The organism is Rhizobium sp. BE258, assembly GCF_031457345.1.
Classification (GTDB): Bacteria; Pseudomonadota; Alphaproteobacteria; order Rhizobiales; family Rhizobiaceae; genus Rhizobium.
Genome location: NZ_JAVDWL010000006.1, coordinates 171,896 through 227,770 on the forward strand (window position 1 = coordinate 171,896; position 55,875 = coordinate 227,770).

55 protein-coding genes and 1 tRNA gene (2 of these 56 only partly in view) are annotated in these 55,875 nt (G+C 59.1%); 34 read left to right on the forward strand and 22 right to left on the reverse strand.

The window, feature by feature from the left end; all coding sequences use genetic code 11:
• From J2X43_RS21375 to J2X43_RS21390, 4 genes are all read right to left on the reverse strand, one after another.
• Positions 1-1,212: the 5' end (the start) of a transglutaminase family protein gene (locus J2X43_RS21375; protein ID WP_310296983.1), read on the reverse strand. Its footprint begins 2,112 nt before the window's first position; 1,212 of the gene's 3,324 nt are visible here — the first part of the coding sequence; the start codon lies at positions 1,210-1,212; the stop codon falls past the left edge of the window.
• Positions 1,213-1,321: 109 nt separating this feature from the next.
• Positions 1,322-2,704, reverse strand: a complete 1,383-nt coding sequence (locus J2X43_RS21380; RefSeq protein WP_310296985.1) for a sensor histidine kinase N-terminal domain-containing protein — start codon at positions 2,702-2,704, stop codon at positions 1,322-1,324.
• Positions 2,701-3,378 (reverse strand): response regulator transcription factor, encoded by a 678-nt coding sequence (locus J2X43_RS21385; protein WP_310296987.1) that lies wholly within the window; start codon positions 3,376-3,378, stop codon positions 2,701-2,703. Before J2X43_RS21385 ends, J2X43_RS21380 begins: the two co-directional genes overlap by 4 nt.
• Positions 3,379-3,448: 70 nt before the next feature.
• Positions 3,449-5,314 (reverse strand): adenylate/guanylate cyclase domain-containing protein, encoded by a 1,866-nt coding sequence (locus J2X43_RS21390; protein WP_112385559.1) that lies wholly within the window; start codon positions 5,312-5,314, stop codon positions 3,449-3,451.
• A 134-nt stretch (positions 5,315-5,448) separates the two neighbouring features.
• Here J2X43_RS21390 and J2X43_RS21395 point away from each other — a divergent pair, with 134 nt between their 5' ends.
• Positions 5,449-6,513, forward strand: coding sequence for an ABC transporter substrate-binding protein (locus J2X43_RS21395; protein ID WP_310296991.1), 1,065 nt, complete (start codon positions 5,449-5,451; stop codon positions 6,511-6,513).
• On the opposite strand, the gene J2X43_RS21400 is transcribed toward J2X43_RS21395, so the two are convergent.
• Entirely contained in the window at positions 6,428-7,459 is a 1,032-nt protein-coding gene (locus tag J2X43_RS21400) for an acetylxylan esterase (RefSeq protein WP_310296993.1), read from the reverse strand. The two genes, J2X43_RS21395 and J2X43_RS21400, sit on opposite strands and share 86 nt — an antisense overlap.
• 418 nt (positions 7,460-7,877) lie before the next feature.
• Between J2X43_RS21400 and J2X43_RS21405 the strand changes: the two genes are divergently transcribed.
• The 6 genes from J2X43_RS21405 (at position 7,878) to J2X43_RS21430 (ending at position 15,532) form a co-directional block, all read left to right on the forward strand.
• Positions 7,878-9,806 (forward strand): HAMP domain-containing methyl-accepting chemotaxis protein, encoded by a 1,929-nt coding sequence (locus J2X43_RS21405; protein WP_310296995.1) that lies wholly within the window; start codon positions 7,878-7,880, stop codon positions 9,804-9,806.
• Positions 9,807-10,120: 314 nt separating this feature from the next.
• The gene (locus J2X43_RS21410; protein WP_310296998.1) at positions 10,121-11,065 is read left to right on the forward strand and encodes a tripartite tricarboxylate transporter substrate binding protein; all 945 of its coding nucleotides are present in this window, start codon (positions 10,121-10,123) and stop codon (positions 11,063-11,065) included.
• On the forward strand, positions 11,062-11,553 hold the full coding sequence (locus J2X43_RS21415) for a tripartite tricarboxylate transporter TctB family protein (RefSeq protein WP_112516788.1): 492 nt from the start codon (positions 11,062-11,064) through the stop codon (positions 11,551-11,553). The genes J2X43_RS21410 and J2X43_RS21415 overlap by 4 nt, the downstream gene beginning before the upstream one ends.
• A gap of 12 nt (positions 11,554-11,565) precedes the next feature.
• A complete protein-coding gene (locus J2X43_RS21420) occupies positions 11,566-13,083 on the forward strand; it encodes a tripartite tricarboxylate transporter permease (RefSeq protein WP_112516787.1) in 1,518 nt (505 codons plus the stop codon).
• 273 nt (positions 13,084-13,356) lie between these two features.
• Complete coding sequence (locus tag J2X43_RS21425) at positions 13,357-15,186, forward strand: HAMP domain-containing methyl-accepting chemotaxis protein (protein WP_310297003.1); 1,830 nt, start codon at positions 13,357-13,359, stop codon at positions 15,184-15,186.
• 178 nt (positions 15,187-15,364) lie between these two features.
• Entirely contained in the window at positions 15,365-15,532 is a 168-nt protein-coding gene (locus J2X43_RS21430) for a hypothetical protein (RefSeq protein ID WP_310297006.1), read from the forward strand.
• 102 nt (positions 15,533-15,634) lie between these two features.
• On the opposite strand, the gene J2X43_RS21435 is transcribed toward J2X43_RS21430, so the two are convergent.
• Entirely contained in the window at positions 15,635-16,732 is a 1,098-nt protein-coding gene (locus tag J2X43_RS21435) for a DUF475 domain-containing protein (protein ID WP_310297010.1), read from the reverse strand.
• A 400-nt stretch (positions 16,733-17,132) separates the two neighbouring features.
• Between J2X43_RS21435 and J2X43_RS21440 the strand changes: the two genes are divergently transcribed.
• Both J2X43_RS21440 and J2X43_RS21445 read left to right on the forward strand, forming a co-directional pair.
• The gene (locus J2X43_RS21440) at positions 17,133-17,369 is read left to right on the forward strand and encodes a hypothetical protein (RefSeq protein ID WP_310297013.1); all 237 of its coding nucleotides are present in this window, start codon (positions 17,133-17,135) and stop codon (positions 17,367-17,369) included.
• A gap of 61 nt (positions 17,370-17,430) precedes the next feature.
• Positions 17,431-17,595 (forward strand): hypothetical protein, encoded by a 165-nt coding sequence (locus J2X43_RS21445; RefSeq protein ID WP_310297016.1) that lies wholly within the window; start codon positions 17,431-17,433, stop codon positions 17,593-17,595.
• A 49-nt stretch (positions 17,596-17,644) separates the two neighbouring features.
• Here the strand turns inward: J2X43_RS21445 and J2X43_RS21450 are convergent, their stop codons facing one another.
• Together J2X43_RS21450 and J2X43_RS21455 are read right to left on the reverse strand one after the other, a co-directional pair.
• Complete coding sequence (locus tag J2X43_RS21450) at positions 17,645-18,151, reverse strand: MgtC/SapB family protein (protein WP_112385550.1); 507 nt, start codon at positions 18,149-18,151, stop codon at positions 17,645-17,647.
• Between the two features lie 60 nt (positions 18,152-18,211).
• Positions 18,212-18,769: a fused DSP-PTPase phosphatase/NAD kinase-like protein gene (locus tag J2X43_RS21455; protein ID WP_112538027.1), complete on the reverse strand. Its 558-nt coding sequence runs from the start codon at positions 18,767-18,769 to the stop codon at positions 18,212-18,214.
• A 167-nt stretch (positions 18,770-18,936) separates the two neighbouring features.
• On the opposite strand from J2X43_RS21455, the gene J2X43_RS21460 reads away from it, so the two are divergent.
• The gene (locus J2X43_RS21460) at positions 18,937-19,626 is read left to right on the forward strand and encodes a hypothetical protein (RefSeq protein ID WP_310297023.1); all 690 of its coding nucleotides are present in this window, start codon (positions 18,937-18,939) and stop codon (positions 19,624-19,626) included.
• A gap of 5 nt (positions 19,627-19,631) precedes the next feature.
• Here J2X43_RS21460 and J2X43_RS21465 read toward each other — a convergent pair whose 3' ends face one another.
• The gene (locus tag J2X43_RS21465) at positions 19,632-20,159 is read right to left on the reverse strand and encodes a hypothetical protein (protein ID WP_112385547.1); all 528 of its coding nucleotides are present in this window, start codon (positions 20,157-20,159) and stop codon (positions 19,632-19,634) included.
• Positions 20,160-20,337: 178 nt separating this feature from the next.
• Complete coding sequence (locus J2X43_RS21470) at positions 20,338-20,535, reverse strand: CrpP-related protein (RefSeq protein WP_112385546.1); 198 nt, start codon at positions 20,533-20,535, stop codon at positions 20,338-20,340.
• A gap of 264 nt (positions 20,536-20,799) precedes the next feature.
• Between J2X43_RS21470 and J2X43_RS21475 the strand changes: the two genes are divergently transcribed.
• The 12 genes from J2X43_RS21475 (at position 20,800) to J2X43_RS21530 (ending at position 36,861) form a co-directional block, all read left to right on the forward strand.
• Positions 20,800-22,479, forward strand: coding sequence for a sulfatase-like hydrolase/transferase (locus tag J2X43_RS21475; protein WP_310297028.1), 1,680 nt, complete (start codon positions 20,800-20,802; stop codon positions 22,477-22,479).
• Positions 22,480-22,616: 137 nt separating this feature from the next.
• A complete protein-coding gene (locus J2X43_RS21480) occupies positions 22,617-22,754 on the forward strand; it encodes a hypothetical protein (protein ID WP_199628999.1) in 138 nt (45 codons plus the stop codon).
• A gap of 735 nt (positions 22,755-23,489) precedes the next feature.
• Complete coding sequence (locus tag J2X43_RS21485) at positions 23,490-29,777, forward strand: hypothetical protein (protein ID WP_310297032.1); 6,288 nt, start codon at positions 23,490-23,492, stop codon at positions 29,775-29,777.
• Between the two features lie 911 nt (positions 29,778-30,688).
• Positions 30,689-31,627: a hypothetical protein gene (locus J2X43_RS21490; RefSeq protein WP_310297034.1), complete on the forward strand. Its 939-nt coding sequence runs from the start codon at positions 30,689-30,691 to the stop codon at positions 31,625-31,627.
• Positions 31,628-31,741: 114 nt separating this feature from the next.
• Positions 31,742-32,023: a hypothetical protein gene (locus tag J2X43_RS21495; RefSeq protein WP_310297037.1), complete on the forward strand. Its 282-nt coding sequence runs from the start codon at positions 31,742-31,744 to the stop codon at positions 32,021-32,023.
• A gap of 192 nt (positions 32,024-32,215) precedes the next feature.
• On the forward strand, positions 32,216-32,587 hold the full coding sequence (locus J2X43_RS21500) for a hypothetical protein (RefSeq protein ID WP_310297040.1): 372 nt from the start codon (positions 32,216-32,218) through the stop codon (positions 32,585-32,587).
• 45 nt (positions 32,588-32,632) lie between these two features.
• Positions 32,633-33,025: a hypothetical protein gene (locus tag J2X43_RS21505; protein ID WP_310297043.1), complete on the forward strand. Its 393-nt coding sequence runs from the start codon at positions 32,633-32,635 to the stop codon at positions 33,023-33,025.
• Positions 33,022-33,279: a hypothetical protein gene (locus J2X43_RS21510; RefSeq protein ID WP_310297046.1), complete on the forward strand. Its 258-nt coding sequence runs from the start codon at positions 33,022-33,024 to the stop codon at positions 33,277-33,279. The genes J2X43_RS21505 and J2X43_RS21510 overlap by 4 nt, the downstream gene beginning before the upstream one ends.
• A complete protein-coding gene (locus tag J2X43_RS21515; protein ID WP_310297049.1) occupies positions 33,276-33,920 on the forward strand; it encodes an HK97 family phage prohead protease in 645 nt (214 codons plus the stop codon). The genes J2X43_RS21510 and J2X43_RS21515 overlap by 4 nt, the downstream gene beginning before the upstream one ends.
• Positions 33,917-34,612, forward strand: a complete 696-nt coding sequence (locus J2X43_RS21520) for a hypothetical protein (protein ID WP_310297051.1) — start codon at positions 33,917-33,919, stop codon at positions 34,610-34,612. Before J2X43_RS21515 ends, J2X43_RS21520 begins: the two co-directional genes overlap by 4 nt.
• Complete coding sequence (locus J2X43_RS21525) at positions 34,609-35,100, forward strand: hypothetical protein (RefSeq protein ID WP_310297054.1); 492 nt, start codon at positions 34,609-34,611, stop codon at positions 35,098-35,100. The genes J2X43_RS21520 and J2X43_RS21525 overlap by 4 nt, the downstream gene beginning before the upstream one ends.
• A gap of 159 nt (positions 35,101-35,259) precedes the next feature.
• Positions 35,260-36,861 carry a hypothetical protein gene (locus J2X43_RS21530; protein WP_310297058.1) on the forward strand — a complete coding sequence of 534 codons (1,602 nt, stop codon included), beginning with the start codon at positions 35,260-35,262 and terminating at the stop codon, positions 36,859-36,861.
• 373 nt (positions 36,862-37,234) lie between these two features.
• Here the strand turns inward: J2X43_RS21530 and J2X43_RS21535 are convergent, their stop codons facing one another.
• The 3 genes from J2X43_RS21535 to J2X43_RS21545 all read right to left on the reverse strand — a co-directional run bounded on the left by J2X43_RS21535 (position 37,235) and on the right by J2X43_RS21545 (position 40,091).
• Positions 37,235-37,642: a hypothetical protein gene (locus tag J2X43_RS21535; protein ID WP_310297061.1), complete on the reverse strand. Its 408-nt coding sequence runs from the start codon at positions 37,640-37,642 to the stop codon at positions 37,235-37,237.
• 271 nt (positions 37,643-37,913) lie between these two features.
• Positions 37,914-39,164 carry a hypothetical protein gene (locus tag J2X43_RS21540; RefSeq protein WP_310297064.1) on the reverse strand — a complete coding sequence of 417 codons (1,251 nt, stop codon included), beginning with the start codon at positions 39,162-39,164 and terminating at the stop codon, positions 37,914-37,916.
• A gap of 153 nt (positions 39,165-39,317) precedes the next feature.
• Positions 39,318-40,091, reverse strand: coding sequence for a hypothetical protein (locus J2X43_RS21545; RefSeq protein ID WP_310297067.1), 774 nt, complete (start codon positions 40,089-40,091; stop codon positions 39,318-39,320).
• A 423-nt stretch (positions 40,092-40,514) separates the two neighbouring features.
• Between J2X43_RS21545 and J2X43_RS21550 the strand changes: the two genes are divergently transcribed.
• The 3 genes from J2X43_RS21550 to J2X43_RS21560 are packed head-to-tail and all read left to right on the forward strand — an operon-like array spanning position 40,515 to position 42,461.
• The gene (locus tag J2X43_RS21550) at positions 40,515-41,609 is read left to right on the forward strand and encodes a hypothetical protein (RefSeq protein WP_310297070.1); all 1,095 of its coding nucleotides are present in this window, start codon (positions 40,515-40,517) and stop codon (positions 41,607-41,609) included.
• A gap of 2 nt (positions 41,610-41,611) precedes the next feature.
• Positions 41,612-41,968 (forward strand): STAS-like domain-containing protein, encoded by a 357-nt coding sequence (locus tag J2X43_RS21555; RefSeq protein WP_310297073.1) that lies wholly within the window; start codon positions 41,612-41,614, stop codon positions 41,966-41,968.
• The gene (locus J2X43_RS21560; RefSeq protein WP_310297076.1) at positions 41,961-42,461 is read left to right on the forward strand and encodes a hypothetical protein; all 501 of its coding nucleotides are present in this window, start codon (positions 41,961-41,963) and stop codon (positions 42,459-42,461) included. The genes J2X43_RS21555 and J2X43_RS21560 overlap by 8 nt, the downstream gene beginning before the upstream one ends.
• A gap of 330 nt (positions 42,462-42,791) precedes the next feature.
• Here J2X43_RS21560 and J2X43_RS21565 read toward each other — a convergent pair whose 3' ends face one another.
• From J2X43_RS21565 to J2X43_RS21575, 3 genes are all read right to left on the reverse strand, one after another.
• A complete protein-coding gene (locus J2X43_RS21565) occupies positions 42,792-43,181 on the reverse strand; it encodes a hypothetical protein (RefSeq protein ID WP_310297079.1) in 390 nt (129 codons plus the stop codon).
• Positions 43,182-43,494: 313 nt separating this feature from the next.
• A complete protein-coding gene (locus tag J2X43_RS21570) occupies positions 43,495-44,202 on the reverse strand; it encodes a hypothetical protein (protein ID WP_310297082.1) in 708 nt (235 codons plus the stop codon).
• 316 nt (positions 44,203-44,518) lie between these two features.
• Entirely contained in the window at positions 44,519-45,160 is a 642-nt protein-coding gene (locus tag J2X43_RS21575; protein WP_310297085.1) for an Arc family DNA-binding protein, read from the reverse strand.
• Positions 45,161-45,280: 120 nt separating this feature from the next.
• Here J2X43_RS21575 and J2X43_RS31145 point away from each other — a divergent pair, with 120 nt between their 5' ends.
• From J2X43_RS31145 to J2X43_RS21590, 4 genes are all read left to right on the forward strand, one after another.
• Positions 45,281-45,466, forward strand: coding sequence for an Arc family DNA-binding protein (locus J2X43_RS31145; RefSeq protein ID WP_405049628.1), 186 nt, complete (start codon positions 45,281-45,283; stop codon positions 45,464-45,466).
• A gap of 39 nt (positions 45,467-45,505) precedes the next feature.
• The gene (locus J2X43_RS21580; RefSeq protein ID WP_310297088.1) at positions 45,506-46,027 is read left to right on the forward strand and encodes a hypothetical protein; all 522 of its coding nucleotides are present in this window, start codon (positions 45,506-45,508) and stop codon (positions 46,025-46,027) included.
• Entirely contained in the window at positions 46,015-46,239 is a 225-nt protein-coding gene (locus tag J2X43_RS21585) for a hypothetical protein (protein WP_310297091.1), read from the forward strand. The genes J2X43_RS21580 and J2X43_RS21585 overlap by 13 nt, the downstream gene beginning before the upstream one ends.
• 196 nt (positions 46,240-46,435) lie before the next feature.
• A complete protein-coding gene (locus J2X43_RS21590; RefSeq protein WP_310297094.1) occupies positions 46,436-47,563 on the forward strand; it encodes a site-specific integrase in 1,128 nt (375 codons plus the stop codon).
• Positions 47,564-47,640: 77 nt separating this feature from the next.
• Here the strand turns inward: J2X43_RS21590 and J2X43_RS21595 are convergent.
• Both J2X43_RS21595 and cpdR1 read right to left on the reverse strand, forming a co-directional pair.
• Positions 47,641-47,715, reverse strand: a tRNA-Val gene (locus J2X43_RS21595).
• 84 nt (positions 47,716-47,799) lie between these two features.
• Positions 47,800-48,162, reverse strand: a complete 363-nt coding sequence (gene cpdR1, locus J2X43_RS21600) for a response regulator CpdR1 (RefSeq protein WP_003542883.1) — start codon at positions 48,160-48,162, stop codon at positions 47,800-47,802.
• A gap of 188 nt (positions 48,163-48,350) precedes the next feature.
• Between cpdR1 and J2X43_RS21605 the strand changes: the two genes are divergently transcribed.
• Both J2X43_RS21605 and hisN read left to right on the forward strand, forming a co-directional pair.
• Positions 48,351-49,232 carry an N-formylglutamate amidohydrolase gene (locus J2X43_RS21605; RefSeq protein WP_112385543.1) on the forward strand — a complete coding sequence of 294 codons (882 nt, stop codon included), beginning with the start codon at positions 48,351-48,353 and terminating at the stop codon, positions 49,230-49,232.
• A 248-nt stretch (positions 49,233-49,480) separates the two neighbouring features.
• On the forward strand, positions 49,481-50,254 hold the full coding sequence (gene hisN, locus J2X43_RS21610; RefSeq protein ID WP_112518087.1) for a histidinol-phosphatase: 774 nt from the start codon (positions 49,481-49,483) through the stop codon (positions 50,252-50,254).
• A gap of 3 nt (positions 50,255-50,257) precedes the next feature.
• On the opposite strand, the gene J2X43_RS21615 is transcribed toward hisN, so the two are convergent.
• Positions 50,258-51,232: an alpha/beta hydrolase gene (locus J2X43_RS21615; protein ID WP_310297099.1), complete on the reverse strand. Its 975-nt coding sequence runs from the start codon at positions 51,230-51,232 to the stop codon at positions 50,258-50,260.
• A gap of 418 nt (positions 51,233-51,650) precedes the next feature.
• Here J2X43_RS21615 and J2X43_RS21620 point away from each other — a divergent pair, with 418 nt between their 5' ends.
• Positions 51,651-52,118, forward strand: coding sequence for an Hsp20 family protein (locus J2X43_RS21620; protein ID WP_310297102.1), 468 nt, complete (start codon positions 51,651-51,653; stop codon positions 52,116-52,118).
• Positions 52,119-52,200: 82 nt separating this feature from the next.
• Here the strand turns inward: J2X43_RS21620 and J2X43_RS21625 are convergent, their stop codons facing one another.
• A complete protein-coding gene (locus J2X43_RS21625; RefSeq protein WP_310297105.1) occupies positions 52,201-53,205 on the reverse strand; it encodes a bile acid:sodium symporter family protein in 1,005 nt (334 codons plus the stop codon).
• Positions 53,206-53,297: 92 nt separating this feature from the next.
• On the opposite strand from J2X43_RS21625, the gene J2X43_RS21630 reads away from it, so the two are divergent.
• On the forward strand, positions 53,298-54,155 hold the full coding sequence (locus tag J2X43_RS21630) for a LysR family transcriptional regulator (RefSeq protein WP_112385538.1): 858 nt from the start codon (positions 53,298-53,300) through the stop codon (positions 54,153-54,155).
• Positions 54,156-54,197: 42 nt separating this feature from the next.
• Here the strand turns inward: J2X43_RS21630 and J2X43_RS21635 are convergent, their stop codons facing one another.
• On the reverse strand, positions 54,198-54,635 hold the full coding sequence (locus J2X43_RS21635; protein ID WP_112385537.1) for a BA14K family protein: 438 nt from the start codon (positions 54,633-54,635) through the stop codon (positions 54,198-54,200).
• A 206-nt stretch (positions 54,636-54,841) separates the two neighbouring features.
• Between J2X43_RS21635 and J2X43_RS21640 the strand changes: the two genes are divergently transcribed.
• Complete coding sequence (locus tag J2X43_RS21640; RefSeq protein WP_310297113.1) at positions 54,842-54,970, forward strand: hypothetical protein; 129 nt, start codon at positions 54,842-54,844, stop codon at positions 54,968-54,970.
• 7 nt (positions 54,971-54,977) lie between these two features.
• On the opposite strand, the gene J2X43_RS21645 is transcribed toward J2X43_RS21640, so the two are convergent.
• Positions 54,978-55,875, reverse strand: partial view of a low specificity L-threonine aldolase gene (locus J2X43_RS21645; RefSeq protein ID WP_310297116.1) — the 3' portion only. Its footprint extends 155 nt past the window's final position; the window shows 898 of its 1,053 coding nt (coding positions 156-1,053); its start codon lies off the right edge, out of view — the gene reads right to left on this strand; its stop codon occupies positions 54,978-54,980.

Below are 55,875 nucleotides of genomic sequence, written 5' to 3' on the forward strand. Positions count from 1 at the left end.
ACCGTCCTTGCGCCAGTAGAGCGAGAAGGTCCAGCGCGGCAGGCTTTCGCCCGGATACCACTTGCCCTGGCCATAGTGCAGGAAGCCGCCGGGGGCGAAGCGCTCGCGGAGCTTGCGGATCAGCACATCGGCCTTTTCGCGCTTGGTCGGGCCAACGGCGTCGGTATTCCATTCCTCGGATTCGAAATCGTCGATGGAGACGAAGGTCGGCTCGCCGCCCATGGTCAGGCGAACGTCCTCCGCCTGGAGGACGCGGTCGATTGTCTCGCCGAGCGCGTTCAGTTCGTCCCAGCTTTCATCGGAGAAAGGCTTGGTGATGCGCGGGTGCTCGGCGACGCGAGACACCCTCATGTCGAAGCCGAATTCGGTGTTGGCTTCGCCGAAATAGCCGCCGGTGATCGGCGCGGCATTGCGGAAATGCGGCGTCGCGGCCAGGGGGATGTGGCTCTCGCCGGTCAGCAATCCCGACGTCGGGTCCAGGCCCACCCAGCCGGCGCCGGGGAGATAGACCTCAGCCCAGGCATGAAGGTCGGTGAAATCGACTTCGGTTCCCGACGGGCCGTCCAGCGCCTTCAGATCGGGCGCCAGCTGGATCAGGTAGCCGGAGACGAAGCGGGCGGCGAGGCCGAGATGGCGCAGGATCTGGACGAGCAGCCAGCTGGTGTCGCGGCAGGAGCCAAGCGCGCTTCCAAGCGTTTCCTCGGGCGTCTGCACCCCGGTTTCCATGCGAATGACATAGCCGATCTGCTGCTGCAGGCGGGCATTGAGGCCAACGACCATATCGACCGTCGGCTGGCCGGGCGTATAGTCGAGCGTCTCCAGAAAGGCCTTCAGCCGCTGCCCGGGCTCTTCCGGCTTCATGTAGATCGAGAGATCTTCGCGCAGCGTTTCGGGATAATCGAAGGGCCACCTCGTCGCTTCCTCTTCGACGAAGAAGTCGAAGGGGTTGTAGACTGTCATGTCGGCGACGAGATCGACTTCGATCTTGAATTCGGTGACCGGGTCCGGAAAAACGTAGCGGGCGAGATAGTTGCCGTAGGGGTCCTGCTGCAGGTTCACGAAATGGTTCGACGGCGTGACCTTCAGCGAATGACTGAGGACGCGGGTCTTCGAATGCGAGGCCGGTTTGAGGCGGATGACCTGCGGCCCCAGGCGGACCGGCTTGTCATATTTATAGTGCGTCAAATGATAGATGCTGGCCTTGATCGACATATTTCGCCTTATCCGGCGCCGCGTCGTTGCACGGCTTTGCTGTTCCCAAGGGGATAGTGTGCAATGCAGCGAAAGAATGCAAGGCGCAAAGGTTAACGGCTGAAAGTGTTTACGACGCTTTCGCGAATGTCACCGAAGCCGTCAGGCCCTTGCCGCCGGAGGCACTGCCAAGCGACAGGCTCGCATTGAAGAGATTGGCGATTTCTTCGACGATCGGCAGACCGAGGCCGGCGCCCGGCGCAGCCGAGTCGTTACCGCGCGAGAAGCGGCGGCGCACGGCATCCAATTTCTCCGGCGGAATGCCGGGACCGTTGTCCTCGATCTCCAGCCGCACGGAATCCTTGTCGCTGATGATCCTGACCGTGACCTCAGCGCCTTTCCCGGCATATGCAATGGCGTTGCCGGTCAGATTGCGCAGCAGCTCACCGATCAGCAGCGGCTCAGCGCGGATCATTGCTACACCTTCGCCTTCAAAGCCAAGGTCGATACCGGCTTCTGCCGCGGTCGGGATGAGTTCGCCGGTGATCTCCTGCGCGATTGCTGCAAGGTCGATCGCCGAAGCCGTGAGCGCTTCCTTTGCCGCCGCCGCGTCGATCTTTGCCATCAGCAGCAACTGGGCGAGGATGCGCTCGGCATGAGCGACGGCCTGATCACCCTTGAGGGCGGAGCGATGCGCCTCGTCAAGCGTTGCGGCGCGCACCGAGAGCGCAAGCTGGGTGCGGATGATCGCCAGCGGCGTGCGCAGCTGGTGACTGGCGTTGCCGGTGAAATTGCGCAGAGCTTCGAGCGCCGATTGAAGGCGGACCATGAAGCTGTTGACCGTATCGACCAGCGGTTCGACTTCGCTCGGTACCAGTTGCTCGATCGGGTGCAGGTCGTCGGGGCTGCGCTCGCCGATCGCGTCGCGGAGTTTGTAGAGCGGGCGGAGTGCCACAGTAACCGAAATCCAGACGATGACGGCGGCGCCCGCGATCATGAAGAGAAGCCGCAGCGCCGAGCGGAAGAGGATGGCGCGGGCAAGCTGGCGGCGGGCGATGGTGGTTTCAGCAACCGTCACCGAGAAGGGAACGGAGCGGATGCCGGTGGAGGCCGACCGCCTCAAGGTGGCAACGCGGATCGGCTCGCCGCGGAACGTGTCATCGGCGAAGCCCGCGACCTCGCCTTGCGTATCGGCGAGTGCGGGCAAGGCTTGATAGCCGGTGATGAATTCTCCGGGCGGTCCGTCGACGCGGTAGAAGACGCGGTCCTGGGCGGCCGAGGTCAGCATTTCCAGGGCCACATAGGGGATATCGACCTCAAGCGTACCGTCTTCGGCCACGACAACCCGTTCGGCAATCGCCAGTGCGGAACCTGCGAGCACGCGGTCGGAGACGATATTGGATGTCTGGATTGCTTCCCGATAGGTGTCGGCGAGCGCCAGCGTTCCGATGATGGCAGTCGAGATCAGCAGCCAGAAGAGCAGCCTGCGGCGCAGCGAATAGGCGGCCCTCATGCAGCCTCGGTCAGTTTGTCGAGATAATAGCCGATACCGCGGGCCGTCTTCACCGTCAGGCCGTAAGGCGCGAGCCGTTTGCGCAGGCGGCTGACATATTGCTCGATGGCATTGGCCGAGATGTCGTCGTCGAAGGCGGTCAGCGACTGGATGATCGCTTCCTTGGCGACGACCTTGCCGGCGCGCATGAAGAGGATTTCGAGCAGGCCGAGTTCGCGGGCGGGGATATCGATCTGCACGCCGGCTGCCGAGAATGTGCGGGAATTGAGATCGAAGGAAACAGGACCGTAGATGACGGTTGCCGAATGCAGCCCTGCCTGACGGCGCAGGAGGACGCGGACGCGGGCCTCGAATTCGGCAATGTCGAAGGGCTTGATGAGGTAGTCGTCAGCGCCGAGATCGAGTCCGCGGACCCGCTCTTCCGGCGTGCCGCGGGCCGTCAGGATCAGCACCGCAGCCTTGCTCTGACGGGCGCGCATGTTGCGCAGCACCTCAAGGCCATCCATTTCAGGCAGGTTCAGATCGAGGATGACGAGATCGAAATTCTCGGCGGCGATCACCGCGTTTGCCGAGGCGCCGTCATGAACGACATCGACCGCATGGCCCGTCCCGCGCAAGATCGCAGACAGGCCATCGGCAAGCGCGACATTGTCTTCGGTCAGCAGGATGCGCACGGATGTTTCCTTGTTGGAAAACAAGATTACAGGGCGGGTGCGCCGCTGTCATCATCGGCCGTGCTCATTCTCACGCTGTACGTGCAGCCTCCTGTTCCTTGCGGGCGGCATCCAGCAGCCGGTGGAATCGCGGGTCCGAGCGGATGTTGTCGAGGTCGGAATCGTTCTCGAACCACATGATGTGATAGACCGAACTGCGCGGCAGCAGCTTTTCCAGCAGGGCAAGGGCCTCGTCGGTGTCGCCGAGGACGGAATAGACACAGGCGAGATTGTATTGCGCGACGATGTCGTTCGGATCGATGGCAATCGCGCGCGCTGCCCAGTTGCGGGCGCGTGCCCTGTCGCCGAGATGGGCGAGCGCGAGCGCGCCGCGATGCGACGGGCCGGAATTTTCCGGATTGAGGCTGACGGCGCGTTCGGCCCGGAGAATGCCAAGCTTCGCCCAGTTCTCAGTATCGGCCGGACGCCCCATCGACCGGTAGACGCTCATCAGGTGGATCGGGGAGACGTAGTCGTCGGTGCGGATATGGGCGGCGCGGGTGAAATAATGCGCGGCATTGGCATAGTCGCCATGCATGAAGAAGAAGCGGGCATAGTGGAAGTTCGCCTCATAGAGGTTCGGATCCAGGCTCAAGGCTCGCTCGAAAGCTTCGATTGCCTGTTCCCGCTGACCGTTCTGGTGCAGCGCAAGGCCGCGCGAGGCATGGGCTTCGGCGAGATCGGGATTGAGCTCGAGTGCCCGGGCGCTCGCCGTCAGGATCTGCTGCACCGAGACCTTGCCCGGATCCCAATCGCGGATCGCCGCATCGCAATCGGCGATGCCGGCATAGGCGCGGCCATAATCGGGGTCGAGCTCGACGGCCTTTTCGAACATGCGGCGGGCAAGCAGCAGATATGATTTCGTCCAGGTATGGGAGAGCTGCCGGCCGCGCAGGTAATAGGTATAGGCCTCCACATTGGCCGTCGGCTCTTCGGCGATTGCCTTCTTTTCTTCGGGCAGCAGCCGGATCTTCAGCTGGCCGACGATCGAATTGGCGATCTCGTCCTGGATGGCGAAGATATCTGTCAGGTTGCGATCATAACGGTCGGCCCAGAGGTGGTCGCCGTTGCTGGTGTCGATAAGGTGGCTGGAGATGCGCACGCGGTTGCCTGCCATCCGCACGCTTCCCTCCAGCACATAGCGGACGCCAAGCTCCTGAGCGAGCTGCTTGATGCGGACCGACGTCCCCTTGTAGGTGAAGACGGTGTGGCGTGACACGACATGCAGGCTCGACACTTTCGAGAGGTCGGTGATGATGTCCTCGGTAATGCCGTCGGAGAAATAGTCCTGATCGGCATCGCCGCTCATGTTGGTGAAGGGCAGAACGGCGATGAAGCAGGTGTTGCGGCGTTGCGTTGCCGCACGGCTGCTGCCGGCACCCTTGTTGATGTCGATCGTATAGACCTGCACCGGCTGCTTGATGTTCTTCAGTGCATGCTCGCCCTGCAGGTCGAAGCCGACATTAAGGCGCGTGCCGACCTGGTCGCGGACGGAGCTCGACACGCAGATGCCACCTGGCTGCGCAAGCTTTTCCAGCCTGGCCGCGACGTTGACACCATCGCCGAAGACATCGCCGTCCTGGAGAACGACGTCGCCAAGGTTGATGCCGATGCGGAACTCGATGCGCTGTTCCTTCGGCACGCCCTCATTGCGGGCCGCCATGTTTCGCTGGATCTCGACGGCGCAGGCAACGGCATTCACAACGCTCTGGAACTCGACAAGCATTCCGTCGCCTGTCAGCTTGAAAGTCCGGCCCTTGTAGTCGGAGATCCTGACATCGATCAGTTCACAGCGGTGACGATTGAGCGCCTGAAGAGTTCCGGATTCATCGACCCCCATCAGACGGCTGTAGCCCACGACGTCGGCAGCGAGAATTGCGCTCAGCCGTCGTTCCAATATCCCCTCCATGAAAACGGTCTAATTTAGCTTAACTTCTTTTATAGTTTTTGTCGCGGTAGGCCCGCAATTTTGCTTGAGCTGCAGCGAGGCTCACGCTTGCTCGTCCTTTCTACGCATGCAATCCTTTGCGGATGAGGAGACTTTTCATACTTTTACTGATGCTCTGTCCGGGCTTTGCCTATGGCAACCAGACCTTCTACCCGTCGAAATCCGGAAAGGCGGATGCGCGGGTGCTGACTGTCTATTCGTCACTCGACGAGCCTTTGGCCAAGCCGATGATCACAGGCTTCCAGGATGCCAATCCCGATGTGGCGATCCGCTACGAGGATATGCTGACCGGGGAAATCTACGATCGCATTGTGCGGGAGACCGATGCCGGCAAGAAGACCGCCGACTTTGCCTTCTCATCCGCCATGGATCTGCAGGTAAAGCTGTCGAACGACGGCTATGCGCAAGTAAGCAACCTGCCGATGAGCGGGCAGTGGCCGAAATGGGCGAACTGGCGCAACACCGCCTATGCGCTGACCTTCGAGCCCGCCGTCTTCGTCTATCACAAGCCGAGTTTCGTACATGAGCCGGTGCCATCCTCGCGGGCCGAGTTCGTCGATTACCTGAAGCGCAAGGGAAATAGCGTCTATGGCCGGATCGGTACCTATGACATCGAGCGCTCCGGCGTCGGCTTCCTGTTCATGGCGCGCGATCAGGAGCAGTTCGGCGATATATGGTCGGTGATCGGGGCGATGGGGGCGGCGGGCGTCAAGCTCTATTCCACAAGCTCGGCGATCCTGGAGCGTGTCGCTGACGGCCGCTTCGTGCTCGGGTACAATATCCTCGGCTCCTACGCCGCCGATTGGGCGGCACGGCATCCCGATGTCGGCATCGTGCTGCCGAAGGACTATACGGTCGTCATGTCGCGCATCGGTCTTGTGCCGCAGGCCGCTGCCGATCCGGAACTTGGGCGGCAATATCTGTCCTTCTTCATGTCGAAGCAGGGGCAGACGATCATGGCGCGCGAACTGCAAATCCCGGCCGTCAGCCCCGAAGTTGCCGGCGACAATACCGCCAATACGATGCAGGAACTGCTTGGCGCCCAGCTGAAGCCGGTTCCTGTCAGTCCGGGACTGATGGTCTATCTCGATCAGGTGAAGCGGGCGCGGCTGATTGCGCATTGGAATGAGGTTCTGCGCCGGCAGTGAAGAATAGGGCGACCTTGGTGCGCAGCTCTTCGTTCTGTTCGGCGGCACCGTCATAGTCGAAGTGACCGGCATCGAGAACGAAGATCTCCTTGGATCCCGGCAGGGCATTGGCGACCGAAAACTGGCAGGGTGGCGCGACGGCGGGATCGAAACGCGCTGCGGCGACAAGCATCGGCACCTTGATGCGTGTTGCAGCCGTTGCCGCATCGAAGAAGCGCAGCGTTTCAAGCACATTGCCGTGCTTGCGCTGATATTGCTGCACGGAATCAGCGCTGCCCACCGTCGGCAACCGCAGCCAGAGCGGACGGTTTCCGAATGTCGGAACGGCGAGAAAGCCGCGGTCGATCCTGGTGTCGAACGGGATCGCCAGGGCACCCAGCCCGCCGCCGAAGCTGACACCCGAATAGCCGATGCGGCCTTCCAGCCAAGGATAGAGTTCGATCAGGGCCGAGACGGCCAGCCAGATATCCTCGACGCAGCCGCCGATCACATAGCTGTCGCGGCTTTCGATGCCATGAAGTACATGGCCGCTGGCCTCTGAGGGAATTGGCGGGTGGGCGCTTCGCGACATGCCGCGGGCGCAGAAGAACAGGACGGCGGTTTCTTCCACAGGCACGTCGAATTCCGGCTGATCGCGTCCGCCGTAGCCATGGCCAACCACCAAGCCGCGCTTGATTGCACTTCGCTTTGGCAGCAGCAGCCAGCCGCCGATCGCGACTCCGTCCGTCGATGCATAGGAGATATCGAGGACATTCCAGTCCGCATGCTGCAGCTCGCTGCGGGAGAGCGAGGGTTTGGGATCGGCGTTGATCGCCTTTGCGTATCGCGCATTCCAGAACGCATCGAAACCATCCGGCGCTGCCGGCGGACGGATCGATTCCAGCGCCGGCAAAGTGGCGCCATAGGTTGGGTCGAAATGAAACGGGTGGGCGCGCGGGATGGTCATGCGACATTCTTTTCCCGAAAGCGGCGGCGGCGCAAGCGTGGTTTCGTTGTGGCAGCGAGGCTTCTTTCCGTTGCCTCGACATTACTTGAGAATATTCGAAATATGAAATGTTGATGCTGTTTCTGCAGAAGAAAATTTTACTCATGAAGTAAGAAAAACTTAGTTCATCTGAAATCATCCGAAAATGCTGTTCTTTACATCTCTTTTTACAAATTTCGTTGTTTTCATTGTCAAATTTTATAGTCGGCATTTAGCGAAAATTAATCGAAAACCGGTGGTTATTCTCACTATGAAACGACAGGCGCGGCGTCGTCCCGAACGGCCGTGCGGGCGGCATGATGCTGCAAGCCAATTCTCACCACACTGCCAGGAGCTATGCATCGCGGATGCCCGGTTCCCCTTTTCAGAGGTTCTTTTCATGAAGCGTCCCAACGTCAAAGCATCGATGATCGGCATATTCTCGCTGATCGCCATCCTGTTTGCCCTGACGGGCTATATTTCGCTGCGCAGCCTGAGCACGTTCAACGAGAACGCCGACGATTTTGCGACCAGCTATCTGCCCGGCGTGTCCAAGGCAAACGACATCCAGCTCGCACGTTACTCGCTGCGTGGTTCATATGGCGATTACGTCATGGGCCGTACGGAAGGTGGTGCCGATGGCTTCGTGAAGAAGATCAAGACCAAGCAGGCGGCTCTCTTGAAGGCCGTCGCCGACTTCAAGGATCAGGTCAATACCGACGCCGAGCGTGAGGCCTTCACCTCGATCGACGATACGTCCTCGAAATATGTTGCGGCTGGCGACAACCTGATCGCTCTCGTTAAGGCCGGCGAAAAGCAGAAGGCAATCGATGCTTTCGACAAGGATCTCGGCCCGATCGCCGACGAACTGGCGGCAAGCGTCGACAAGGTGGTGAAGTCCAATCAGGCCCTGGCCGCCAGCGCCGCTGCCGAAAACCGTTCGGAGTTCAGCCGCACGCTTCTGCTGCTCAGCGTCATTCTCGGCGTCAGCGCGCTGCTCGTCTGCGGCGCGGCCTATTTCGGCATTGCCGGTATCGCCAACGCCATCGGCCGTATCACCGGCGCGATGCGTTCGCTTGCCAATGGCGACACGCATCTGACGATTGCTGATGCCCATCGCGGCGATGAGATCGGCGAGATGGCAAAGGCCGTCGAGATTTTCCGTCAGGCGGCGATCGAGAACATCAAGCTGCAGAGCGATGCGGAAGCAAGTCGCGTGCGGGCCGAGGCTGACCGCGCCCGCCTGACCCGCGAAGCCGAAGCTGCCGCACAGACACGCCTGGTCGAGGCAACTGCTGGTCTCGCTTCCGGTCTCAAGCGCCTGGCGGCAGGTGATCTGAGCTTCCAGCTCAACGACGCCTTCGCGCCTGATTTCGAGCCGCTGCGTCAGGATCTGAACGATGCCGTCATGCAGCTCGGCAACACGATGAAGTCCATCGCCTCGTCGGCCGGTGCGATCGACACCGGCACCCGCGAAATCGGCAGCGGCGCCGACGACCTGTCGAAGCGCACCGAACAGCAGGCCGCCTCGCTCGAAGAAACCGCTGCTGCACTCGACGAGATCACGGTCAATGTCTCTAACTCCTCCAAGCGCGCCGATGAGGCTCGCCAGGTCGCTATCCAGGCGAACGAGAGTGCGGCACGATCCGGGCAGGTGGTGTCCAACGCCGTCAACGCCATGCAGAAGATCGAGCAGTCTTCGAACCAGATCTCCAGCATTATCGGCGTCATCGACGAGATTGCCTTCCAGACCAACCTTCTGGCTCTGAATGCCGGTGTCGAGGCGGCGCGTGCCGGTGAAGCCGGCAAGGGCTTTGCCGTCGTTGCACAGGAAGTGCGCGAGCTCGCCCAGCGCTCGGCTGAAGCTGCCAAGCAGATCAAGGACCTGATCCGCAATTCTTCGGTCGAAGTGCAGGGCGGCGTTCAGCTGGTTCGCGAAACCGGCGATGCGTTGAAGACGATTGAGAACCTGATCGTCTCGATCAACCAGCACATGGATGCGATCGCGACGTCCTCGCGTGAGCAGTCCACCGGACTGAGCGAAGTCAACAGCGCCGTTAACCAGATGGACCAGGTGACCCAGCAGAACGCCGCGATGGTCGAGGAAACCAATGCGGCTAGCGCGACACTCGCCACCGAAGCCGTCCGCCTTCGCGACCTGATCGCCAATTTCAAGCTGTCGGGCGAAAGCCATCATGCCTCGTCTTCGGACGTGGAAGCCTTGCGCCGCACCGCGTCTGCGATGGCTCGTAGTGCTCCGCGGGCACCGGCGCCGGTCTATCGCAGCCACGGCAACGCTGCCGTGCAACAGGAATGGTCTGAATTCTAAGCCGCAAAGGCAGATTTTCAGCACAGGATGACCTTACGGCCGGTCCGCGTAAATGCGGACCGGCCGCTTTCGTTTCCGGCGATGCCGAGCGAAATTGCGGCAAAAAAGTGTCATCAGCCTCTGGATGTGTGGCCGGTGTCAGCTAAATGACAGCTTCTTGTGGTGCGTTCGGACACTTCTTCTCCGTGGAGGCGGAGGAAGTTTCGGGAGGACTTGCCGTTCACGCGCGATCGATAGCTCGTTCGCCAGTGGCGTGTTCCCCGATCCCTGACAGCAATGACGCGGCATCTATCCGCGCTCAAGGAGGACACGTCTTGAAACATACATTTATTGCCACTCTCTTCGCAGCCGCCATCGCGCTGCCGGCCGCTGCGGCCGATTACACCATCATCGCTCCGGCAGCACCGGGCGGCGGCTGGGACCAGACGGCCCGTTCGCTGCAGACCGTGCTGCAGCAGGAAGGCATCTCCGGCAACGTTCAGGTTCAGAACGTTCCGGGCGCTGGCGGCGCCATCGGCCTCGCGCAGTTTGCCAACCAGAGCGCCGGTAACCCGAACGCCCTGATCGTCGGCGGCTATGTCATGGTCGGCGCGCTACTGACCAACAAGTCTGCCGTGACCCTGAAGGACGTTACGCCGATCGCCCGTCTGACCGGCGAATACGAAGCCGTCGTCGTTCCTGCAGCCTCCGACATCAAGACGCTGGCTGATCTCGTCACCAAGCTGAAGGCTGATCCGGGCGCTGTGTCCTGGGGCGGTGGTTCTGCCGGTGGTACCGACCACATTACGGCTGGCCTGATCGCCAAGGCTTCGGGCGTCGATCCTACGAAGGTCAACTACGTCGCTTTCTCGGGCGGTGGCGAAGCGCTTGCTGCTATCCTCGGTGGTCAGGTTACCGCCGGTATCTCCAGCTACAGCGAATTCGAATCGCAGGTTAAGGCTGGGACGCTGCGCCTGCTCGCCGTTTCGAGCGATGCCCGCCTCGACGGCATTGATGCACCGACGCTGAAGGAAGCTGGTACCGATGTGACCATCCAGAACTGGCGCATGGTTGCCGCGGCTCCCGGTCTGACGGACGAAGAAGTCAAGGCGATTTCGGCTGACGTCGAAAAGCTGCATAAGTCTGCTGCCTGGCAGGAAGTGCTGAAGACCAAGGGTTGGGCAGACACCTACCTCTCGGGCGATGACTTCAAGGCTCAGCTCGACAAGGACGTCGCTTCGACCGAAAGCATCCTCAAAGATATCGGACTGGTAAAATGATTGAGGGCAACACCCCCTCGGCAACGAAGCGCCGCCCTGATTGGGCGGCGCTGGCTATTGCCGTCTTTCTTTTCGCCATTGCTGGCATCATGTTCTGGGATGCCTCGCATCTCAGCGCCATCGCGCAGTACGATCGTATCGGTCCGTCGACCGTGCCGGAATTCGTCGCCTTCGGCCTGGCGGCTCTCGGTCTCTGGACAGTTGCCGAAGCCTGGCGTGGTGAATTTCCCGAGCGCGAAAAGCAGGAAGTACCACCCGTTCTCTGGGTGATTGCCGGTCTTGCCTGTCAGATGATCTTCCTGCGTATCGCAGGGTTCTCGATCGCGACGGGCCTGCTCTTCGCCCTGACCGCGCGCGGTTTCGGCAAGCGTCAGCTGTGGATCTCGATCCCGGTCGGCATCGTCCTGAGTTTCATCGTATGGGTGATCTTCGCCAAGCTGCTGCAGCTGACGCTGCCTGCCGGCTGGCTTGAACATCTGTTCTTCTAAGGTGCAGCCCCCATGAGCACTTTCGAATTCCTTCTGCAGGGCCTGGCTGTCGCATTTCAGCCGATGAACCTGCTCTTCGCCTTTATCGGCGTCATGCTCGGCACCGCCGTCGGCGTCCTCCCGGGCATCGGCCCGGCGCTGACCGTCGCGTTGCTGCTTCCCGCCACCTACAAGCTCGATCCGGGCGGCTCGCTGATCATGTTTGCCGGCATCTATTACGGCGGCATGTATGGCGGCTCGACGACCTCGATCCTTCTTAACACGCCAGGTGAAAGCTCGTCGATCGTCACCGCGCTCGAGGGCAACAAGATGGCCCGCGCCGGACGCGGCGGTCCGGCACTTGCCACAGCTGCCATCGGCTCCTTCGTCGCCGGCCTGATCGCCACGCTTGGTCTCGCCTTCATCGCGCCCTACATCGTCAAGCTGGCGCTGGTCTTCGGTCCGCGCGAGTATTTTGCGCTGATGATCCTCGCCTTCGTCACCGTTTCCTCGGCTTTCGGTGATTCCGCGCTGCGCGGTCTGACATCGCTGTTTATCGGCTTTGCGCTCGCCATGGTCGGCATCGACCAGCAGACCGGCCAGGCGCGCCTCTCCTTCGGCATCCCGGATCTTCTCGACGGCATCGAAGTGACGACGCTTGCTGTCGCCATGTTTGCCATCGGCGAAACGCTCTATATCGCCGCTCAGGGTGACAAGGTGGCCGACAAGGTCGAGGCCGTGAAGGGCTCGCTCTGGATGACGGCTGAAGATTGGAGCCGTTCCTGGAAGGCCTGGCTACGCGGAACCGTGATCGGCTTCCCGATCGGCGCGATGCCGGCCGGTGGTGCTGAAATCGGTACCTTCCTGTCCTACGCGACCGAAAAGCGCCTTTCCAAGAACCCGGAAGAGTTCGGAAAGGGTGCCATCGAGGGCGTTGCCGGTCCTGAGGCCGCCAACAATGCTTCGGCTGCCGGTACCCTCGTGCCACTGCTGACGCTCGGTCTGCCGACGTCTGCGACCGCCGCGATCATGCTCGCCGGTTTCCAGCAGTATGGTCTGCAGCCGGGTCCGCTGCTGTTTGCCACCAATCCGCAGCTCGTCTGGGGCCTGATTGCCAGCCTGCTGCTCGCCAATGCCATGCTGCTGGTTCTCAACCTGCCGCTGATCGGTCTCTGGGTGCGTCTGCTGACGATCCCCAAGCCGTGGCTCTATGCTGGCATCCTGCTGTTTGCGACGCTGGGTACGATCGGCGCCAATCCGTCGGTGTTCGAGCTCGGCATGCTCCTGGCCTTCGGCATTCTCGGCTACGTGATGCGCCTGTTCGGCTATCCGATTGCGCCTGTCGTCGTCGGCCTGATCCTCGGGCCGCTTGCCGAGCAGCAGCTGCGCCGTGCCTTGGCAATCAGCCAGGGCGACCTGACGACCCTCGTCATGTCGCCGATCGCAGCCGGCCTGCTGCTTGTCGCTGCTGCGGCATTCATCATTCCGCTAATCCTTCGCTTGCGCGGACGGGGGCAGGTCCTTTCCCAGCTCGCCGCAAACGAAGACTAACAAAAAGACGGCATCGAACCCCTACCTGTGAGCCGGCCCGTGAAAGCGGGCCGGTTTTTCCGTTTGATGAGACAGAAATGCGGATCATTGAAGAAATTCCCGCGCTCGTTGTTTCTACAATTAATAGATGAAAAGTGTTTTGTTGGGTTAATGCAGCTTTAATCCGTCGGTGCGTATCTAGAGACAATTGTATTGGATTTGACGCGGCACGGCTTCGTCTTCCCATATTGCTCAAATCGAATACTTGCGACTTTAAATTTTCAGGATACCGAGATGAAACGCCCCCGCATCAAAATGCTATTGTCAGCGATCTTCGCTGTTATCGCCCTCATGTTCGGATTGCTTGCCTGGATGTCGATCAGCGGCATGAGCACGCTGAATGGCCAGACCGAGGTGATCGCTTCCAACTGGATCCCGAAAATCGCGACCGGCAAGAGCATCGAGAGCGCTTTCTACCGTCTCGACAATGCCTATTCGACACATATTCTTGCAGGCACGCCTGAGGAGATGAAGGCAGCCGAGGCGCTGATCGCCGAGCGTAACGACGCGCTGGCCAAGCAAATCGACAAATACCGGCCGCTGATCACCACCGCCAAGGGCGCGGAACTGATCAAGGCGATCGAAGGCGGCATCGCCGACTACAAGCAGGCCGCGCAGGAGATGGTGGCGCTTTCGGCAGCCGGCAAGGATGGCGAAGCGAAAGCACTGCTTTCGGGCGATATGCAGGCCAAGATGGCCAAGGCGGCCGGATACCTGAACGACCTTCTCGACTTCAACACCGCGAGCTCGGAAAAAATCCACCTGGAAGGCGCCAGCCTCTTCCAGTCGACACTGTTCATGACCTTCGCGCTGATCGCTGGATGCGCTGCCATTCTGATTGCGGCCGTCATCTTTGCGATTACCGGCATTGCCCGGCCGATCGAAGCCATCACGACGTCGATGAAGGTTCTCGCGGGTGGCAACGATGAGGCGGCCATCCCGTTCTCGGGACGCTCGGACGAAATCGGCGACATGGCGTCGGCCGTCGAAGTGTTCCGCACGAACGCGCTTGCCAACAAGCGCCTCGAACGCGAAGGCGAGCAACAGCGCCACCTGACGGAAGAGCAGCGTCTTCGCGCGGCCGAAAGCGATCGCGTGAAGGCCGAGCAGATGCGCCAGGCGACCTCCGGCCTCGGAAACGGTCTCAGGCATCTGGCGGCGGGCGATCTGTCGTTCCAGCTGGACCAGCCCTTCGCTCCGGATTTCGAAGCTCTTCGTCAGGACTTCAACACCTCGATCACGCAGCTTGCCGATGTGCTGCGTTCCGTATCTTCCAGCGCCTCGTCGATCGACAGCGGCAGCCGCGAGATCAGTCAGAGCGCCAATGACCTGTCTCAGCGCACGGAGCGTCAGGCTTCGTCGCTCGAAGAGACGGCGGCGGCTCTCGACGAGATCACCACCAACGTTGCCAATTCGTCCAAGCGTGTGGATGAGGCGAGGGCGGTTGCGGTTCAGGCAAATCAGAGCGCGTCCAAGTCCGGCGCCGTTGTGTCGGATGCGGTCCATGCGATGGAGCGGATCGAACAGTCTTCGAGCCAGATCTCCAACATCATCGGCGTCATCGACGATATCGCCTTCCAGACCAACCTTCTGGCCCTGAACGCTGGTGTCGAAGCGGCGCGTGCAGGCGAGGCCGGCAAGGGCTTTGCGGTTGTCGCGCAGGAAGTGCGTGAACTGGCGCAGCGCTCGGCGCAGGCCGCGCGCGAGATCAAGGCGCTGATCAGCGCGTCGACCGGCGAAGTCGAAGCAGGTGTACGTCTGGTTCGCGAAACGGGCAATGCGCTGACGGCGATCGGTGACTATGTCGTCACCATTAACCAGCACATGGAAGCGATCGCGACATCGACCCGCGAGCAGTCGCTTGGCCTCACTGAAGTGAATACCGCGGTCAACCAGATGGATCAGGTCACGCAGCAGAATGCAGCGATGGTCGAGGAAACGAGTGCGGCCGGTGCCACGCTGGCGCATGAAAGCGGCCGCCTTCGCGATCTGATCGCCCGCTTCAAGCTTGGGCAATCAGGCGTCCAGCAAGGCTATATGCCTGGGCGCGCCCGCGCCGCCTGATGCGCTCATAAGACAGCTTAAAGATGAAGCGAGCCCGGCCCTGACAAGGCCGGGCTTTTGCGTTTTGCCCCTTGCTCAGGCGTTTTTGCATGGCAGCGCTGAATTTCCGCGACTTGTGGTAGATGCTGCGCTGCATCATATATGAGCAGTCAATAATGAAGCTAAAGCGAGAAAGACAATGTCTTACGTGAAGTCCATTCGTGAAGGTTTCCTCGGTCGCGCCTTCGCCGTTATCGGTGCCGCAAATGCAGTCAGCGCCGCAGTCGATGCAGGCCGCCGTCCGCAGGGCCGCCACCTGAAGGTGCTCGGTATCGATGCCGATGTGTTCGATCATATCCGCCGCTAACAGCCGCTGAGACCAACGCATGAAAATAGCCCGCAACCGGTTGGTCGCGGGCTTTATTTTTGTCTTGATGACTGCGGCCTTGCCCCGCCGCAGTCCTAGTGGCTAGGCCTCGACGCGTTCCGCGCCATGGCTGTGGGCCGGTGCCTCCAGGGCCTCGCGCCGGTTATGACGGATCGAAGACCAGAGCGAGATGCCGATCAGCGTGGCGCCGCCAAGGCCGGTAATGACCTCAGGGATGTGATACAGCGTCTGCACGTACATGATAACCGCGAGGATCAGGATCGCGTAGAACGCGCCGTGTTCCAGATAACGGTATTCCGTCAGCGTTCCCTTTTCGACGAGCATGATCGTCATCGAGCGCACATACATGGCGCCGATGCCGAGGCCGATCGCGATGATGAAAAGGTTCTGCGTCAACGCGAAAGCGCCGATGACGCCGTCGAACGAGAAGCTGGCATCCAGCACTTCCAGATAGATGAAGGCGCCGAGACCGCCGCGGGCGGCTTCGCTCATCGCCCGCTGCGAGGCATCCAGCAGGCCGCCGATGACTTCGACAGCCAGGAAGGTCACGAGGCCATAGATCGCGCTATAGACGAAGGTGGTGGCTTCCTCGCCTTCCAGAAGCGACGAGAAGAGCAGGATGAGCAGGAGAACGACAGCGATCTCGATGCCCTTGATCGCCGCGCCGCGCGACATCATCCGCTCCAGTGAGCCGAGCCAGTGCACGTCCTTCTCATTGTTGAAGAAGTAGGAGAGGCCGACCATCATCAGGAAGGTGCCGCCGAAGGCTGCGATCGGCAGATGGGCGTCATTCATGATGCGGGCATATTCGGCCGGTTCGCGAGCCGCGAGGATGATCGCGTCGATCGGGCCGATACCGGCTGCGATGACGACGATTGCCAGCGGGAAGACGATGCGCATGCCGAAGACGGCGATGATGATGCCCCAGGTCAGGAAGCGGTGCTGCCAGACCGGCGTCATCTCTTTCAGCTTGTTGGCATTGACGATGGCGTTGTCGAAAGAAAGCGAAATCTCCAGCACGGCAAGCACCGCGCAGATGAAGAAGACGGTCGCCATGCCGCCGATCGTGCCTGTCGATTGCCAGCCGAGAATCGCGCCGAGCGCCAGACCGACTGCCGTGACGATGAAGGACCAGCGGAAATATCCGATGGTCGAAGTTTGACTGGGAGACTGGTTCATGGCCGCACCTCTTTGGCGCGGACATCGTTTTTGAACGTGGGTGTGGTGGAAGAACGCGGCATGCCAGAACGGGCATGCGCGAAAGGCATGGGGAGCTTTTTCATCGATTGAAAATCCGCCGGCTTTTTGCAGGCGGTACCGACATCACGAGAGCGCCGTAAAAACTCTCGCCAGAGGGGCCCGGCACCAGTGTTTATCCGAAGCCGATGTTTTTCGCGTGGGGGGCAACCACGCACATCTCTGCGGCAACGGACAAACGCTTAGGTAATCAACTTATGCAGGCAGTCAAGAGGGGCCGGATGATTGCAGCCTGACTTTCTTTGGAACCATCCCCAGGCTCGCCCGTTTGGATGAGGTTGAGCGATCAGGATGATCGCGGGCGCGATCAAAAAGGAGGCCGATGATGCAGACTTCGACCCACTCCCCCGACAAACGAACCGAGGCTGCTGACCGCATGAAGCGGGCGAAGCCGAACCGGATGCAAAAGGCGCAGGTTCTGCCGCCGCATCAGGTCGATCTGACACTGCCGCAATCCCCGAGGCACGACGTTCATGTGCCCGCCCATATGAGCGGCAGCGATCTGTCGCGCGGCGGTCCCGAGATCGCAGCCGACGCCGCAAAGGCCAAAGACAAATAGGCCGGGCTACCGGAATTTGCGACTTCGCGAACAGTTTTCAAGAACGACAGGTGAGACACGAATGAAGACAAATCTTGTGCCGCAGGACATTTCGCTCAAGCACGAAGAAGAATGGCAGGCAGTCCGCAAAGCCTCGGAGAAGGACGGCAAGCGTGAGTCCAAGAGCTGGAACGCAGCATTTGCAGGGTCGAAACCCTCGCGTTCCGAATTCGTAAACGCGCGATAATTCATGGAAGACGATCAGACGCCCGGTATTGCCGGGCGTTTTTGCGTTCTTATTGCTCGCCGTTGCTCTTTGAACCCTGATCACTTCCAAGTTTCTTTTCAATCTTCCCGAAGGCGTAGAGCACGCAGACGGCGGCAACCGTCGCAAAGACCGCGATCGGCCAATAGCCGAAACCCGTCGCAAGGCCGATTCCGCCCGAAAGCCACATGCCGGCACCCGTCGTCAGGCCTTTGACCCGGCCCCGAGAGAATACGATCATGCCGGCAGCCAAGAAGGCAACACCTGCCGTGACCGCCTCGATGACGCGTAACGGGTCAATGCGAACCTGCGGATCATCGGTAAAGCCCGGCATGTGCACAGCCTCGATCGAGATGATCGCGAAGAGCGCGGCCGCAAGGCTGACGAGAATATGCGTGCGAAAGCCGGCCGGATGATCGCGGGCTTCGCGTTCGAAGCCGATCAGGCCGCCGAGGAGGATGGCACCGAAAAGGCGGGCGAAGATGACGGGGTAATGGATGCGGGATTCTGGAAACATGTCGGCGAGGACGAGGTCCATGGAAGCGGTTCTCCAGCGGTGAATTCGCTGACTAACGCAACCGCCGCCGCTTTGTTCGCGTCAGAAGCCGATCGTTTCTTCGTATTTGTCCCAGGAGCTGTACATCGCGTAGCGGCTGAGGCCCTTGATGGCGAAGTTTCCGTAGTAGGGGCTGAGCTGGAACTCAGCGGCAGATTCGCTCATCTTCTTGACCGCGCCGACATAGATCGCCGAGGCAAGGCCTGTGCGGTTGGCGCCGTGTTCGCAGTGAATGAGAAGCGGCTTGGGCGCATCTGCCATGATCTTGGCGAGCTTCTGCGCCTCCTCGATCGGCAGTTCTTTGGATGACGACATCGGAAAATCGATCAGCGTGATGCCGCGGTCTGCGGCGGCGGCCGATTCATCGCGGTACCAGCCAGTGCGCTTTTCGTTGCGAAGATTGAGGATCGTACGGATGTGATAGCGCGACGCGTATGCCTGGATGTCTTCGCCGCTTGGCTGCGCCGACCGGTAAAGCTCGCCTGCGATGACCTCGTGAAAATTGCCGGTTGCCTGTCCGAGCGCCGCATGGGCGCCGATCAGGGCTGCCAATCCGAGTGCCACAGAAGCTGGCCAAGCGATAAAACGAAAATAACGCATACTTACACCGATCGATCTGGCGTCCGTCCAACCATCCAAATGGGGGCTCTATGTGACGGGCGCCACCCTAGCCGGAAAAAATGTGCAGTGGAAGCCACGGGCTCCCGGCGCCAACCTTTCGGAAAGGATTGCCGTCCAATAATCCGGGCCTCACGGGATTCGGATCTATGGCGAAGACAGCGACGCGCGGCCGCAGCCGCAAACCTTCGGGACGGGGCAGGGGCGCGAGCCGCGGTAGCGGCATCATGCCATGGGCGGTGATCGGTCTTCTCGCCGTCGGCGGTATTGCCACCTACGACAATTGGAAGAGTGTCAAGCCGATGCTGGCAAAGGCTCCTGACGCTTCGACGATCACGGCGGCGATCCGCCCGGATGCGCCGAAGGCGCCTGCCGCAAAGCCTGAGCCGAAACAGATGGCGATGACGACGGTGCAGCCGCAGCGTCCCTTGCCACCGGCGGCCATTCCCGTGCCGGCGGCCCAGCCGGTCAAGGCATCGCCTGCCGACGTACTGAGCGGCAGTGCCACCTTCGGCTATTGCGGGCAGGGCGAACACGTCAATTGCGTCGGCGACGGCGGCGTCTTCTGGTACAAGGGCGAGAAGATCGTCGTTGCCGATGCCGTTCTGCCGGACGTTTCGGCGGCGCGCTGCGAAAACGAGCGGCGCCTCGGCTTTGCTGCCAAATCGCGGCTTTTCAAGCTTTTGAACGCCGGGCCGTTCGCCATGAACGCGGCCGGCAAGGGCGCCAATGGCGGCGCTCCAAGGGTCATCTCACGCGATGGACGTTCCTTCGGCGCGCAGCTGACCACCGAGGGGCTGGCGCGCAAGCCAGGCGCAAACGGCGCCTGGTGCGCCTGATCTGATCATTTCTGCTTGGCGGGCTTCGGCTGCGGCGTTGCGGGTGCCGCGGCAGGTGCCGGCTGCACGGGCGTCTTGCCGTTGGTCTGGAAGGTCGCAGCGAAGGTGCTGTCCTTGCTCTCGGCGGTGCATTCGATGGCAACCGGCTTGCCGCCGTAGGGATTGCCGAAGGTGCAGCTGCCCGCGACCTTGACCTCACCCGTCATCTTCTGGCCGACGCCCGTCGTCACCATGGTCAAAGGGATTCGTGCATTTCCGTTGGAGGCCGGCTTGATCGCCTTGCCGTCGCCCTGAAAGCCCAGCATCTTGCCCTGCGCCGTGAAGATGAAGGTGACATCGCCATTCGGCAGCGCCACGGCGGCCAGCTCGTTCTTGCAGGGTTTGGACACATCGAGCTTGCCGACGACGAGCTTGGAGCATCGTCCGGCAAGGGTCGTCACACCGGCGCTCGGGAAGTTCTGCGTTTGGGCGTAGGCTGAAGAAGAAAGGGTCGCTGCAGACAGTGCTGCTGCGGCAATAATCAGTCGTCTCATGAGTTCAGGGGTCCTGTCATGCTGCTGGTCAGACTTTGTGACTGGCATGGTTGTGTGTCGGAATTTTGCCGTGCGCAACCCTGAAGCGCCGCAAAAAAGTGAAACGGGCCGCTACAGGGGATCGCGGCCCGTTCCAGGAAGCGGGGGCGCCTTGGCGGCAGCCGCCCTCTTTATCTTCTCAGTGCCGCCGGTTGGCGTCTTCCATCGACCAGCCGAAACGCCACGCCTCATAACGCGCATACCAGACTTCAAGGGCCGCAGCGTCCCAAATGGGCATGAATTCCGGGTGTGACATAGGGTTGTCGCTCAGCCTGTAGCCCAGGATGCGGTCACGAATGCCACGCTCCTGCATGTTCAGCAGCTCTTCGATTTCCATATGCGCGCCCTCAACCGCCGGCCCCTCAGCCGACAGGGTTAAGGAAACATTTCCATTTGCTAATGTCCAGAAATGCTAGCGTCATCCCCATTATTCACAGGATTAATCAGGACGGTCTCTTGACGCGAAATGCGCACGCGCGAGCGGATCAGTGCTACTTCTGGCAGCTATTTCATTCCCGAATTTAACCCTAACGCGACAATCGAATGGATACACGCGCGTACCGCAATTATAAATCCGACAGTGCTTATATGAGGGGTTTCGATGCGCGGTATATTTGCGAAAGCCGTCCGGCTTATCTTGCACCCGGTTTGCCTGCTGATGGCGGCCGCGCTCTTCTTCGCATTGGTCCGCTATCTCGACACGCGCTGGCGCTTCATGCCTTATACGTTTTCAATCACGCTCGTCATTGCTGCGGCCCTGTTTCTGGTCTCGCGGCGATATGCATTCTCGCTCTACGCGGCGGGTTCGGTCGTTGTGCTGATCGCGCTGGCTTCGCTGGTCAAATACGACCTCAAAGGTTTTGCGCTTCACTACTATGATCTGATCTTCACCGGCGCCGACAAATCCGCGGTGAGTTTCCTCGCGTCAAACTACACGGGCATTCTGATTTCGGCGATCTGCATCCTTCTCGCGGTCATCGCATGCCTTGCCCTGATCTTTGCTTTCGACAGTCCTCTGCGGCTGAAGGTCAGGTGGCGGGCGGCTGGTCTGGCGGCGGTTCTGCCCTTGACCTATCTGACCTTCCCGCCTGCCGTCGCCGATCAGCCGGCCTACCTGCCCTACATTTCCGGCTACAACGCATCGTCCTTCTTCATCTCGCTCGCTGACATCCGCTATCCATTCGGCAGGATTGAGCTTTCCAATCACGTGGAAGCAGCTGAGATGCGGGCGATGGATGCCTCTGTGGATTGCGGCACGAAGCGTCCTGACGTCGTTCTGGTGCTCAGCGAAAGCCAGACGGACCTCGCGAACTTTCCGCAAATCAACGCCCCGGCAGAAACGCTGGCGTCGTTCCGCTCGCAGGACGGCGTTGTTCGTCCGCTTTATGTCGAGACCTATGGCGGTGGCACCTGGGTTACCAACTTTGCTGTGATGACCGGGCTGTCGGCGACGGATTTCGGCTGGCAGTCATCCTATGTGACGCAGCTGATGGTCGACAAGATCAAGGGCAGCTTTCCGGAGACGCTCGCCAAATGCGGCTACCGCACCGTGACCGTCATGCCGATGGAATACAACTTCGTCAACGAAGGACCCTTCCTGACGTCGATCGGCTTCCAGGATATTTATGACATGAAGGCGATCGGCACCAAAGCTGAAGCGGAGGATGACCGGCCGTATTTTGATTTTGCCCGGAAGATCATCGCCGAGGAGCGCGCGAAGGACGACCGGCCGCTGCTGATCGCGATACAGACGATGATGACGCATGGTCCCTACGACAAGCCGATCGTGCCGTCTTCCCTGGTCACCGAGGCGAAGTATTCCGACGATGCCAAGGCGAACGAATATGTTCGGCGCGTCATTGCCGCCCGCAAGGAAGTTGCATCGTTCATCGATAGCCTGCGCGTCTCCCCGGGCAGCCGCGGCACTGTGGTGATGGAATATGGCGATCACCAATCCGAAGCGACACGCCCGTTCGTCGAAGAATCACTTGCGGGTGAGCCCATGCTCTCCGACTTCCGCTCGATCGCCTACCGCACCTTCGTCAGCATTCACGGCTTCGGCACGCCCGTTGATATGGCGCCGTTCGCGCGGCCGCTCGATATCGGCTTTTTGTCGTCAGCGCTTGCAGAAGCAGCGCAATTGCCGTCGTCGCCAATGATCCGGGACCTGCAATCGCTGCGTAAGACATGTGGCGGGCGGTATCACACCTGCCCGGAAAGAAGCCTTGTCGATGCCCATCTCAGCATGCGGGCGAACGCCGGAATGCTGGTTTTGCGGTGAGTTTTCTTCATCTCTAATGTTGTAAAAATATCGTTAAAATTGCCCATAACAAGTTTTTGTTCATCTGCCGTTCAGAAAACTGTTTGGGAAAAGCACAGAGTGGCGCACACTCCTCCTTGTGAATAAGGAGATAGTGCATGATTCGATTGACCGCGGCTCTGACGCTGTTCTCAGTCTATGCGTTTACGATGTTCTTCATCGCATCCATTCCTGAGACCCCGTACCTGCAAACCGCAGCAACGACGATAACCGAAGACGCATCGCTTACGAAGTGAGTTGGGCGTAAAGGGCAGGCTTGGGGGCAAGCCTTTATGCAGGGTGGTGGCGTAAATGATACGCTGCCCTGCGGGGTGGGTTTTTATTGTGCTGGTATCGGGCACAATTCTTCAGTGTCGCTGGCGGCACTGCAAGCGCGTCTTGGGCGCGCCTTCACAAACAGCGCGATAGACTTCCGCGGATAGTTGAAATGGCTGTTATTCAAGTCATTTGCTGCTTCGCGGGTAAGCGCGGTGCGTTTTTCTCCGAAATCATCATCAATCCACGCAGAATAAGGTCTTGCCTGATTTTGATTCGTACCTGCTGTCGGCAGCGATCTGTCTGTTCTGGGACCGCGCCGTGAATAAAGGCAGATTTTCCGCTTTCCTGTATCTCGAAACGGCACATAACTTAACGGCAATAATGGTACATTAACTTATAATTAGTGCTTCCAGCATAATTCTTCCCTCGGTCAATGACGAATCCCTTCGTCTAGGCTCAACGATGTTCGGGTTTGGTCCTGTCGAATGTCGAGGTTTAGGAAACGGTTGCTTTAAGCACCGTGCGCATGATGCCTTGTCCTAAACATTAGCTCCCTCGAGCGATGTCTTCCGAAATATTTTGTCTATGCGTCTCGGCCATGCAGTGTGCACGGCGCGAACCCTCCGGCTATGGCTTGGAGCGCGCCAGCTTTTGCTACCCGGATGCGAGACGAAAGACACCGTCACCGCTAACGCCAGTGCAAGGGCAATTTCATGACCTCGATCGTTTCCTCTCTTTCTAATACCCAGATCAAAGCTCTGTCTGCAAAGACCATCAAGGCGTTCTCGGCTGAGGATGTCGCAACGCTTTCCGCAGATCAGCTCAAGATTTTCAACAAAGACCAGATATCTGCCCTCGAGGCCGAAGATATCGAAGCGCTCGATTCCACACAGCTCGGCGCGATTTCGACGACCGCTATCGCAGGCCTGAAGCCGGAACTGCTCGCCGCACTCGATGCCACGAAGATCGGTGCTCTCGGAAACGCCCAGATCGCGGCGTTCAGCGCCACGCAGATTGCTGCTCTTACCCCGGATCAGATCGAAGGCCTTACAGCCGACCAGATCAAGGGCCTGAACGCGACGCAGATCGGCTCGATCAGCGCTGACGACATCAAAAAGTTTTCGGCTGACGAAGTCGGCGCCATCGGCGTAAAGGCAATCGGCGGCCTGAAGAACGAAGCAATCGCCGTGCTCAGCGATGACCAGATCGGCAAGCTCAGCGCCGACCAACTCAAGCAGGTCACGACCAAGCAGATCACCGCCTTCACGTCTGGCCAGCTTGCCAAATTCACCGATGATCAGATCGGCGCATTGTCGGCAGCCCAGGTCGGCGCACTCACCAACGACCAGATCGGTGGCCTGACCGCCGGTCAGATCGGCAAGCTCAGCAACGCCGCTGTCGCCGGTCTCAAGGCTACGCAGATCACGGCGATGACTGCCGATCAGGTTGCCGGCATCACCGCAGGCCAGAGCGCTCTGCTGAGCGCCGCGCAGGTTGCGGGCTTCAGCGCCACGAACATCACCAAGCTGACCGACGATGCAGTTGCTGGTCTGGCCGCCAAGGCAATCCCTGGTCTGAAGAACGAAGCAATCGCCGTGCTCAGCGAAAGCCAGGTCGGCAAGCTCAGCGCCGACCAGCTCAAGCAGGTCACGACCAAGCAGATCACCGCCTTCACGTCTGGCCAGCTTGCCAAGTTCACCGACGATCAGATCGGTGCATTGTCGGCTGCCCAGGTCGGCTCGCTCACCAACGACCAGATCGGCGGTCTGACTGCCGGTCAGATCGGCAAGCTCAGCAATGCCGCTGTCGCCGGTCTCAAGGCCACGCAGATCACGGCGATGACCGCCGATCAGGTAGCCGGTATCACCGCAGGCCAGAGCGCTCTGCTGACGGCTGCGCAAGTTGCGGGCTTCAGCGCCACGAACGTGACGAAGCTGACCGACGATGCGGTTGCTGGCCTGACCACGAAGGCTCTCCCGAGCCTGAAGAACGAGGCGATCGCTGTTCTCAGCGACAGCCAGATCGGCAAGCTCAGCGCCGACCAGATCAAGGTGATGACGCCGAAGCAGGTTACTGCCTTCACGTCTGGCCAGCTCGGTAAGTTCACCGACGATCAGATGGGTGCTCTGACGGCAGCCCAGGTTGGTTCTCTCTCCGACGCGCAGATCACCGGTCTCTCGGCTGCTCAGATCGGCAAGCTCAGCAACGCTGCAGTGGGCGGTCTGAAGGCATCGCAGATCAGCGGCATGAGCGACACGCAGCTCGAAGGTCTGAGTGTTGCTCAGGCTGGCGCACTGACGGCGGCCCAGGTCGGTGCTCTGAGTGCCGATGACATCAAGAAGTTCTCCGACGACGAAATTGCTGCCCTCAGCCCCAAGGCAATCCCTGGCCTGAAGAACGAGGCAATCGCTGCCCTTACCGAAAGCCAGGTCGGCAAGCTCAGCACCGACCAGCTCAAGCAGGTTACCACCAAGCAGATCACTGCCTTCACGTCTGGCCAGCTTGCCAAGTTCACCGATGATCAGATCGGCGCATTGTCGGCTGCCCAGGTCGGCGCACTCACCAACGACCAGATCGGTGGCCTGACTGCCGGTCAGATCGGCAAGCTCAGCAATGCTGCTGTCGCTGGTCTGAAGGCAAGCCAGATCACGGCGATGACTGCCGATCAGGTTGCCGGCATCACCGCAGGCCAGAGCGCTCTGCTGACGGCTGCGCAGGTTGCTGGCTTCAGCGCCACGAACATCATCAAGCTGACCGACGACGCGGTTGCTGGCCTGACAACGAAGGCTCTCCCGAGCCTGAAGAACGAAGCGATCGCCGTCCTCAGCGAAAGCCAGATCGGCAAGCTCAGCGCCGACCAGATCAAGGTAATGACGCCGAAGCAGGTTACCGCCTTCACGGCTGGCCAGCTTGGCAAGTTCACCGACGATCAGATGGGTGCTCTGACGGCAGCCCAGGTCGGCTCTCTCTCCGACACGCAGATCGTCGGTCTCTCGGCTGCTCAGATCGGCAAGCTCAGCAACGCTGCTGTCGGCGGTCTGAAGGCATCGCAGATCAGCGGCATGAGCGACACGCAGCTCGAAGGTCTGAGCGTTGCTCAGGCTGGTGCACTGACGGCGGCCCAGGTCGGTGCTCTGAGTGCCGATGACATCAAGAAGTTCTCCGATGATGAAATCGCTGCCCTCAGCCCGAAGGCGATCCCCGGTCTGAGCAATGAGGCAATTGCCGCTCTCACCGAAAGCCAGGTCGGCAAGCTCAGCACCGACCAGCTCAAGCAGGTTACCACCAAGCAGATCACTGCCTTCACGTCTGGCCAGCTTGCCAAATTCACCGATGATCAGATCGGCGCATTGTCGGCTGCCCAGGTCGGCTCGCTGACCAACGACCAGATTGGTGGCCTGACCGCCGGTCAGATCGGCAAGCTCAGCAATGCTGCTGTTGCTGGTCTGAAGGCAAGCCAGATCACGGCGATGACCGCCGATCAGGTTGCCGGTATCACTGCAGGTCAGAGCGCTCTGTTGACAGTTGTGCAGGCCGCAGGCTTCAGCGCCACGAACATCACCAAGCTGACGGACGATGCAGTTGCGGGTCTCAGCACCAAGGCGGTTCCTGGCCTGAAGAACGAAGCAATCGCTGTCCTCAGCGAAAGCCAGGTTGGCAAGCTCAGCGCCGACCAGCTCAAGCAGGTCACCACCAAGCAGATCACTGCCTTCACGTCTGGCCAGCTTGCCAAATTCACCGATGATCAGATCGGCGCATTGTCGGCTGCTCAGGTCGGCGCGCTCACCAACGACCAGATTGGTGGTCTGACTGCCGGTCAGATCGGCAAGCTCAGCAACGCTGCTGTCGCTGGCCTCAAGGCCACGCAGATCACGGCGATGACTGCAGACCAGGTTGCCGGTATCACCGCAGGCCAGAGCGCTCTGCTGACGGCTGCTCAGGTTGCGGGCTTCAGCGCCACGAACGTGACGAAGCTGACCGACGATGCGGTTGCTGGCCTGACCGCCAAGGCAATCCCTGGCCTGAAGAATGAAGCCATCGCCGTCCTCAGCGAAAGCCAGGTTGGCAAGCTCAGCACGGACCAGCTCAAGCAGGTCACGACCAAGCAGATCACTGCCTTCACGTCTGGCCAGCTTGCAAAGTTCACCGACGACCAGATCGGTGCATTGTCGGCTGCCCAGGTCGGCTCGCTCACCAACGACCAGATTGGTGGCCTGACCGCCGGTCAGATCGGCAAGCTCAGCAATGCTGCTGTTGCTGGTCTGAAGGCAAGCCAGATCACGGCGATGACCGCCGATCAGGTTGCCGGTATCACCGCAGGTCAGAGCGCTCTGCTGAACACTGCCCAGGTCGCAGGCTTCAGCGCCACGAACGTGACGAAGCTGACCGACGATGCTGTTGCCGGGATATCCGCCAAGGCGATTGGTGGTCTTACCAACGAAGCGATCGCTGTCCTCAGCGACAGCCAGATCGGCAAGCTCAGCGCCGACCAGATCAAGGTGATGACGCCGAAGCAGGTTACCGCCTTCACGGCTGGCCAGCTCGGCAAGTTCACCGACGATCAGATGGGTGCTCTGACGGCAGCCCAAGTCGGTTCTCTCTCCGACACGCAGATCGTCGGTCTCTCGGCTGCTCAGATTGGCAAGCTCAGCAACGCCGCAGTCGGCGGTCTGAAGGCAACGCAGATCAGCGGCATGTCTGACACGCAGCTTGAAGGTCTGAGTGTTGCTCAGGCTGGCGCACTGACGGCGGCCCAGGTCGGTGCTCTGAGTGCCGATGACATCAAGAAGTTCTCCGACGACGAAATCGGAGCGATTGGTGTAAAGTCGATCAACGGCCTGAAGAACGAGGCAATCGCTGCCCTTACCGAAAGCCAGATCGGCAAGTTGACGACCGGCCAGATCTCCGGTCTGCTGTCGACACAGGTTGCGAGCTTCACGGCTGCTCAGCTTGGCAAGTTCACCGACGACCAGATCGGCGCACTCTCCGCCGCTCAGGTTGGTGCACTGACCAACGACCAGATCGGTGGTCTTTCCGCCGGTCAGATCGGCAAGCTTAGCAACACAGCCGTCACCGGCCTCAAGGCAAGCCAGATCACGGCGATGACCGCCGATCAGGTTGCTGGCATTACCGCAGGCCAGAGCGCTCTTCTGACCGGTGCACAGGTTGCTGGCTTCACTGCCACGAACGTTACCAAGCTGACCGATGATGCGGTTGCTGGCCTGACGACCAAGGCGGTCCCGAGCCTGACGAACGACGCGATCGCTGTCCTCAGCGAAAGCCAGGTCGGCAAGCTCAGTACCGACCAGCTCAAGGCGATGACGCCTAAGCAGGTCAGCGGCTTCACTGCCACGCAGCTCGGCAAGTTCACCGATGACCAGATCGGTGCGCTCTCCGCAACTCAGGTCGGCGCGCTGACCGATACGCAGATCGGTGGCCTCTCGGCCGGTCAGATCGGCAAGATCAGCAACACGGCAGTCACCGGCCTCAAGGCAACGCAGATCACGGCGATGAGCGCCGATCAGGTTGCCGGCATCACTGCTGACCAGAGTGCTCTGCTGACAGCTGCGCAGGTTGGTGGCTTCAGCGCCACGAACGTGACGAAGCTGACCGACAACGCAGTAGCCGGCCTGACCGCCAAGGCGATCCCTGGCCTGAAGAACGAAGCGATCGCTGTTCTCAGCGACAGCCAGATCGGCAAGCTCAGCGCCGATCAGATCAAGGCTGTGACAACGCAGCAGATCGCCGGCTTCACGGCTGGCCAGCTCGGCAAGTTCACCGACGATCAGATGGGTGCTCTGACGGCTGCTCAGGTCGGCGCACTCTCCGACACGCAGATCGCCGGTCTCTCGGCTGCCCAGATCGGCAAGCTCAGCAACGCTGCAGTGGGTGGTCTGAAGGCAACCCAGATCAGCGGCATGACCGACGTACAGCTCGAAGGCGTCAGCACGTCCCAGGCCGCTGTGCTGACTGCAGCCCAGGTCGGTGCCCTGAGCGCTGACGACATCAAGAAGTTCTCCGATGACGACATCGGGGCGATCACGGCGAAGTCGATCAACGGTCTGAAGGCCGATGCCATTGCCGCTCTCAGCGATAGCCAGATCGGCAAGCTCAGCGCGGACCAGATCTCCGGTCTGCTGTCGACGCAGGTTGCCAGCTTCACGGCAGCTCAGCTCGGCAAGTTCAGTGACGACCAGATCGGCGCACTTTCCGCCGCTCAGGTTGGTGCACTGACCAACGACCAGATTGGCGGTCTCTCTGCCGGTCAGATCGGCAAGCTCAGCAACGCGGCTGTAGCGGGCCTGAAGGCAAGCCAGATCACGGCGATGAGCGCCGATCAGGTTGCCGGCATCACCACAGGCCAGGCAGGTCTCCTGACTGCTCTGCAGGTCGCTGGCTTCAGCGCCACGAACGTCACCAAACTGACGGACGACGCGGTTGCCGCGATTGGCACCAAGTCGATCGGTGGTCTGAAGACCGACGCGATCGGTGTTCTCAGCGACAGCCAGATTGGCAAGCTGAGCGCTGATCAGATCAAGTCGATCACGACACAGCAGATCGCCGGCTTCAAGGCTGCCCAGCTCGGCAAGTTCACCGACGACCAGCTCGGTGCACTCTCCGCTGCCCAGGTTGGCGCACTGAGCAACGATCAGATCGCGGGTCTCTCCGCGGCTCAGATCGGCAAGCTCAGCGACACGGCGATCACCGGTCTCAAGGCAACGCAGATCACCTCGATGAGCACCGCTCAGATCGAAGGGATCACGCTGTCGCAGACCGCAAAGCTGAACGCTGCACAGATCGGCGCCATGGCGCCGGAAGGGGTCGCGAAGTTCTCGGTCGACGAGATCGCCGCAATCGACGTCAGCGCGATCAAGGGACTGTCTGCGGACGACATCACGGCTTTGGACAAGGATCACGCCAACGCCTTCACCACTCCGCAGATCCAGGCAATGAACGACGATCAGCTGGCAGCTGTCGTGGCCGCCTACAACGCAGCCTAAGACACAGGGGAGGGTGGCCTGTCGGCCACGCTTCACCGGCTTAACGCAATCGGGCCCGCAGCTTTGCGGGCCCTTTTCATTTTCCGGCCTACCTGGTCCTCGCGCAGGGCAACAAGCTGCCGCCAGTTCGCTCCGAGACCATGCCGCGAATCATCATTGCCGTCCGATTCGCGTCGGCTGTTTTATGTGAAGGAAGTGTGCCGCCGGCCGGGCCGGGTCATTCCGATTTTTCAACGGCCATAAAAGGCCCAGAGAGGGCCTAGGGCGAGAGATGATAGTCTTGTGCTGTGCGCCCCTGGCTGCATCAGCGAGCGCGTCGTGAAGGTTCTCTAGAGGCTTTCGCTTGTGTCAAAGATTGGGTCGAGCAAATAGCAGCGATCGCCATGGCGTATTTCAGGGCATGCTTCTTAATTCGACTGAGAACCATACCGCAGTTTCCCCTGCGGTCGCTCGCGGCAGACGCGGGAAATGGCAGTCCTGCAGAAGGCTGCGGCGTGGGAGATTTTGTGAGAAAACTTAGCCGGCTTTGAGGGAAGCTAAAATCACCAATCAGCGGCTTGGTGAAAATCCTGTAATAAATCAAGAGGATCGGATGGTGGGCGTGACAGGGATTGAACCTGTGACCCCTACGATGTCAACACGGTAGCTACCCCGGATTTACGGGATAGATCCGCTGAAAGCAACAGCGATAACCAAGCAAATGCCGCACACAACGGTCCTAATCTTGGGCAAAGTTTGGGCGACAACGAGGCCCTTATTAGCGAGGCTGCCCTTTGGTTCAGCGCGCACTCGGACCTCGTCAAGGGTAATCCTGTCCTCGAATTGATGACCCGCTATGGGATCAGCGTTCATGATGCCGTCACTGCATCGAAACGTGCTCACGCGCTCCGCTTCCCGAAGGTGGCAGCGCAATGAGCGAATATCCGGTATCAGCCGCGCTATTGCGCACCCTCGGCCGCTTCGGCGCAGATCCTCGTCGCGACGGCTACTATGCGAGCGGGCAGGGCACTCGCGCCGCAACGCAAGCTCACCTGAAGCAGGCGGCAACTGGTGCCGTTGATCGCGTCGTCAAAGCAGCTCGCCGCACCAGGCCAATGACCGAGGAGCGGCACAAGGATTTGTGCCGGCGCCGCAGATGGGCGCGCGGCGGTAACATGCCGGACAAGGTGCGAGAGTGTTACACGGAGGCGGAATGCGCCGCCCTGGCTGTCATCGGCGACCAGTTCAAGAAGCAAGGCTACTGCGCCCTTTGCATCGATGAGATTTCGCGCCTATCGGGCGTGAGCCGCACCTCCGTTCAAAACGCCATCCGCAAGGCCCGCTCGAAGGAGCTTGCACACATCAGCGTGCGCGAACGCCCTCAGGAAGGCGGCAAGAACCTAACCAACATCATCAAGGTCATTTGCGACTTGTGGCTCGGCTGGATCAGTCGAGCGATAGGGTTCAAACGCCTACACCCTTCAGAGACTGCAGATAAAAACTCTCTCTCTTTTAGCAAGTGGACAGGTCGCAAAGGGCTTTCGAGGAAGGAGGGGGCAAGCGCCTCACCTAGTGGTTGCAACGCAGCAGAAGAGGCTGACGACAATGGGCAGACTGAGATCACTTCCACCCCGGCTGAAGACGATAGCGCCTCGGCTATCAGGCGCACCGACCGCGCCAGCGTCAAGGAAGGAAGCGGAAGCGCAGCGTACCCGGCGCAGAGATCAGGAAGATGCTGGCAGAGCGCTCTACAACACCAGAGCCTGGAAGAAGCTGCGGGAGGAGGTGATCATCCGAGATCATCTCATTTGCCAGAAGACCGGCGTTCTCTGCATCGGCAAGCACCCGGCGCCCAACAGTCCAGTAGCTGACCACGTCATCCCTCACCGCGGAGACCCGGCATTGTTCTGGGACAAGAACAATATCCAGACGGTCAGCAAGGCCTATCACGACAGCCAGAAACAGCGCGAGGAGCGCTCAGGATCATGGTGAACCAGAATTGGGACTACGCACGTGCCGAGGTGGCTGAGCTGTGCGCGAGGCTACTAGCCGAGGGTGTAACCGCTCAGCAGCTGCGTGTGGCGCTATCAATCCGTGCGCAAGAGATGACGATTGAAGAGGTTGGCCGCGAGCATGCCGCCACCGTGTTCAGGTGCATTGCCAACTCGATCGAGGACTACGACGCGCCAGATCCGCACCTCGACGACGCCGAAGACATGCGGCCAAGCCTGACCATCATCGAGGGAGGGGGCGGGTCAAAAGTCTAGAGGGGTCGATCCCTGTACACCCGCACCCCTCTCATTCGGAGGTTTTTTTCTGCCACGAGGATTTTGTGGCTCGTCGTAGACGCCGTTGCGTGACGTTCAAGGATGAATAGTCAATGGATACAATTACTTAAAGCGAGCGCTATCGAGCGTTGAACTCTAAAATCGGCATTTCTTTTCTAACCAGGACGGACGATGGGCGCGAACGGTACAAATGAAAACCAGCCTCAATTTCGGTTCAAGGCAGGCGCCCTTGCTGAGGCTCTCGAAGTGCTTGACGAGATGCTTCGATCGCTCGCCGCCCAGACTGGCGAAATGGCCTTCGTGCGCGCGGCGAATGCGCTCTATCAACAGCCTGGCGGACGGCCCGTGATCAATGACGAGGGCTTGATCGAAGAGGCGCGGTGGCTCCTCCAACGGGGAAAGGCAAAATCACTCAACCAAGCCCTCCGGAAGGTCGCCGCGACGGTTTCTGATGGAGATGGCATCCGTTCGATCGCCGAAAGGCTAAGAAGAAAAATGCGCGCAGATGAAAAGATTGATCCACGAAATAGTTTTAGTGGATGATTTTTGGCGCGATCTTCCGTCCAGACAAACAGAAGGACGATCGCAATGTTTTCGAGTAGCTCGAAACCCGCCATTTGGAAAATGCCTGAAATTCCTCAGTTGGAGGAAGTTTCCGAGGCTTACGCTTCCCTGATCGCAAAGCGCGCCAACCTCAGCAGTCGCTTGTCAATTGTCGAGGGTAATATTCAAAAGAACAATGAAATCCTTCGCGATCGAAAAGCGTCGAAGATGCAGGGGCGCGACAAAGAGCCCGAGATTCGAAACGACCGCGTCGCCTCGCTCCTCGGCGAAACTGCTGCACACGACGCACCACTCCCGCTGGAGGAGGAAACGCCAAGCTGCGCGGGGAGGCGCGGGATCTTCAGGATGCCATCAACGTTCTGCATCACCGGATTTCGCAGGCCCGGCTCGATGCATCGGCGAAAATCTGCCAGATGATCGCGCCGGACCTTCGCCAGCTGCTGTGCGAATTGTCTGAGAAAATGGCTGAAGCGTCGCATCTCGCGGTTCAGTACCAGCGACTGGCGCAGCGGCTGAATGGGGCTCAGGTCGCTTGGTCTGATCTCGACCCAATGGGCATCCGCGCGGGCGGCGTTGCCGAAAAGGGCTCACAATTTTCGCTCTGGCTCACAGCGTCCGCGCAGCGCGGTTACATCAGCCTCGACCGCCTGCCCAGAGAAATTCGCCCATGAGTGATCTTATCACCGCTGTCGAGCCTGGCGGTTCCTGGACATACCAGCCACCTAGAAGTGCCTTCATCTATTCCTCGGTTCGCGCGCCTGCAAAGGTAACCCGCATTGAGGAGCGACCGCAGGCAAATAACGAACGAACGACGCGATTTGCCGCGATACGTCGGCTTCTAGATGGCCCGCCAGCGCTACTTCGTCTCGTTGGACTAGCCACGGCTTATCATCAGGTCGCCGACTTGAAGGGGTGGGGTGCGACGGAATATGCAAAGGGTTGCTTTCAGCCGGAGGCCGAGGTGCCGTTGTTGCACGACCATTCCTTTTCAAAGGTCTTGGCTCCCCGCGTCAGCTTGGTCGAGGCTGCGAATGGTCTTCATATGGCCTACGATATTCATGCCGACGCCGCCGGGCGTGCAGTCTTGGAGGGATACTTGGCGGGATATCGCTCACTCAGCATTGGCGCAAAATTCCTGTCCTCAAAACTGAATGAACGATCGGTTCGCTACGTTTCCCGCGCTCGCGTGATGGAGGTCTCGCTGGTTCGTGCTGCAGCATTTCGAGGGACAATGACTGAGCTGCGGCCTCTTGAGGGTCGCTCACTGACAGAAGCTATGGCAGCTGTGAGACTTGGGAATGTTGAAAAATGAGCGCAATCTATTCGTTCGTTTACTCAGATCGCGTGCACGTCCTGACCGATGGCGGTTTCTTCCACGACGATGGTGCTCTGGCGGGCGTCCGGCGCAAGCTTTTCGCCTCCGATACCTTCCCGCTTGTCATTGCATGCCGGGGACGGCCCGCCGGGCGGATTGCCGAGATCGTCGGCGAGATGGAGGCCTATTTCGAGCGGCACTCGGCGAACCGCGGCATGGATGCCTGCCTCGCAGCGATCGGCGACTACTTCGCGGGGCTGAAAGCGCGCAGCGATCCTTTCGAGGCTGAATTTCTGCTTGCTGCCTTTTCCGAGACAGGCGGCCCGTGCCACTTCTTCATCCATTGCCACGGCCGATACGACTTCCCGGCGTTCGCCCTCTTTTCGCTGGGTACTTCCGATATGCAGGCAGGACCGCCTGTGACGCTCGACGAGCTTGCGGCGATAGGCATTACCACTCCGGACATCGTGCGGCCGGATTTCCCGCCTCTTCACGGCGCAACCCTTATGCAGATCGCCCGGCGGAAGCTTGAGGTGGTTCCCGAGACCGGGAAGATCCTGCGTCTCGTTGGCGGCCATTGCGAGCTGGCGACGATCAGTGCCGATGGCGTCGAGATCCGGACGCTTTGCCGGTGGCCCGACGAAATTGGCAAGCCAATCGATCCCACCTTGGAAAGGATGCCAGCATGAACCAGATCATCAAAAGCGCTGCTCTCGTCGGAGAAATCATCGCGCCTGGCGAAGGCGTCGATATCTGGGTGCGCCCGTCGCCGATCCGCCAGGAGCGATTTCACCTGCGCGTTTCGCCTGGCCTTACCGTAGTTGAGATCATTCAGCAATGCCGGGCGGTGTTCGGTATCGACACTGCCCGTCTGTACGTCTCGATGAGCGGCCACGCGATACCGGTCGAGAACTGGAAGCGGGTGCGCATCAAATCCGGCGTGACACTCAATATCGTGGCTGTTCCCGGCAAAGGCTTCTTTCGGTCGATCCTGTCGGTTGTGGTGTCGATCGCGGCGCTTTTCCTTGCTCCCCTTCTTGCTGGTCCGCTTTTGGCCGGTCTCGGCATAGCCTCAGGATCGGCAGCGGCCGGCGCGCTTACGGGCCTCATTGGCGCGGGAATTACCGCGGGGCGATCTTTCTCTACGGGCGTCTTCCGCCTTCCAACGTCATGCTGAGAGGAGATCGCAATGCATCATCAGAGAAAGCGCAGCGAAAGATCGCGATCCTGACGCTGGGAGTGGAGGTGGAAGCTATCCACTTCCGCATTGGAAATGTACTTGCGATTAGTAGTGCGCGGTGTATTTCCCTAAGTGGGGTAAACTTGGGGATTGATGTTGGGAGAATTGGATAACATTCGTTTCGTAGTGAAGGCCTATAATTGGCAAGGCGCGGTGATTGGTTACAACCTCCTTGATCCAGTTAACAATACCCAGACACTGGTTCCCCTCGATGCGGGCAACCGGCACTACCGAGATCTTCTCGACAAGATTGAACGGGGTGTCTGTGAAATAAGAGAGCCAGAGTTCACTTTCTTTTCCACCGTCAACGGTAGGGGTGGCGCGGTAACAGGGCATGACACCAACCTTGGCTTCGTTCCCGCTGATAGTCAGAATACGTTACGGCAGTTGCTGGACGCTGCGATCGCGTCACGGACTTTAGAGGATCGGGGAATTGCCCCCAAGGCAATCCTTCCTCAATGCTCCCATCTGAAGCTTTGCCTCTTCTTCCCGCGACCGTGGCCTCATCTTGCGGGACCTCTCTACACCGACTGGCGTTATCGTTCAGATGAAGATTCATTTTGGACAAGCGTTGGCATTCGTCTTTCAAACCATCCCGATAATCCTCAAAATCCCATGGTGGCGGCGCTGTCCTGGTTGGGACTTGAAACCCACCCTCTTCCCGATCTAGTCCCGCCCCTTCAGCAAGGACTGTTGGAGGTGGAGTTTTCAGTAAAGGATCTATGGGCTCTTTATCGGTCGGAGCATAGGGTCGGGTTTGGCCCATTTCACTCGTCAATTGAAGATCGACTCCAGTACGATTTGGTTCGATACGGTCGAGTAGGTGACAGTCCTGACATGCGGACATTGCTCGCCCTTGCTCCTATGTTCTTGCGGAGGGCGGCGATAGATGTAGCCAATAACGTGGCTCGTGAATTCAATAAGGAATTTGGTGGCGACTCCGTGGGGTTCATCAAGGAATTGGACCTTCAGCAACAGCACCTGTGTCTCCTTCGTGACGAAGAAGGCATCCATCATTTTTGGCAGTTCGGCCAACAGCCTCCTCATTCATTCAACATCTCGGGCAGTTGGGATGTAGCGCAGCCAGTGGTGGAGCTGAATAGTCTTCCGCTGGACGTGTTAACAAACCGCCTGCGCGCCTTAATTGACGGCGGCTTCACACTCGAAGCAATATCGGTAGCGAACGGCTTCTACGAACAGGTTTGCCGAGGCATGGTCGGAGGGATAGTGGCGTCTGACGCGCAAGCGCGGGCTTGGGTTCTTTCCAGCAAGAAGTTTGGTTACGATAGATCTAGATCTCTCCTCCTGAGCACCTTCTCTGAAGTTCAGGACGATTGGGTAAAAAACTCACTGATGAAGCTCTTAGAGGGTTTTGATAAAATTTACGTGCAGAGAAATGCGTATATGCATGCACTGCGGCTGGTTGGACATGACTTAACCAGAAGTGTTGACATGGGGCGGGATGCGAACTTGTTGTTAAAGCCTTTGCTCGATGCTTTTGAGCAAATGAAACTGGCCGAGCTTGTCAATTGCATTCGTGAAGACGGTGCACGCGTTGTTGGTTCAGAAGCCGAAATCGCCGCAATTACGGCGGTGCGCGGCCACATGGCAGCTCATCAAGAGCGGGGGAATTGGCTTCGATCTGCCCGCTCATTCAGCCTTGCCTTGCTTGCTCGATGGAGACCAAACTGGTTTTGACACCTCGCTCAGGGTGGCACCGCCAAAGCGGCCACAGGGGGCCAGATACGCGGTCCCGGCTCATCCACCAGCGGCAGCATACCGGCCATGCTCTCCGATGGCGAGTTCATCGTGAACGCCGCGGCTATAAAGCGAAACCAGGGCGCTCCTCGATGCGATCAATAGCGGCAAGGCCTGCAAGGCGTGATGCAGAGCTGCCTGCTAAGATGATCGCCGTGGTGAAGGACGCGCAACGCCGGAGAATTCTTTGATCTCGCGGACAATCTGTCCGCTGGTGGCGAAATCAGCCACCTTATGCCGGTCCGCAAATCTGCACGCCCGTTTTTTGGCGACTGGGTCGCCTGCAGCGGGGGGACAAGCTGTGGTTTGCTGATCAGGGCGACAGCTGCAGCGCGGTTTCCACGAGCCCCATCACCCAAGCCGGAAAAACTATGGACAACCCAACGATCACGGCCATCTTGATAATCTGATAAGCGACGTTGATGCAAAAGTACGTCCAAGAAGGTTTCTGCCCCGGCCAACTCAGCGGCAAGAAAAGTTGCACATAAACTAGCGAAATAATTACAAGCGCTATGCCACCCTGTTTCAACAGCTCGCTATGCGCCAGAATCCCCGCCGCTATAGCGGCTGCGCTTACCGCTAAAATCTCAGTGACAAACACAAGCTCTTTGATCGCAGATCGTGCCGCCTCTCGATAGAACGATGACGGCCGTCCGGCCGGATGTATGTATTGAATTACCCTTGATAGCCAAATTGGAAGAGAAACGGTGTAGGTTTTCATTGAGATCTCTCTCGTGTGCTGTCAGTCGGTGGCGAAATTAGCCACCTTTAGCGATCTGAGATTTGCCACCCGTTTCGCCATGTTGGCGATTCGACAGCAGCGGGCGACAAGCTGTCGTTTGCTGAGGGTTCGCCAAGTTGGCGACTTCTCAAAAAAAGGGCGGGGAGCTGTTCCACCTCGTTTCGCGCGGCGCGTAGAAGCCGCTCGATATCTGCCTGGCGGAAGCTCCCGCGGCTCATTTCCTATCTTAGCGGCAAATCGCGACAGGATATCATTCCGACTCAAGCGCCGTCGCCGATGAGTCGCTTGCATTTTTACGCTGCTCAGGTGGGGTTTTGGCTTTTGCTCCGTAACGCATTTTTACGATCTCATGCCAAGGGGACCCAAAAGTCTCGTGCTCGACGAATCGGATAGGTGCCTCGTCGAGGCGGTCGAGCGTAGAACCGAAGAGCCTTTTGGCGAAATCGGCATCGACCCTTGCAGCCTCGCGACGGTAACCTTCGTAAGCTTGTGCCACTGAGGCTTTAAAAGCGTAGTCCTCCGAGAGCCTAAACCTGTGACCGATCTGCTTGGTCGCGATCCAGGCGAACCAGACTGGCGCGGCGACACTGATAACGGCGAGGAGTGTGCTCAGGGTAACCGCTCCTGATCCCGCATTTTTCATCAACAGGTCCTGGAGGGCGCCAACTCTGTAGTGACCAACTATTGCGCCCATGCCAAGTGCCAGTACAAGGCCCGCGACCCACGTCCACATCGATGATGCCAGCCGATCTGCGCGTTTCTGGAAAGATTCGCCAAGGCCGCGTGTCGTAGCCGCGCTGTAGGCGTCTTCTGTGTTCTTGACCAATTGTCTTGCTTCAAATTCGCTGTTTTTGATGAGAGCGAGAAGCTCGCCGATCTCCACATGCGCAGCTTCGGAAAGAATTCTGTTCCGTTCCGCTGCCGCCTTCGCCTCAGCGATTTCGTCGTTCGCTGCCCGTAGCGTCTCAAGGTCGGTTGGAAGCGCTTCTGCAGCGTCATGGGCCTGGTTTATGTAGGTGATTTTCTCAGTCAGCTTATCGAAATCAACATCAAGCCGCGTGATCTGCGATTTATACGTTCGCAGCTTGCTGGTAACTTTCTTGGGAAGCATGCCATCAGCTGCAAGCTTTTCCCAATCCGTTTGCACTTCATAAACCGGTTCGAAAACAAGGTCGATCCACTGCAAGAGGCTGAAGTATTGGGGAGCGGCGCCGTTACCGTTCCCATTCCAGAGATATGGCAAGATGTGCCCTGCAAAATCATCTATCCGTGCAGTTACCGTGGCAGGTGCGAACTTGGTGTTCAGATTCTCATCGGGGATCTTGCTAATCTTGCCGGCGAGTAGTCTTGCCATTGATCCTAGCTGATTGGCGTTGAGCGGAGGGCAGTTCCAGCCAAACAACTCCCGCATGGTTTTTCCGCCGTGGGGTGCGCCCTGGTCCTCAACTGCCTTAGCCAGTGCGTTCAGAGCATCAACAACCTGCTGAATTCTGTCAGTCATCTTTGTATTTCCCCTTGCCCAACGGGAAAATGATCGCGCAGAAATCCGCAGTCACGTACATTTTACAGTTGTGCACAATTTTCATGTCTTCGCCACTGCCGGATAGTTAGTAAGCATCACGCCTGGCATCGTTTTCTCCAGCGGCCTGCAGCTTCAGAGATCGGGATCAGTTGGGAAAATGTGCTCATAGACCAGCCTCCCCTTCTCAGTGAACTGGACGGAGTAGGGAACATTGGTGGGACCAGTCGACGAGAAGCTAACAATCCCTGTTGCTTGGCCCCCCACAGATTTGAGCAGGCCCATATTGAGCAAATCGTCGATCAGCATTCTATTTACGCGCACTAGAAAGTTGTCCGAGAAGCCACCGCCGTTGAAAATGGTCTCAACTGGCTCCCTCATTCCTTCCGCGGTCACAGATACAGGAACATCGTGGATCGAAAGATCGGAAACACTAGGCCAGGCGTGCCCACGGTATTGGTGATTAAAATGCTGAGTTGCACGTAGGATATTCAAGTGACCTTCGGTAAGTCGGTCGAGCAGCGAGAACACCATGACCGATAGATCAAACGCATAGCCTCGTTCAAAAATCCCTTGAGCCGCGGCGTTCTTAAGAGCCTCCATTTTTCGATCCCCAAGAGATTTGTTAGCGGCTTCGAAAGCATGGATAAGGAGAGGACGGGTCTCAGGTCGCGCCAAAATTTCCGGCAGGTCGATATCGGCCCGGTTTTCGAGTTCGACCAAGCGTTCGGCGAGATCCACCGCAAACTGCTTCACCGCCGCACCGCGAGGATCTTCCCATATCTCTCCGGCGATAAGCTGAGCAAAGCTTGAAACGCCGGGCACCAGCCCGAGAAATGCCATGGCGACATCGCGGACTTTTGCGGACGGCGGATCTTTAATGACTGGCAGGGTTTCTCTTGATGTCATTGGTTGCTAACGATTCGCTTTCTGTGCCCAGCCGAGACGCAACGTCACTACAGAGCGCGCGGACGGCCTTCATGCCTTCGTTATGGTCACGCTCTCTGTGCTCTGCCTCATCTTCCAATTGAGCCACCTTCGGGTCGGCAAACTTGCTTCCCTGTGCCGCCCCACCGTGGCTAAACGAGCGCGGCGGTCGCTAGCAAAGTGGCCTCGCTCGATCGCGCGAAGCAGCGAATAGATTTTACAAGAAAGAGTTGAAAGTGCTATGCCGGTCGCGCCCCGCCACGCGTCAAAAACCAGGCGGCACCTGATATCATTTTGAGATCGTAGCCGTTGAAGAAACTCACTTTGAACAGAAAGCGTTGGTTGCTGTACAGGGCGCGAAATGAAGTCCGACGACAGAGGAGCTACGGTAGAAGGCCACGGCCAATGCCGCACTATGGACCTAGTTCTCACCGGGTGATGATCTGGCAAGGTGGTGAGCCGGAGTGGGCAATCTGTACTGGCAAGGCCGTCAGACCACCACAAAATCTTTGCTTCCTGACGCATACGCGGGCCTCGATGGAGTTCGTTGAGCGATTGCGCAAGGGTGCGCAGTCAACGGTCAAGGCAAAGACTAGACTGCTCCAACGTGGGCGTCGCAACCGCCTGCCTCAAATTCGCGGCTATTTCGATTTTTCGTCGCCGAAATCGATCTCGACGAATGCCGCCGTCGTCTTGGCTGCTGAATATGAGCGCTTGCGAATGATGTCTCTGGAGATTCCCTACACCGTCGACCTGCACCGTTGGAATGACGATGTCTTCCGCAAACTTTACCAGATCGGTTTCTTCGAAATTGTGGGAATATCCCCCGAGCGGCCGGATGTGGTGATCGAAGAGGGCGACACCCGGACGATGAGGATTGTTAGCATGAAGAATGCCGATGATCTCGCAAAGGTCGATAACGCGCTTCAGGCGCTCGGCAAGTTCATGTTGCCCGTCCATGCTATTCCAGAGAGCGTGATGATCGACGTACTGACCGGCTTGAGCGAGGCGATCAGCAACGTTACTAACCACGCCTATCCGGCTGGTTATCAACCGGATTATCCACACGTTGGCCGCCTGTGGGTTTCGGCAACCGCTGATAGGCGCGATAATTCCTTAACGGTTGTGGTTTACGATCAGGGTATAACAATTCCGATCACCTACCCCCGCATCAGCCGACGCGAGGAGGTTATGAACTACCTCGGCCGGACATTGAAGCAGACCGGCTCATTTGAATTTCAGAATGACGGAACCTACATACGGGCGGCTATGAAATACGGTGGATCCAGAACCGACAAGGAATATCGCGGAAAAGGGCTACCTCAAATGATCTCTACCATAGAGCGCGTGGGCCGTGGTAGTATGGCTGTGCTGAGCCGCGGGGGATGGTGTCTCCGCGACACGAACGGCCGCTTCCGCTCCGGATCTTTTCCGCACTCAATTGGCGGCACTCTGGTCGAGTGGAAGGTGGAACTTTCGCGCGTTGAGATGGTTCAATAGTCATGCAGATCGATCTCGCTAAGGAATTCAGCGCTTATCCGTCCGGGAGATACCCCGCTGACGGCAGCTACAACGGGGAGAGGTTCCGGCAGGAATTTCTTCTCCCGGCACTTTTGTCTGCGCGCAACGGCGGCGTCTCCAGGGTGGAAATTGATATTGATGGGGTGAGGACGTTCGGGTCATCCTTCCTTGAGGAGGCGTTTGCGGGGCTGGTCCGAAAGGGGCTGTTCAGCAAGCAGGACCTCGCCGACTATCTGGTCGTGACCTGTTCAAAGCCACATCTAGCGATCTTTCGCGACAGCATCTGGAACTACATCGACGAAGCCAAACCGGAGCCGATAGACGCCGTCCATGCTTGATGCTGACACAGAAGGGAAACTTTTCTTTCTTGTCGCGGGCGCGTTGCTGGGTTGGTTCTTGCAGCAGTATCGTGTCGCGCGCGCCGAAGATGTGTCGCTCGTCAACGAGCACATAAAAGACATCGAAAAATTTCGCGACGTTTCGCAAGATTACTGGCTGACCGTTCCCGACAGGGCGGAGAAGGAGCGTGCGGCCGCAGCTAAGGTCAGGGCATCTCATGCAGCAACCACCCTTCTCTACGAGCAGATTGGCCGGATTTGCCGCTTGTCTCAACGTCGCTATCAGCTTCTTTCGATTGACTTGTTCACCGCGGCGACGGGTGGCGAGTTTGAAAGTAGCCGGCAAGATATCGATGCTGCACGCGCAATCGAGATATATGACCGTGCCGCAGCCCTCATCCATTTTCTCCGGGAAATCCGCCGCGATCTTATCTCGTTGAAGCGGCTGCTGCCGCTCTGGCTTGTGCGCCTGTTCAAACTACCGCTATTTTGACCGTCGCATCCCCGGCATGCTTTTCGCGCCGAAGCGCGCAGGTGGTGCTTTGGGGGACAATCTGTCCGTAGGTTCGCCAAGTTGGCGAATCTAATCACGGGTCTGCAGATTTGCAAGTCCGTTTGCGTTGGTGGCTGCAGCGGGCGAAAAGTTGTCGTTTGCTGATGAGGGTTCGCCAAGTTGGCGACCCCTCAAAAAGGCGGGGAAGCTGTTCCACCGCGTTTCAGGTCGCCAAGTTGGCGACTTGATCGGGTCCGCAAATTTGCCGCCCCCTGCGGCTCGCGCGGTGGGGAATTTCCCCACCGAAACCGTTCAAATCGCTAGCGGTTCTCACGTCTTCCTGCGCGCTTCCTTACGCCGTTCGGCCTTCTCATCTTGCTGCTTGGAGGCCGTCGCAAGCAGTCGATCGAGTGCGCGATCCTCGGGAGCTTGAAGCTTTTTCCGTGCGGCGGCTTTTGCCTGCCGACTTTGTTTGGGTAGCGGAAGTGCAGCGTTTCGCCGTTCAAATTCTTCCAGCTCGCGATCGAGCTCGTCGTCATCCCAGTTCTCTTTGCCATCCGGCGCATACATGGTGGAGACTTGAGGAGCGCTGTAGTCGTCAGCCATCGGGATAATCGTCGCGATGAGGGTTTTCAGATCGAGCTGGACAACCGCGTGTTCATTTCGCGCCGCGCGCAGAAGCCGCTCGATATCGGCCTGGCGGAAGCTCCCTCGGCTCATTTTGTTCTCCTTGGGGACCACTCTCCCTCAACGCCATCCGGCAGGCCTTTTGCAGACGGAAGGCGAAGATAGTTTTCATAGAAGAGGTTGAGCACGGGAACCGGCCGGCCGCCATGAAGTGCGTCGATTTTCGGGAAGCCAGGTAGCTTCTCTAGAGCTGGAAGGGCCTTCGATACCCACTCGGCCGCTCGCTTCTCGCCGACGACCGCAGTTGCGATTTCAGTGTCTGTGGCGAAGAGGGGCAATCCATGAAGCATTTTGCAGCTCAAGTTAACTAGAGATCGATCCCGCCGCGCGGTGGCGGAATGGTTTGTCATCGCTTAGGCTCTTTTTTCCACGCAGAATAATCGACAGTTTCGTCGCTCTGCAGCGGCGCAAGTAGGCCAAACAGGCCGCCGCTCGGTACATGTAGGCGCTCCTCGGCATGCTCAAGAAACACGGAGAAACCCCACCCAATTAGCACTTTGCAGAAGCCGTTAGGTAGCTCACTGAATGTTACATCCATGCCATAGAGAAGCTTCCTGGAGATCTTTGCATTGTGACTGGAGGCTTCTTTCAAAAGGTCTACAAGCGGCCTGCTCGCGTTGCGAATGTTATGGGCGTAGCGATTCCGAATTACAGCGATCGTCTCTAAGAAATCGATGTCGTCGTCGTTGATCATTTCCAGGCGCTGCGCCAACTCGATCTTGCTGGCGCGCCCTGACAGAGGCAGCTTGTCCGTTGCGAACGCCGCGATCGGAGCGAACATTTCCTTGTTCGAGCGTCCGCCAAGACCTCCAGAGCTTCGACTCATGCCAGCTTCAATGAGTTCGTTGACGATCGGCTCTGCGGCGGCAATGATCTTAATGACGAAAATGTAGTCCGGTTCACGATAAAACTCCGCCAGTGTGCCTGCGGGTAGATCAAGGCGCTTCTCGGCCACGGCGAGCTTCTTGCTGATGTCAGCAACAAACTCCTCGTACGACAGTTTTGCTTCTTCAAGCTCGCCAGCGTCTTTCCCAGTGGAATCTTCCGAACTCACTCCAACCTCCTTTAGCGGACGACAAACTGTCGTTTGCTGATCAGGGTTCGCCAAGTTGGCGACTGCTCAAAAAAAGGCGGGGGAGCTGTTCCACCGCGTTTCAGGTCGCTAAGTTGGCGACTTGATAGGGTCCGCAAATCTGCCGACCCATCGAAATCAGATCGCCAAGTTGGCGAACTGGTGGTTGGGAATTTTCTCCACCGGAAAGCCCGAACCTCGGGCATTTAACTGACTTGCTTCTTAGACGCCCCTGCAACTGCAGCTTTTTTGTCTCGGTTGCGCTGCTTCACTTTTTCAACCCGTTCTCTCGCGGGCTCTACTCTTCTTCTGCCTTTTCCTCATGCGCTGCGTCAGGGATTCGGCGTTCGTCACGTTGTGAAATATCGACCGTGGTATAGATTCCGTTATTGCCGAAAGCCTGCGTCCAAGGATCGTTTGCTGCGCGCTCCGCGGCGTTTTCCTTCACGTCCTTGATGATTTTCTGCAGTTCATCTTCGGTGTCTCCAATCTCCGACGAAAGCTTTTCCGGCTCTGTGGTTTCGGCCTCTTCATGGAACGAAAAGCTTTCGAGACTTCTGGTCGCGAATTCGCGCAAGTGGCTGGGAACGTCAGGGTCTGCAGCAATCAGATGGCAAAGTGATTCGAGAAAAATGGAATTTTGTCGGTTAGAACTTTCAGCGTGCTCAAGCGCAAACTTGTAGCTGTTTTTCAATGTTATCGCTTGGGCGATTTGCTGGATGTATTCCCGCATATGCAGCTGGTAGCGATTTATTTTCTCATTCAATTCTTCACGATCGCCGAGATCACTGTTCAACGTGAAGCTGAGGCGGGCAACGATTTCGGCGTTCATTGAACGACCGGATCGGCTGGCCTCGTGGCCGATGCGATCTCTCATCCCATCTGGAAGCCGAAGATTGAACTGCGCTTGCTTTGTACTGGGAAAATCGCCCCTAGCCATTATCACTCCGATCGTCTGCGCCCCATCATAGCAAATAACTACCATTCGCGATTGACACAATCATAGTAAATAACTATGAGTCTTGTACGGTAGTAATTTACTATTACGGAGAAATCGACGATGAAACCGGCTTCGCGTGGCGCAGATCAGTTCGTGGTGAGGCTGCCAGAGGGACTTCGAGATCAGGTTAAGCAGTCGGCTGACCGTAACCTCAGGTCCATGAATTCTGAGATCATCTACCATCTGCAGCAGGCAGTGCAGAACGATAACAGGCATTACAACGAAAAAGGCTCCGTCTCGGCGTAGGAACCGACGGAGCCTTTTCTAACACCTGAAAGGTATCAAATGCAGACGGACCATAACGCAAATGGTGGCCGGGGCGCAAGTGTCGTCTCCCGCCGCAAACTCTTCCAGATCGCCGCCGCTAGCGCCGCCGCAACATTGCCGGTAGCGGCGAGCGCTGCGGTAGCCGAGAAGACTTTCCGGTTACCGCAGCCCACCGATGAGCAGCAGCTCGAGAATTGTGTCGCTCAGCTGCGCGACATCCTCCAGCGCATGCACCCGACGACGAAGTTGCACCCGGAGTTCTACAGCGCCCGCCAAGACGGGTCTTTTCGCTTTTGCTTGCAGGGTGATGTGACGTTCCAGCCGTTTGATGGCGATGGGATCTACCTGGTGAGCGTGGATGGCTCGATATGGGAATACCTTGTTCGCGAAGAGCCCGTGATATCGCTAGCAGGAAACTCCCTTGGCTATTCTCACTATTTTGGTCGCGCCCGCTGTGACGATGGTGGCTGGGATGACTTTGAAAGATGGGTCACAAATTTCGTCAGAAAGGTCGGGGAGGTGCCGACATGGACCGAATGAAGGTCGAATTCAACTTCCTCGATTGCGTCGATCAGCTCGAAATGGCGCTGACGTATCTTCATGCGCTACATCTGGCGATCAACGGCATTGATGCTGATTTCCGCGAAGACGCGAATGCCCTCGACCGCATTGCCGACGACTGCCAGGCACGATTGGAGCGGGTCAGGACGCTGCTCGAAGAGGGCCGTAGCACGGCGAGGAAGGCGACATGAAGTCAATCGCTGAAATCGGGCGCGTCGAGGACGACGCGCCTCTTTCCCTAAAGGTGGCGGCGGCGCTGGCGTTTCCGGATGGGTCGATGACGGCCGATGGACTGAAGCGCGAGATCGAGCGCGGAACTCTGGCGTTCGAACGCTTCGGCCGCCGCGTTTACACGACAATGAACGACATCAAGCGCATGAGGGACAGATGCCGCGCAAATCAATCGGGGCCCGCAAATATCTCCGCAAGCGAAAGGGCCGGCCATCCGTATGGGGCATCCTCGACGGATCAATTGAGGTCAGCACAGGATGCGGCGAGGATGACAGCGCTGGCGCTGATCGCTTCCTCGAAACCTACCTCGCTGAAAAGCACAAACCAGACTGGAAACGGGGAGAGCCTCACGAGGTGATGATTGCTGACGTGCTACTCTTCTACAGCGCAGAACGCGCGCCGAAGATGGCTCATCCGGAGTTGGTCGGTTTTCACGTGGTGCATCTCCTCGATTTTTTTGGCGCGCAGAATTGCGCTTTCGTGGATGGCGCAAGCTGCCGCGCATATGTGGCGGCGCGTGTAGCAGGCAAGGTGGGAAAGCGCTCTGTCAAAGAGGGCACCGCAGGTCGCGAGCTGGAAACGCTCGGGGCTGCTCTGACATTCGCCTTCAAGGAAAAGAAGCTTGTTGTCCCGGTGCCGGTGACGCTGCCCAACAAGGCGCCTCCGCGGGAGCGTTGGCTAACCCGTCAGGAGGCTGCCAGCCTGATCGCTGGCGCGCTTGGTATAACAGTCACGGCCTTGGACATAGAGACGCGACGGCCGGTGAAGTGGGGCCGGATGTTTCGCCCCTCCTATCATGTCGCCAGGTTCATCCTGATAGGTCTGTACTCGGCAACACGACACGAAGCGATCCTGAGGCTTCGGTGGGGCGTCAACTCAGCTGGTGGCTGGTTCGATATCCACCACGGCATCCTCTACCGGCGAGGGCAGGGCGAGCGGGAAACGAACAAGCGCCGTCCGCCGGTGCCAATTCCCGGAAACCTCGTGCCGCACGTCGAGCGCTGGCGGCGACTGACTGCTGTCGGCCCTGTCGAGTATCACGGCCGACTTATCCTGAAAGAGCGAAAAGGCTTTGCCCGCGCACGGGAACTGGCCGGGCTCGGCGAGGACGTTACGCCTCACATCCTCAAGCACACGTGCGTGACCTGGATGATGCAGCGGGGCGATCCGATTTGGGAGGTGGCGGGCTTCTCCGGCACTTCAGAGAACATGATCCGCAAAGTCTATGGGCATCATCACCCGGACTTCCTGAAAGCCGCCAAACGGCGGTTTCGTGGGCAATAAATGGGCAAGGCTATGTCAGACAGAAAATCACCAAACTTGGACTTGGCGAATTCCCCTTACGGAACAAGGGGATCGGATGGTGGGCGTGACAGGGATCGAACCTGTGACCCCTACGATGTCAACGTAGTGCTCTCCCGCTGAGCTACACGCCCATCCGATGGCGGCGCATAGATCACAAAACCTTTGGGGCCGTCAATAGGCTTTTTTGAAGTTTTGTGACCTGACGCCTGCAAGCCTTATGCGGCAAGCATTTTGTTCACTTCGTCGACGAGATCGCGGAGGTGGAAAGGCTTGGAAAGGACCTTTGCATCCTTCGGTGCCTTCGAATCAGGGTTCAGTGCCACGGCAGCAAAACCGGTGATGAACATGACCTTGAGGTCCGGATCGAGTTCGGTCGCGCGGCGCGCGAGTTCGATGCCGTCCATTTCAGGCATGACGATGTCGGTCAGCAGAAGCGAAAAGGGCTCTTCGCGGAGCCGGTCATAGGCGCTTGCGCCGTTGTCGTAGGACAGAACCTTGTAGCCTGCCTTTTCGAGCGCCTTCACGAGGAAGCGGCGCATGTCGTTGTCGTCTTCTGCAAGCAGTATCTTCTGAGTCATTATCCAGACCGCTGGTGAGATGAATTTTTACGGGAGGCTCCAGCCAATACACTAGTCCTTCCCCGGTAAACAACCGGTGAAGTGACCACCCGTGGCTGTCATCCCCTGTACATAGTATGGACTTGCGGCCGGGCAACTGGCAACATGGGGCAAGCAAGCCTCGAACGACATGGTTAAGAGGGTAGAAGGTGCCTGAAATCCGCGAATACGAGCTTTTTGAGATACGTGAGCCCGTGTCGCAGACCATTCCCTTCGTTTACAATTCCCCCCATAGCGGCCGCATTTATCCACCGGAATTTATCGCTCAGTCGCGTCTTCAGGGCATTTCGATCCGCCGCTCGGAGGATCACTACGTCGATGAACTGTTCTCGGCGGCGAGCCTTCTCGGTGCGCCGCTGCTGCTCGCAAACTTCCCGCGGGCCTATCTCGACGTTAACCGTGAACCCTATGAACTCGATCCGCGAATGTTCGACGGGCTTCTGCCGTCCTATGCGAACATCAATTCGCTGCGCGTCGCAGGCGGTCTAGGGACCATCCCGCGCATCGTCGCCGAAAACATGGAGATCTATGCGCGGCGCATTCCGGTCCAGGAAGGGCTTGATCGCGTCGAGAGCGTCTACAAGCCCTATCACGCCGCACTTCGGCGGCTGATTGCCCGTACCCATGTGCAGTTCGGCTTCGGTGTGCTGATCGATTGCCATTCGATGCCTGGAAACGTGCGGGTTGCCGGCAGCAACCAGCGGCCGGATTTCATCATCGGCGACCGCTATGGAACGTCGGCCTCCGCCGAGTTGTCGCGCACTGCTATCAGTATCTTCGAAGAGATGGGCTTCACGGCCATTCGCAACAAGCCCTATGCTGGCGGCTTCATCACCGAGCATTACGGGCGCCCGTCGCGGGGCCTTCATGCGCTGCAGATCGAGGTCAACCGCTCGATCTACGTTGATGAGGTCACGCTGGAAAAGCGGGCTGATTTCCCGGTGATTGCCAATGCGGTGACGAGCTTCATGCGGCAGATGGCGGATTACGTGCAGCGTTTTGCCGACGATACGGCGCTGGCGGCCGAATAACTCCCTGGTAATACTCAAAAAAAACCGCGCTCTGCAGCGCGGCTAAGTCTAGGGAGGAAACACCCAAGGAGGGTATTTACAGTCAGAAGACTGTAAGAAGAAGCTACTATTGCGCTGCACAATCGTCAAGCAAAATATTGCAGTGCAAAATAATTAGGCAGATAAAGATCGATTGCCTGAAGTGTTTGCATTTTAACGCAGTTTCGCTATGAAAAGCGCCAATCCCGAGGCCAGAAACGGATCCGCCAATGCTCCCCGACCGCTCGTTCTTCAATCGTCTGGCCGAAGCGGCCAAGGCCGAAACGCTGCCGCGCTTCCGCTCCGGCCTTGATGTCACCAACAAGCTCGCCAGCGGGTTCGACCCGGTCACCGAAGGCGACCAGGCGGCGGAAGCTGCGATCCGCAAGCTGATCGAGGCGCATTATCCTGAACACGGTATCCTGGGCGAGGAGCACGGCAGCGTCGGTCTCGACCGGGAATATGTCTGGGTCATCGATCCGATCGATGGCACGCGCGCCTTCATATCGGGCGTACCCGTCTGGGGCACGCTGATCGGCTTGCAACAGAATGGCCAAGCCATCATGGGCATGATCGAGCAGCCGTTCACCGGAGAGCGCTATTTCGCCGACCAGAGCGGTTCGTTCTACACCGGGCCGGAAGGCGACCGGCAGCTCAAGGTGCGCGATTGTGATGCGCTTTCCAACGCCATCCTGTTTACCACCTCGCCGCATCTCTTCACCGGCAGCGATATGGACAAGTACCGGGAGATCGAAAGCCAGGTGCGGTTGTTCCGCTATGGCTGCGATTGCTACGCCTATGCGCTGCTTGCGGCCGGGCATATCGATCTCGTGATCGAAAACAGCCTGAAGCCCTACGACGTCGGCGGCATCATTCCCGTCGTCGAGAAGGCGGGCGGTATCATGACGACCTGGGACGGCGGGCGGCCGGAAAACGGCGGTTCGATTATCGCCGCCGGCAGCCGGGCTGTCTACGAACAGGCGATCGCCATCCTGCAGCGCTAGGCGTCAGGTGCCGATCGCTTCGACTTCCTGTATCGCCTCGGCATCGCTGCCGGGGATGAAGGCGTGGAAGGCGGCAAGGGCGGCCGCGCGATAGACATCGCGCTCCTGGAAGATCTCGTGACGGGCGCCGTTGACCGGCACCAGCTGACCGGCGCGGAAATAGCGCGACAGGCGCTCCTGGGCGATATAGGGCACGACGCCGTCACGCGTGGGGGCAATGACAACGGTCGGAATGGTGATGGAGAACAGGTGGTTCGGCGTCATCACCTTGTCGATCGTCTTGAAGGATTCGACCAGCCAGCGGGCAGTCGGCGGGCCGAGCGTCAGTTCGGGGTGATTGCGCATCATCGCGGCGTTGCGCTCGAAGCGGACCTCATCTGACGTCAGCGGGTTGTCGCGGAACTCGGGCTCGCGCAGTTTGGCGCTCAGCGCCATGGTGCCCAAGCCGACGCTGCATGCAGCGGAAGCCAGCCTACGGATAGTCGAGGCCGATGCAGCCTGGCCGATCAGACCGATGAACGGTGCCGATAGGACCATGCGTTCGATGCGCGTCGACAGATACGGTGCGGCGGAAAGCGCGATCAGCGCTCCCGTGGAATGCGCCAGAATGTAGAAGGGCAGGCGGGTGTCCGGCAGCACGATCTTCTCGAGGAAGATGTCCAGATCGCGCTCATAATCCGAAAACCGCCGGACATGGCCGTGCTGGCGCTTCTTGACGAGGCGCGGCGAGCCGCCCTGGCCGCGCAGGTCGAAGGTCGCCACCCAGAGGCCCTTCGCCGTCAGATCGCGGATCGTCTCGAAATATTTCTCGATATATTCGTTGCGGCCCTGCAGCAGCACGACCGTGCCCTTGGCGACGGAGGCGCTGGAGCGAAACACCGCATAGCGCAACTGCTGCCCGTCAAAGGTCTCGAAATAGCCCTCGGTCCGGTTCTCTGGGGCCGGATTGTCTGGAGTCGAGATGAGAACCTGGTCCATGGAATTTGCCGCTGCTCGATGAACGTCCATTGTAGGGGATAATGCACGCGAGGCTGAAATCAACTCTTAAAGATCGTCCGGCAGCCAACCCTGCAGGAAAAAGAGACCGGCGGGGCGAGAGGGATGCCCGACGCCGGTCCATAGTCGGACTGAAGAAGAAGGGACGATGCACTTCAGCCATCGGGCCAGTTTGATTACCCGACGGTTGGATTTCTAGGACAGGGCGGCTGAACCGATACCGAACCGGGCGTTCATGCGTGGTTCACCGGTCTGATCGGCGGCACTTGAACTCCGGAAAATCGATCACCATCTGAATTCTGCAGGCGCCGGAAGGGCCTGCCGAACCGCTCCGAAGCTGCCGAATATGGGGTTTCGGGGACATGTTTTTCGCAACTCGTCGCTTCCCAAGGAGGACACCATGCGTCACGTCGATTTCTCTCCCCTCTACCGTTCCACCGTCGGTTTCGATCGTCTTTTCACGATGCTCGACAGCCTTGCTCAGCCCGATCAGGGCCAGACCTATCCGCCCTACAATATCGAGCGCACCGGTGAGAACACCTACCGTATCACGATGGCGGTTGCCGGTTTCGATGAAACTGAAATCTCGATCGAAGCCCAGGCGCACGCCCTGACCGTCAAGGGCGAAAAAAGCGAAGATGCTGCCGACAGCAGCGAATTCCTCTATCGCGGCATCGCCAAGCGCACTTTCGAGCGCCGCTTCCAGCTTGCCGATCACGTCGAGGTCACTGCTGCTTCGCTGAAGAACGGCCTGTTGCACATCGATCTTCTGCGCAGCATTCCTGAAGCCATGAAGCCCCGGAAGATTGCGATTGCCGCCGAGGCGGTCAACGCGCCCAAGGCCATCGAGGCTCAGGTCACCAACTGATCAATCCCTCCCAGGACTGAAAAGAAAAGCGGCGCTCCGGTGGAGCGCCGCTTTTTTGTTGATTGCGTGCCGGACTTGCCGGTCAGGCCGGACTTGCCGCTTCCTCGAGCTCCTTGGCGCTGGCCCGCTTTGCGGCGGCAGCCGCGTATTTCTGGGCGATGACGGCGCAGGCCATCAGCTGGATCTGGTGGAACAGCATCAGCGGCAGCACGATGGCGCCGATCGACTGGCCGGCGAAGATGACGTTGGCCATCGGAACGCCGCTCGCCAGGCTCTTCTTCGAGCCACAAAAGGTGATGGTGATCTCGTCGGCCTTGTTGAAGCCGAGCGCCCGGCTTCCGTACATGGTGATCGCAAGCACCAGCGCCAGCAGCAGCATATCGAGGACGATGACCACGGCGATATCGCCGATCGAGAACGTATGCCAGAGACCCTCGACGACGGCCTTGCTGAAGGCCACGTAGACGACCATCAGGATCGATCCGCGATCGACAGGCATCAGGATCTTCTTTTTCGAGCGGATCCAGTCACCGATCCACGGCTGCAACACCTGGCCGAGCACGAAGGGCAGCAGCAGCTGCAGCATGATCTGCTCCAGCGCATCCCAAGAAAAGCCGCCATGGCCGCCGACAGAGAACAGCAAGCCGACGAGCAGCGGCGTCAGGAGCATACCGAAGATGTTCGATGCCGATGCCGAGCAGATCGCTGCCGGAACATTGCCGCCGGCCATCGAGGTGAAGGCGATCGAGGACTGAACCGTCGAAGGCAGCACGCAGAGGAAGAGAATGCCGAGATAGAGCGGCTGCGGCAGGATCGTATCGGGGATGAAGCCGATCGCGATACCGAGCAGCGGGAACAGCGCGAAGGTGGTCAGCAGGATCGCCAGATGCAGACGCCAGTGCAGCACGCCGGCGATCACCACGTCGCGGGAAAGACGCGCGCCGTGCAGGAAGAACAACAGGGCGATCGCCAAATCCGTGGCAATGCTGAAGTAACCAGCAAACGCTCCGTCCGCCGGAAACAGCGACGCGAGGATAACGGTGCAGACGAGGAGGATCGTGAAAGTATCTGGCAGGAAGCGGCGCATGATCTGGTCCCGGGCAATTCTAAGTTCATTGTTTTGTCATCCATTATGATTCAGGATGCAAGGAATAACAGTTATCATGAATTGAGATTATAATGCTCGATCTTACCCAGTTGCGCAGCTTCGTCGCCGTCGAACAGATGGGCAGTTTCACTTTGGCTGCCGAGCGCCTGGGGCTTGGGCAATCGACGGTCAGCCAGCATATTCAGCGGCTTGAAACGTCGGTCGGCCGGAAATTGCTGGCGCGGGATACGCATAAGGTGGTGCTGACTGGAGACGGTGAGGCGCTGCTGTCGCATGCCCGGGCGATGCTTTCGATCGAGGGGCAAGTGCAGTCTCTGTTTCGCGGCAACAGTCTGCGCGGCAAGTTGCGGCTCGGCGTTTCGGAGGATTTCGTCACCAGCCAGCTCCCGGCGGTGCTGGAAGATTTCGTCCGCTCGCATCCCTCCGTCGATCTGGAGCTCACCGTTGCTCTTTCTGGTGCGCTCTATGAGATGCAGGACAATGGCGAGATCGACCTCGTGCTTGCGAAGCGCCGGCTGGGGGATGCGCGCGGCAAGCTGGTTTACCGCGAGCCTCTGGTGTGGCTGGCGCGTGATCCCGAGCATATCATGGCGCAGAACCCGCTGCCGCTGATCGCCTTCCCGGCGCCAAGCGTCACCCGCAGCATCGCGCTGGAAGCACTGGGGCGGACGCAGGTGGCGTGGCGGATCGTCTGCACCTGCGGCAGCCTCAGCGGCCTTACGGCGGCGGCGCGTGCCGGAATGGGGGTGCTGGTGCAACCGCGCAGCATGGCACCGTCAGGATTGAAGGAAATTTCGCCTGGTCGGCTGCCGGTGCTCGAGGATGTGGAATTCGTGCTCGTTCCACGCAAGGGCGCCGACCGCGCTCTGGTCTCGGCGCTTTCCGAAGACATCCTCGGCAAGGTCCGCAGCTTGCGGTCAAGCAGCTAAAGAAAAACCCCGCCGGATCGGCGGGGTTTTCTGTTGTTCCGGTTATGGGCCTACGCACTGCTGGCGGGGGCCATTATAGGGCTGAAACGTGTTGTCCGAAGCCCGGTACGAACGGTAGCGGTCGGCGCACCAGCGGGTATGCGAGTTGCCGCCATAGTAGCGCGGCTGCGACGCAGCGCTCAATGCGCCGCCGATGATCGCACCGGCTGCAAGTCCGCCGATAATCGCGCCGGCATTGTTGTTATGGCGATGGTAGTAGCCGTCGCGATAGTAGCGGCGGTTATAGTTCGAGTGGTAGCGGCCATTGTTCCAATGGTGGTTGTTCCAGTTGCGGTGGCGGACAATTCTGGGGCTGCGCACCTGCTGGATATCGGATGCCAGCTGCGGCTTCTCGATGTTGACCACGGGGAACGCTTGCGCGGGCGCAATGCCGGTGAAGGCGGTGGCGAGAGAAATGACTAGGATTGCGAGTTTTTTCATGATTTTCACCTTTCGCCTGTAAAATCGAAAGGCGGCCCGAAAGTTCCGCGAGACCACACATTTGTGCAGGCTTTCACGCAAACGTTAACGGGCTGCTTGCCGCTTTAAGCCGCTCTCAACCGTGTCGCTTAGGCGTTTGGTCAGATTTCGGCCGATAGTTTAGCAATCCTTAAAGGTCGTCGTTCGGGGCAAGGGAGAACGGACCGATGGTTTATGGAGCAATATTCGTATCCGGGCTGGTTGCCTGCGTGATGATGATCGTGGTGATCGGCCACGAAGCAGAAAAGGCGGATCAGGGTGCACCGCAATCCGCCGTCTTCGGACATCAGAATTGATGCCGTCTTATGCCGCCAGGCATTTCAGGAAGCCGTCGACATCGGCTTCCGTCGTCGCAAAGCTCGTCACCAGACGGATCAGCGTTTCGTTGTCGCCAACGAGTTCCGGGGTGGCGACCGGGATAGGCCACTCATAGAATTTTGCGCCGCGGCTTTCGGCGGTCTTGGCTGCGGCCTTGGTGATCACGGCAAAGACTTCGTTGGATGCCGTCGGCCAGGCAAGGCGGGCGGAATTGCTGGCGCCGATGCCGGCACGCAGCTGATCGGCCATGCCGTTCGAGTGGCGCGCGAGGCCAAGCCAGAGCTCTTCCTCGAAATAGGCGTCGAACTGCGCGGCGATGAAGCGCGACTTGGAGAAGAGCTGCGCGGCGCGCTTGCGGATGAAGGGAATATCCTTGGCCTGCTCCGGATTGAAGAAGACGATCGCTTCCGCACACCAGCAGCCGTTCTTGGTGCCGCCGAACGAGAGAATATCGACGCCGCGCTTCCAGGTCATTTCCGCCGGTGTTGCACCGAGCGCGACAAGCGCATTTGCAAAACGGGCGCCATCCATATGAAGCGGGAGGCCGCGCTTTTTGGCGATCGACGAGATCTCGCCGATTTCAGGCAGCGAGTAGACGGTGCCGATCTCTGTCGCCTGAGTGATGGTAATGGCGGAGGCGCGGCCGTGATGCACGGCATCTTCCGGGAAGCTGGCGATCTTCGCCGAGAGTTTCGCCGGGTCGATCTTTCCAGCCTCGCCGCTGACGGGGATCAGGCGGGCAGAATCGGCGAAGAATTCCGGTGCGCCGCATTCGTCTTCGATCACGTGGGCCTCGGAGTGGCAGAAGGTCACGCCGCCCGGCCGTTGCACGCTGGCAAGCGAGAGCGAGTTGGCGGCGGTGCCTGTTGCCACGAAGAAGACG

Bases quoted from the DNA above. Each gene is read 5' to 3' on its own strand.
- J2X43_RS21380 (WP_310296985.1), bottom strand. From the start codon at position 2,704: ATGAGGGCCGCCTATTCGCTGCGCCGCAGGCTGCTCTTCTGGCTGCTG.
- J2X43_RS21395 (WP_310296991.1), top strand. From the start codon at position 5,449: ATGAGGAGACTTTTCATACTTTTACTGATGCTCTGTCCGGGCTTTGCC.
- J2X43_RS21400 (WP_310296993.1), bottom strand. From the start codon at position 7,459: ATGACCATCCCGCGCGCCCACCCGTTTCATTTCGACCCAACCTATGGC.
- J2X43_RS21405 (WP_310296995.1), top strand. From the start codon at position 7,878: ATGAAGCGTCCCAACGTCAAAGCATCGATGATCGGCATATTCTCGCTG.
- J2X43_RS21415 (WP_112516788.1), top strand. From the start codon at position 11,062: ATGATTGAGGGCAACACCCCCTCGGCAACGAAGCGCCGCCCTGATTGG.
- J2X43_RS21420 (WP_112516787.1), top strand. From the start codon at position 11,566: ATGAGCACTTTCGAATTCCTTCTGCAGGGCCTGGCTGTCGCATTTCAG.
- J2X43_RS21425 (WP_310297003.1), top strand. From the start codon at position 13,357: ATGAAACGCCCCCGCATCAAAATGCTATTGTCAGCGATCTTCGCTGTT.
- J2X43_RS21430 (WP_310297006.1), top strand. From the start codon at position 15,365: ATGTCTTACGTGAAGTCCATTCGTGAAGGTTTCCTCGGTCGCGCCTTC.
- J2X43_RS21435 (WP_310297010.1), bottom strand. From the start codon at position 16,732: ATGAACCAGTCTCCCAGTCAAACTTCGACCATCGGATATTTCCGCTGG.
- J2X43_RS21440 (WP_310297013.1), top strand. From the start codon at position 17,133: ATGATGCAGACTTCGACCCACTCCCCCGACAAACGAACCGAGGCTGCT.
- J2X43_RS21445 (WP_310297016.1), top strand. From the start codon at position 17,431: ATGAAGACAAATCTTGTGCCGCAGGACATTTCGCTCAAGCACGAAGAA.
- J2X43_RS21450 (WP_112385550.1), bottom strand. From the start codon at position 18,151: ATGGACCTCGTCCTCGCCGACATGTTTCCAGAATCCCGCATCCATTAC.
- J2X43_RS21455 (WP_112538027.1), bottom strand. From the start codon at position 18,769: ATGCGTTATTTTCGTTTTATCGCTTGGCCAGCTTCTGTGGCACTCGGA.
- J2X43_RS21460 (WP_310297023.1), top strand. From the start codon at position 18,937: ATGGCGAAGACAGCGACGCGCGGCCGCAGCCGCAAACCTTCGGGACGG.
- J2X43_RS21465 (WP_112385547.1), bottom strand. From the start codon at position 20,159: ATGAGACGACTGATTATTGCCGCAGCAGCACTGTCTGCAGCGACCCTT.
- J2X43_RS21470 (WP_112385546.1), bottom strand. From the start codon at position 20,535: ATGGAAATCGAAGAGCTGCTGAACATGCAGGAGCGTGGCATTCGTGAC.
- J2X43_RS21475 (WP_310297028.1), top strand. From the start codon at position 20,800: ATGCGCGGTATATTTGCGAAAGCCGTCCGGCTTATCTTGCACCCGGTT.
- J2X43_RS21480 (WP_199628999.1), top strand. From the start codon at position 22,617: ATGATTCGATTGACCGCGGCTCTGACGCTGTTCTCAGTCTATGCGTTT.
- J2X43_RS21485 (WP_310297032.1), top strand. From the start codon at position 23,490: ATGACCTCGATCGTTTCCTCTCTTTCTAATACCCAGATCAAAGCTCTG.
- J2X43_RS21490 (WP_310297034.1), top strand. From the start codon at position 30,689: ATGAGCGAATATCCGGTATCAGCCGCGCTATTGCGCACCCTCGGCCGC.
- J2X43_RS21495 (WP_310297037.1), top strand. From the start codon at position 31,742: ATGGTGAACCAGAATTGGGACTACGCACGTGCCGAGGTGGCTGAGCTG.
- J2X43_RS21500 (WP_310297040.1), top strand. From the start codon at position 32,216: ATGGGCGCGAACGGTACAAATGAAAACCAGCCTCAATTTCGGTTCAAG.
- J2X43_RS21505 (WP_310297043.1), top strand. From the start codon at position 32,633: ATGTTTTCGAGTAGCTCGAAACCCGCCATTTGGAAAATGCCTGAAATT.
- J2X43_RS21510 (WP_310297046.1), top strand. From the start codon at position 33,022: ATGATCGCGCCGGACCTTCGCCAGCTGCTGTGCGAATTGTCTGAGAAA.
- J2X43_RS21515 (WP_310297049.1), top strand. From the start codon at position 33,276: ATGAGTGATCTTATCACCGCTGTCGAGCCTGGCGGTTCCTGGACATAC.
- J2X43_RS21520 (WP_310297051.1), top strand. From the start codon at position 33,917: ATGAGCGCAATCTATTCGTTCGTTTACTCAGATCGCGTGCACGTCCTG.
- J2X43_RS21525 (WP_310297054.1), top strand. From the start codon at position 34,609: ATGAACCAGATCATCAAAAGCGCTGCTCTCGTCGGAGAAATCATCGCG.
- J2X43_RS21535 (WP_310297061.1), bottom strand. From the start codon at position 37,642: ATGAAAACCTACACCGTTTCTCTTCCAATTTGGCTATCAAGGGTAATT.
- J2X43_RS21540 (WP_310297064.1), bottom strand. From the start codon at position 39,164: ATGACTGACAGAATTCAGCAGGTTGTTGATGCTCTGAACGCACTGGCT.
- J2X43_RS21545 (WP_310297067.1), bottom strand. From the start codon at position 40,091: ATGACATCAAGAGAAACCCTGCCAGTCATTAAAGATCCGCCGTCCGCA.
- J2X43_RS21550 (WP_310297070.1), top strand. From the start codon at position 40,515: ATGCCGCACTATGGACCTAGTTCTCACCGGGTGATGATCTGGCAAGGT.
- J2X43_RS21555 (WP_310297073.1), top strand. From the start codon at position 41,612: ATGCAGATCGATCTCGCTAAGGAATTCAGCGCTTATCCGTCCGGGAGA.
- J2X43_RS21560 (WP_310297076.1), top strand. From the start codon at position 41,961: ATGCTTGATGCTGACACAGAAGGGAAACTTTTCTTTCTTGTCGCGGGC.
- J2X43_RS21565 (WP_310297079.1), bottom strand. From the start codon at position 43,181: ATGAGCCGAGGGAGCTTCCGCCAGGCCGATATCGAGCGGCTTCTGCGC.
- J2X43_RS21575 (WP_310297085.1), bottom strand. From the start codon at position 45,160: ATGGCTAGGGGCGATTTTCCCAGTACAAAGCAAGCGCAGTTCAATCTT.
- J2X43_RS31145 (WP_405049628.1), top strand. From the start codon at position 45,281: ATGAAACCGGCTTCGCGTGGCGCAGATCAGTTCGTGGTGAGGCTGCCA.
- J2X43_RS21580 (WP_310297088.1), top strand. From the start codon at position 45,506: ATGCAGACGGACCATAACGCAAATGGTGGCCGGGGCGCAAGTGTCGTC.
- J2X43_RS21585 (WP_310297091.1), top strand. From the start codon at position 46,015: ATGGACCGAATGAAGGTCGAATTCAACTTCCTCGATTGCGTCGATCAG.
- J2X43_RS21590 (WP_310297094.1), top strand. From the start codon at position 46,436: ATGCCGCGCAAATCAATCGGGGCCCGCAAATATCTCCGCAAGCGAAAG.
- cpdR1 (WP_003542883.1), bottom strand. From the start codon at position 48,162: ATGACTCAGAAGATACTGCTTGCAGAAGACGACAACGACATGCGCCGC.
- hisN (WP_112518087.1), top strand. From the start codon at position 49,481: ATGCTCCCCGACCGCTCGTTCTTCAATCGTCTGGCCGAAGCGGCCAAG.
- J2X43_RS21615 (WP_310297099.1), bottom strand. From the start codon at position 51,232: ATGGACCAGGTTCTCATCTCGACTCCAGACAATCCGGCCCCAGAGAAC.
- J2X43_RS21620 (WP_310297102.1), top strand. From the start codon at position 51,651: ATGCGTCACGTCGATTTCTCTCCCCTCTACCGTTCCACCGTCGGTTTC.
- J2X43_RS21625 (WP_310297105.1), bottom strand. From the start codon at position 53,205: ATGCGCCGCTTCCTGCCAGATACTTTCACGATCCTCCTCGTCTGCACC.
- J2X43_RS21630 (WP_112385538.1), top strand. From the start codon at position 53,298: ATGCTCGATCTTACCCAGTTGCGCAGCTTCGTCGCCGTCGAACAGATG.
- J2X43_RS21635 (WP_112385537.1), bottom strand. From the start codon at position 54,635: ATGAAAAAACTCGCAATCCTAGTCATTTCTCTCGCCACCGCCTTCACC.
- J2X43_RS21640 (WP_310297113.1), top strand. From the start codon at position 54,842: ATGGTTTATGGAGCAATATTCGTATCCGGGCTGGTTGCCTGCGTGATG.